This is a genomic window from Pseudomonas sp. KCJK9111 (assembly GCF_046231935.1).
GTDB classification, from domain to species: domain Bacteria; phylum Pseudomonadota; class Gammaproteobacteria; order Pseudomonadales; family Pseudomonadaceae; genus Aquipseudomonas; species Aquipseudomonas parafulva_B.
Genome location: NZ_JBJJMO010000007.1, coordinates 56,373 through 114,043, shown reverse-complemented (window position 1 = coordinate 114,043; position 57,671 = coordinate 56,373). Strand labels below are relative to the sequence as shown.

Here is a 57,671-nt window from a genome sequence, read left to right as displayed (position 1 = left end):
CGCCCACGGCCAGGCAGCACCAGTTTGAACAAGGCGAACACCAGCAGGGGCCCGATCAACACCAAGGTGTTGAGCAGCAGCAAGGTGGCTGTAAGTATGCCGGTCAGCACGCGACGCATAAGGAGACTCTTTCTGTCAGAACCATAACGATCGGCAATGATAAGCAGGCTTGCGGACTACGCCAAACCTCCAATGCCCGGCGGCACGGACAAATGTTTCACATTATGTTGGTTAGGCTTTGGACCGCGAACCTGGGCTGCTTGTGCGGTCTAACCCGTAAATCGATCAAGGAAGCTTGCTTGTGAAATCACTGTTTGCCGTGCTGACGTTGTTGACGCTACCGGTGATGGCCGCCGAACCTACGCTGTACGGGCGCTACGAGAATATCGCGCTGCCGGAGATTGGCCAGACGCTCAAGGCCAAGATGGATACTGGCGCCTATACGGCGTCGCTGTCGGCCAAGGACATCGAGTTGTTCACCCGCGATGGGCAGGAGTGGGTACGTTTCCGCCTGGCGACCAAGGATGCCGACGGCAAGGTGTACGAGCACCAGGTCTCGCGTATCAGCAAGATCAAGGGCCGTGCCGATGACGAGGATGAGGGCGATACACCCGAGAGTGCCAAGCGCCCGGTGGTAGACCTGGAACTGTGCCTGGGAGACGTGAAGCGAACCGTGGAGGTCAACCTGGTGGATCGCAGCAACTTCAACTACCCGCTGTTGGTGGGTGCCAAGGCGCTGCGCGAGTTCAAGGGCGCGGTGAATCCGGCAAAACGATTCACCGCTGGCAAGCCTGACTGCTGATCATCATTGCCTGAGCAGGCGCGTTGTTGCTGCCGCTCCACTGGCCGTCTGTCAGGCACCCGGTGCCGTTGCCACCATCGAAGGCCGCGTGCTCACCTCGGCATACCAGGCTGCCAGGCCAGGCTGGCGCTCACGCCAGCCGAACGTAGGCTGGCGCAAGTCCAGGTACCCCAATGCGCAAGCCACGCCGATCGCGGCCAAGTCGAACCCTGACATCAGCTCCGCCAGGTGGGCTTGCTCAAGGTTGGCCAGGCTACGGCGGATCTTGTCCCCCTGCGCCTCCAGCCATCCATCCCAACGTTTCTCGACCGGTCGCACGAATGTTTCGTAGCGGCTCGAGACGGCCGCATCCAGAATGGCATCCGCCTGGGAGACCAGCGTCATGCGTCGCCAGCGAGCAGAGCCTTCACGGGGCAGCAGCGGCAACCCCACATGTTGCTGATCCAGGTACTCGCAGATCACCCGGCTGTCGTGCAGCACGGTACCGTCTGCCAGGCGCAGCGCCGGAATCTTGCCAATGGGATTGCCGGCGTTGAGCTGCTCGTCCCCGTTGACCGGGCTGATGTTCACAGGCTCAAGCGCCACTCGGTCCAGTTGGCCGGTCTCGTGCAACACCACCATGACCTTGCGTACGAATGGCGACAGGGGCGAGTGGAACAGGGTCATGGTGCTCATGCTCAGTTTCCTTGCAAACTGGCCGGCATGCACACGCCCGTACCACCGATACCGCAGTAGCCGTCCGGGTTCTTGGCCAGGTACTGCTGATGGTAGGCCTCGGCGAAGTACACCGTCGGTGCCTGGTCGATTTCAGTGGTGATTTCGCCGAAGCCAGCCTTGCTCAGTTCGGCCTGGAAAGCGTCGCGGCTGGCCTTGGCCTGTTCCAGCTGTTCGGGGCTGGTGCAGTAGATGGCCGAGCGGTACTGCGTGCCGACATCGTTGCCCTGGCGCATGCCCTGGGTCGGGTTGTGCAGTTCCCAGAACATGGTCAGCAGTTCACCGTAGCTCACTTTGCTCTTGTCGAAGACCACCAGCACCACTTCGGTGTGCCCGGTCAGGCCTGAGCAGACCTCTTCGTAGGTCGGGTTCGGCGTAAAGCCGCCGGCATAACCCACAACGGTACTGACCACCCCCTCACGCTGCCAGAATCGGCGCTCCGCGCCCCAGAAACACCCCAGGCCGAAAATCGCGAAATCCACGTCCTCGAAGAATGGCCCAAGCAGCGGCGTCTCCTTGAACACGTAGTGGAACTCGGGCAGGCTCATCGGCGTTTCGCGGCCAGGCAGGGCCTGCTCCGCAGTGGGCATGACATTTTTGTTCACCAGTATTTCCGAACGCAGGACCATGGCCGTTCCTCTGTGTCTATTCAGTTGGGTAGCGTCAGGGCTATCGCCGACAAGTCCGCTCCCGATCACATGACCTGCGCGATCTGTGAGGACGGACCAGCCTGCGATGCAGCCCGAATGGTTTCTAGTGTGCCCGAGGTTTGCGCTGATGTCAGGCGGCTGGGCCTCGCGGGTAGCGTTGCAGGCGCTCTGCCAGCTCTCGCCCCGGGATAGGCCGGTCAAACAGATAGCCCTGCCCGATGTCACACCGGTGTCGACGCAGGAAACCCAGCTGCGCAGGAGTTTCAATGCCCTCGGCCACCACCTTCAGCTTGAGGTTGTGGGCCATGGCGATCACCGCCGAGGTGATTTCCATGTCGTCCTGGTTGTCGGGGATGTCCTTGATGAAGCTGCGGTCGATCTTGAGGATGTCGATCGGAAACTTCTTCAGGTAGCTCAGCGAGGAGTAACCGGTGCCGAAGTCATCCATGGCCAGGGTCAGGCCCAATGCCTTGAGTTCGTCGAGTTGCCGATGGGTGTCCTCACTGGCTTCGAGCAGCAACCCTTCGGTCAGCTCCAGCTCCAGTTGGTGCGCAGGCAAGCCTTCTTCCCTGATGATGCTACTGATCGAGGCGACCAGATCAGGGTCGGAAAACTGCTTGGGCGACAGGTTGATCGCAACGCGCAGGTTGCCAAGCCCCGCTGCACGCAGTTCGTTGCTCATGCGGCACGACTGGCGCACCACCCATTTGCCGATGGGGATGATCAGACCGGTTTCTTCGGCCACGCTGATGAACTGGTCAGGCCGGATCATCCCCCGTTCGGGATGGTTCCAGCGCAGCAGGGCTTCCAGGCCCAGCAGCCGGCCGCTGCGCAGGCACAGCTTGGGCTGGTAGAACACCTCCAGCTCGTTCTGGGTCAATGCGCGGCGCAGGTTGTTCTCGACGAACAGTTTGTAGCTGGCTTCGGCGTTGAGGACCTCAGTGAACACCTGCACCTGGTGCTTGCCGTTGGCCTTGGCCTTGTGCAGTGCCAACCCGGCGTTTTTCATCAGGCTGGTGGGGTCGGCACCATGCTGGGGAGCGCTGGCCAGGCCCACCGATGCAGTGACATTGATCAGCTGGTTGTCGACGAACATTGGCTTGTCGAGGGTGCGCAACAATTGTTGCGCAACCCCCTGGCCAGCCTCCAGGCTGGTGTCGTCGAGCAACACGGCAAACTCGTTGCTGGCAAATCGGGCCAGGATGCCGCCGGCATGCAGGCTGTTGCGCAGGCGCCTGGCCAGGCTGATGAGCAGCTTGTCGCCCGTGTGATGGCCCAGACTGTCGTTGATGCGCTTGAAGTTGTCGATGTCCACCAGCAGCAGGCACATCGGATTCTGCACATCCCGGGCGAAGCATTCATCCAGGCTGCGGATGAACGCCGGACGGTTACCCAAGTTGGTCAGGTTGTCGGTGTAGGCCAGCCGCTCGATGCGCTGCTGCGCAAGCTTGCTCTGGGTGACATCTTCGTAGATGCCGATGTAATGGGTCAGCTCGCGGTTGTCACCATACACCTTGGAAATCGACAGCTGCCCCCAATAGGGCTCCAGGTTCTTGCGCCGGCTCTTGAATTCGCCCTGCCAGCTGTTACCCATGGCCAGGCTCGAAGGTGAGTCGAACAGCAGCTCGTTGAGGTTCTCAAGGGCGGGCAATTCACCCAGGTGACGCCCTTGCACTTCCTCGGTGCTGTATTGGGTGATGGCAGTGAAGCTCGGGTTCACATACTCAACCTGCCCATCCCGGTTCACCAGCAGGAAGGCACTGGCGCTCTGCTCCACGGCGCGTTGGAACAGGTGCAGCGCACTGGCCGCCGCACGGCGGTTGTGGTTGGTGATGACCTGGGCGAACTGGTCGGCCAGCTCACCGGCAAAGGCGATCTCATCGGACTGCCAGGCGCGTGGCTGGCCGGCCTGTTCCAGGCACAAGACGCCCACCACTTGTCCGTCGACGCGAATGCTGGCATCGAGCATCGCCTTGTTGCCAGGCCCCAGGCTCTGCATTAATGCACGTGTACGGGGATCGTGCCCGGCGTTGTGCGCGTCGATCGCACGGCTGGCATGCAGGGCCTCGAGGTAATCCGGGAAATGGCTGGCGTCGATGGCCTCGGGCTGGCGGTGCGCTTGCACGTCGCTGTACCAGGCGGTGATCGGCTCAAGCCGTTGGCCTTCCAAGTGCCAGATACCGGCGCAGTCGATCTTGTAGATCTCACAAGCGCTGCGGGTGATCAGTTCGGCGGCTTCGAGCAACGAGTTCTCGGCGCTGTAGCGTTGACGGGCCAGGCGCAGGATGAGGTCCTGCTGGCTGCGCACGCGCTCCAGGTGCTCGAGCTGCTCACGCTGGGCACGCTGGTTCAGTTGCAGGGCCAACTGCAGGCGGTTGTTGCGTGACTCCAGGTCACTGGCGGTCTCGCCCGTGTCTTCCGGGTGATCGTCGAGTACGCTCAGGTAACCACACAACAACTGGCGGGCATGCTTTTTGAAAACTTCGCCGACCTCCAGCATGCGCACGGAGGCGCCTGGCGTGTGCAGCGTGTAGCGCACACGGTAATAGCCGCGTTGCGACAGTTGCAGCTGGATGTCGTCATGCAGTCGGTAGCGGGCCTCAGGTTCCATGAGGCTGGCGTAAGGGGCATCGACCAGCGCGCAGAGGTCACTGGCATGAACGCCGAACTGGCGCTCGCAGGCTGGGTCCAGGTAGAGCAGCGACCAACTGGCTTCGTTGAGCCTTTCGAAGCGCAGCATGCCCAACCGCGAGGGCACGGGTAACTGCGTGACGACCTCGCCCGTCACACGGTTGCCAGCATCGGGTTGGCTTTTCATCGAAGACTCGCTTGAAGAGGGAACGCGCCCGTTGGACCGCGTCGAATCTGGCAAGGTTGCATCATGTCCCTATAGCTGGCAAGCGGCCATGTACGAAGCTGTAACAGGGTTATCGGCCGACACCACGAAATCTGTAGGACGGCTGTTCAGTGCGGGTTTGCAGCGATGCTCGGCAACGCGGCGGTGCGCCGGGACCATCCTGTTCCCGCTCAACGCCTACTTTGCTCCAGGCAAAAAAAGCCCCGTCAATCGACGGGGTTGAGGTACGAGCGTGGCAGCTCGAAAAAGAAGCTGCCCCTCACCAGGAGGGGCAGTGCGCTGCCTTACAGCAGCATGGTGCGGATATCGCCCAGCACATCGCCCAGACGCTTGGTGAAGCGCGCAGCGGCGGCGCCGTTGATCACACGGTGATCGTACGACAGCGACAGCGGCAGCATCAGCTTGGGCTGGAAGGCCTTGCCGTCCCAGACAGGCTGCATGGTCGCCTTGGAGACGCCCAGGATGGCTACCTCGGGGGCGTTGACGATCGGCGTGAAGCCGGTGCCGCCAATGTGACCAAGGCTGGAGATGGTGAAGCAGGCGCCCTGCATCTCGTCCGCCGACAGCTTCTTGGTGCGCGCCTTCTCGGCCAGTGCAGCCGCTTCGCCAGCCAGCTGCAGCAGGCTCTTCTGGTCGACGTTCTTGATTACCGGTACCAGCAGGCCATCGGGCGTGTCCACGGCAAAACCGATGTGCACGTATTTCTTGCGGATGACCGCTTTGCCGCTTGGTGCCAGCGAGCTGTTGAAGTCTGGCAGTTCCTTGAGCAGGAAGGCGCAGGCCTTGAGCAGCAGCGGCAGGACGGTCAGCTTGACGCCGGCCTTTTCTGCGACGGCTTTCTGGGCAACGCGGAAGGCTTCGAGCTCAGTGATGTCAGCGGAGTCGAACTGGGTAACGTGCGGCACGTTCAGCCAGCTGCGGTGCAGGTTGGCAGCACCGACCTGCATCAGGCGGGTCATGGCCACTTCTTCGACTTCACCGAACTTGCTGAAATCGACCACCGGAATCGGCGGAATGCCAGCGCCGCCGGTTGCACCGGCAGCTGCCGGCGCTTCCTTGGCCTTCTGCATCATGGCCTTGACGTAAACCTGCACGTCTTCTTTCAGGATGCGGCCGTGTGGGCCGGTCGCTGCCACGGCACCGAGCTCTACGCCGAACTCACGGGCCAGCTGACGCACGGCTGGGCCGGCATGCACCTTGGCGTTGTTGCCGGCAGCCGGGGCGGTTGCAGCTGGGGCAGGCGCAGCGGCAGCCGGGGCAGCAGCGGCAGGGGCAGGTGCGGCTTCGGTCTTGGCCGGTGCAGCGGCGGCTGGAGCCTGCGCTGGGGCAGGCGCTGCGCCTGCAATTTCCAGCTTGAGGATCAGGTCGCCGGTGCCCACTTCGTCGTCAAGCTTGGCAATGACTTCCTTGACCACGCCAGCGGCAGGCGAAGGGATTTCCATGGAGGCCTTGTCGGACTCCAGGGTGATCAGCGACTGATCGGCTTCGACGGTATCGCCTGCCTTGACCAGCACTTCGATGATCTTGGCCTTACCCGACGAGCCAATGTCCGGCACGTGGATGTCCTGCACGCTAGCGGCAGCCGGGGCAGCAGCGGGTGCTGGCGCGGCCTCGGCAGCAGGTGCCGGTGCGGCCGCTTCGGCCTGTGCTGGCTTCTGTTCGGCCGCAGGTGCCTCAGGGGCCGCATCAGCGGCACCCTCGGCTTCCAGAACCAGCAGTTCGTCGCCTTCTTTCAGGCGATCACCCAGCTTGACTTTCAATTCCTTGACGATGCCGGCCTTTGGCGCCGGAATTTCCATGGAGGCCTTGTCGGACTCCAGGGTCAGCAGGCTTTGGTCAGCCTCGATACGGTCACCGACCTTGACGAACAGCTCGATGATTTCACCTTCACCGCTGCCGATGTCAGGTACGCGAATGAGTTCGCTCACTTAAAAATACTCCTCAGCAGTCCAATGGGTTGCGCTTGTCCGGGTCGATGCCGAACTTGACGATGGCGTCAGCCACAACCTTGGGTTCGATCTCGCCACGGTCAGCCAGCGCTTCCAGGGCAGCCAGTACCACGAAGTGACGGTCTACTTCGAAGAAGTGACGCAGCTTCTTGCGGCTGTCGCTGCGACCGTAACCGTCGGTACCCAGGACCTTGAACTCTTTGCTCGGCACCCACTGGCGGATCTGCTCGGCGAACAGCTTCATGTAGTCGGTGGAAGCGATGACTGGCCCCTTGCGGCCGCTCAGGCACTGCTCGACGTAGGTCTGCTGTGGCTTCTGGCCAGGCTTGAGGCGGTTGGCACGTTCCACGGCCAGGCCGTCGCGACGCAGTTCGTTGAAGCTGGTGACGCTCCACACGTCGGCACCGACGTTGAACTCTTCACGCAGAATCTTCGCCGCTTCGCGCACTTCGCGCAGGATGGTGCCCGAACCCATCAGCTGCACGTGGTGTGCGGCTTCGCGAGTGTCTTCCTCGAGCAGGTACATGCCCTTGATGATGCCTTCCTCGGCACCGGCCGGAATGGCTGGCTGCTGGTAGGACTCGTTCATCACGGTGATGTAGTAGAAGATGTCCTGTTGTTCTTCGGTCATCTTCTTCATGCCGTCCTGGATGATCACCGCCAGCTCGTAGCCGTAGGTTGGATCATAGGTGCGGCAGTTCGGGATGGTACCGGCCATCATGTGGCTGTGACCGTCCTCGTGCTGCAGGCCTTCGCCGTTGAGCGTGGTACGGCCGGCGGTGCCGCCGATCAGGAAGCCACGGGTACGACTGTCGCCAGCGGCCCAGGCCAGGTCGCCGATACGCTGGAAGCCGAACATCGAGTAGAAGATGTAGAACGGCAGCATCGGCTGGTTGTGGCAGCTGTACGAAGTACCGGCAGCGATGAACGACGACATGGCGCCGGCTTCGTTGATGCCTTCTTCGAGGATCTGGCCTTTCTTGTCCTCGCGGTAGAACATCACCTGGTCCTTGTCGACCGGCTCGTAGAGCTGGCCAACCGACGAGTAGATGCCCAACTGGCGGAACATGCCTTCCATGCCGAAGGTACGGGCTTCGTCAGGGATGATCGGCACGATGCGCTGACCGATTTCCTTGTCCTTGACCAACTGCGCCAGGATGCGCACGAACGCCATGGTAGTGGAAATTTCGCGGTCGCCCGAGCCGTCCAGGATCGCCTTGAGGGTTTCCAGAGGCGGGGTCGGCACGCTGAAGCTCTTGGCGCGGCGCTGGGGCACGAAGCCGCCCAGGGCTGCACGCCGCTCGGCCAGGTAACGGGCCTCGGCAGAACCTTCTTCGGGCTTGTAGAACGGCAGGTTCTCCAGGTCCGCATCCTTGACGGGAATATCGAAGCGGTCACGGAAGTGACGCAGGCTGTCGACATCGACCTTCTTGGTGTTGTGCGCGGTATTCTTGGCTTCGCCGGCACCGGTACCGTAACCCTTGATGGTCTTGGCCAGGATGACGGTAGGCTGGTCCTTGTGGTTGACCGCCTGGTGGTAGGCCGCATAGACCTTGTACGGGTCGTGGCCGCCACGGTTGAGCTTCCAGATCTCGTCGTCGGACAGGTCTTCGACCATGGCCTTGAGCTCTGGGGTGTTGAAGAAGTGCTCACGCACGTAAGCGCCGTCTTTGGCCTTGTAGTTCTGGTACTCGCCGTCGATGACTTCGTCCATACGGCGTTGCAGGGCACCGTTGGTGTCCTTGGCCAGCAGCAGATCCCAGAAGCGACCCCAGACCACTTTGTTGACGTTCCAGCCACCGCCGCGGAACACGCCTTCGAGTTCCTGGATGATCTTGCCGTTGCCGCGAACCGGGCCGTCGAGGCGCTGCAGGTTGCAGTTGATGACGAAGATCAGGTTGTCCAGCTTCTCGCGGCCGGCCAGGGCGATTGCGCCCAGGGATTCGGGCTCGTCGCACTCGCCGTCGCCCATGAAGCACCAGACTTTCTGCTTGCCTGCCGGAATGAACCCACGGGCTTCCAGGTACTTCATGAAGCGTGCCTGGTAGATAGCCTGGATCGGGCCCAGACCCATCGAAACGGTCGGGAACTGCCAGAAGTCAGGCATCAGCCAAGGGTGTGGGTACGAGGACAGGCCGTTGCCATCGACTTCCTGGCGGAAGTTGTTCATCTGCTCTTCGCTGATGCGGCCTTCCATGAAGGCGCGGGCGTAGACGCCCGGCGAGGCGTGGCCCTGGAAGAAGATCAGATCGCCGCCGTGCTCTTCGGTCGGCGCCTGGAAGAAATAGTTGAAGCCGATGTCGTACAGGGTGGCGCTGGAGGCGAAGCTGGAGATGTGTCCGCCCAGGTCCGAGTCTTTCAGGTTGGTGCGCACGACCATGGCCAGGGCGTTCCAACGCACCATCGAGCGAATGCGGCGTTCCATGAACAGGTCGCCAGGCATGCGTGCTTCGTGGGTGACAGGGATGGTGTTGCGGTATGGCGTGGTGATCGCATATGGCAGCTGGGAGCCACTGCGGGTGGCCAGCTCGCCCATACGGGTCATCAGGTAATGAGCGCGGTCTTCGCCTTCTTTGTCGAGGACCGACTCCAGGGCATCCAGCCATTCCTGGGTTTCGATTGGATCGAGGTCTTGCATGGCTTGCTCCAGGGCGGAAAGGCAACCAGAATCGATTGCCTGAGATTGCGACTGGCCTTATGGGCAGACGTCGTGAATTCTTGGATTACCGGGATCTTCGTCCGGCGCCGTGTAGTTTTACTACATTTGCTTTCGCATTTCATGCTTTTGCGCGACAGACACAGTAGTAAAACTACATTTGTGCGACGTTTGGTCGCATCCTGGCTTGTGAGGAAAAACGTTCATGTTGGTTGGCAATGTTCCACGAACGGATAACTGTTGATGTTCCATGCCACGAATTCGATGTTTTCAGCTATTTCCAACTTTTGTATGACAGTCCAACCGTGGTCCGGCTTTCCCTTGGCCGCCTTTCCTCATCCATTTCACGCCGATCAAGGATAGCCCATGCGCCTGCCTTTGCCTTGCCAGCTGCCTGCCGTTCTTCAACCACTGACCCTGCGCAACCAACAGTTTCTTCACGAGGCGGTAGCCGCACACCCCGAACTGGACCTGGGCAGTTGGAGCGAGCGGCATGCTCGGCAGTTCGACCAGGTGGCGGCCGTCAGCGACTTCGTGCTGACCCAGGTGCAGCGCGACCCGGGCCTGCTCTGCGGGCTGATGCACAGCGGCGAGCTGGAGCGCAGCTACGGGCCAGGCGAGCTGCGCGGCCATGTTGCCAAGGTTGCCCAGGCGGCTCAAAGCGAGGACGAGCTTGCCCGCAACCTGCGTCGCGAGCGCAACCGCCAGCAGGTACGCATCATCTGGCGTGACATTACCCGCCAGGCCGATCTCGGTGAGACCTGCCGCGATCTCTCCGACCTGGCCGATGCCGCCATCGACGAGGCCTACCAGTGGTTGTACCCACGGCACTGCCAGCAATTCGGCACGCCGATCGGCAACCGCAGCGGCCACCCACAACACATGGTGGTGCTGGGCATGGGCAAGCTCGGTGCACGCGAGCTGAACCTCTCCTCGGACATCGACTTGATCTTCGCATTCCCCGAAGGCGGCGAAACCGAAGGCGTGAAACGCTCGCTGGACAACCAGGAGTTCTTCACCCGCCTGGGTCAGCGCCTGATCAAGGCCCTGGACCCGGTCACGGTCGATGGCTTCGTGTTTCGCGTCGACATGCGCCTGCGCCCTTACGGGTCGTCCGGTGCACTGGTGCTCAGCTTCAACGCGCTGGAGCAGTATTACCAGGACCAGGGCCGCGACTGGGAACGCTATGCCATGATCAAGGCACGGGTAGTGGCAGGCGATCAGGCCGCCGGCGCTCAGCTGCAGGACATGCTGCGCCCGTTCGTCTACCGGCGGTACCTGGATTTCTCGGCCATCGAAGCCCTGCGCACCATGAAGCAGCTGATTCAGCAGGAAGTGCGGCGCAAGGGCATGGCCGACAACATCAAGCTGGGTGCAGGCGGCATTCGCGAAGTAGAGTTCATCGCCCAGGCCTTCCAGCTGATTCACGGCGGTCGCGACCTCAGCTTGCAGCAGCGGCCTCTGCTCAAGGTGCTGGCTACCCTGGAAGGCCAAGGCTACCTGCCCCCTGCCGTGGTCACCGAGCTGCGGGAGGGTTATGCATTCTTGCGCTACACCGAGCACGCCATCCAGGCCATTGCCGACCGCCAGACGCAGATGTTGCCCGAAAACGAAACCGATCAGGCCCGTGTCGCCTACATGCTGGGCTACGCCGACTGGCAAGCCTTCGAGGCTCAACTTGGCCAGTGGCGTGAGCGCATTGACTGGCATTTCCGGCAGGTCATCGCCGACCCTGACGAAGACGAAAGCGAAAGCGAGTTGGTGGTCGGCGGTGAATGGTCGCCGTTGTGGGAGCAGGCCCAGGATGAAGAGGCTGCCGGCCGCCAGCTGGAGGAGGCCGGCTTCAAGCTGCCAAGCGAGGCCTTGCGGCGCCTGGCGGCCCTGCGCGCCAGCCCGCAGCTGCGTTCGATGCAGCGCCTTGGGCGCGAGCGGCTGGACGCCTTCATTCCGCGACTGCTGGCCCAGGCGGTCGAGCACGAGAACCCCGACCTGGTGCTTGAGCGAGTACTGCCGCTGGTCGAGGCCGTGGCCCGGCGCTCTGCCTACCTGGTATTGCTCACCGAAAACCCCGGTGCCCTGCGCCGTCTGCTGACCCTGTGCGCCGCCAGTCCATGGATTGCCGAGCAGATCGCACGCTACCCCTTGTTGCTCGATGAGTTGCTCAATGAAGGCCGCCTGTTCAGCCCGCCACTGGCACCGGAGCTGGCCAGCGAATTGCGCGAGCGCCTCACGCGCATTCCGGAAGATGACCTGGAACAACAGATGGAGGCGCTGCGTCATTTCAAACTGGCGCACAGCTTGCGCGTGGCCGCCTCGGAAATCAGTGGCAACCTGCCGCTAATGAAGGTCAGCGACTACCTGACGTGGCTGGCCGAGGCCATCCTCGATCAGGTGCTTGCCCTGGCCTGGCGCCAGACCGTTGCCCGCCACGGGCAACCGATGGGCAGCGACGGCATGCCCTGCGACCCGGGGTTCGTCATCATCGGCTACGGCAAGGTTGGCGGCCTGGAAACGGGCCATGGGTCGGACCTGGACCTGGTGTTCATCCACGATGGCGACCCCCAGGCCGAAACCGACGGCGCCAAGCCTATCGACAGTGCGCAGTTCTTCACGCGGCTGGGGCAGCGCATCATTCACCTGCTGACCACCCAGACCAACTCGGGCCAATTGTATGACGTGGACATGCGTCTACGGCCCTCAGGCGCCGCAGGCCTGTTGGTCAGCTCGCTGGGCGCATTCGAGCGCTACCAGCAAAGCGAGGCCTGGACCTGGGAGCACCAGGCACTGGTCCGTGCCCGCGTGCTGGTGGGCTGCCCGCGGGTTGGACAGGCGTTCGAGAGGGTGCGGGCGCAGGTGCTGGGACAACCCCGCGACCTTGAGAAGCTGCGTATCGAAGTCAGTGAAATGCGCGCCAAGATGCGCGCCAGCCTGGGCACGAAGGCCACTGTCGCCGGCACCGCACCCAACGCCTTCGAGCCGGGTATGCCCTTTGACATCAAGCAGGATGCGGGCGGTATCGTCGATATCGAATTTATGGTGCAATACGCCGCTTTGGCCTGGTCCCATGACCACACAGGCCTGGTTCGATGGACCGATAACATCCGCATTCTGGAAGAGCTGGAGCAAGTGGGGCTGATGCCTGCCGCCGACGCGGTGTTGCTGCGTGAGGTGTACAAGGCATTTCGCGCGGCCTCTCACCGCCAGGCGCTGCAGAAGCAGGCCGGGGTGATCGATGCCGCGCAGTTTGCCGATGAGCGCCGCCAGGTGCGGCGTATCTGGAGCGAGCTCGGCCTGAGCTGAGCCCAGTCGCGGCGGCTCCTCAGGGTGAGGATCCGCCGCGATTGAGGCGTGAAGCAGCCCCGGTGTTACACTGTCGGCCACATAGCCTGAATATAAAGAGGGGAGGCCGGGCTGAATTGCAGCCTGTCGCCTCCCCGAGCGTTTCTGGACCTAGCATGAGAATACTGATCATTGGCCCCAGCTGGGTCGGCGACATGGTGATGGCGCAGACCTTGTTCCAGTGCCTGAAACAGCAGCACCCCGACTGCGTGATCGATGTGCTTGCCCCCGAATGGAGCCGGCCAATCCTTGAGCGCATGCCCGAGGTGCGCCAGGCCTTGAGCTTCCCGCTCGGCCACGGTGCGCTGGAGCTGGCCACACGGCGGCGCATCGGCAAGTCGCTCAGCGGTCAGTACGACCAGGCCCTCTTGTTGCCCAATTCGCTGAAATCGGCGCTGGTACCGTTCTTTGCCGGTATCCCCAAACGCACCGGCTGGCGTGGCGAAATGCGTTTCGGTTTGCTCAACGATGTCCGCAAGCTGGACAAAGCGCGTTACCCGTTGATGATCGAGCGCTTCATGGCCTTGGCCTATGCCCCCGGTGCCGAGCTGCCAAAGCCCTACCCCCAGCCCAGCCTGCAGATCGAGCCGCACAGCCGTGAAGCGGCGCTGACCAAGTTCGGCCTGGAGCTGGACCGTCCGGTGCTGGCGCTATGCCCAGGCGCTGAATTCGGCGAAGCCAAGCGCTGGCCGGCCGAGCACTATGCCGCCGTGGCCGATGCCATGATCCGCCAGGGGTGGCAGGTCTGGCTGTTCGGCTCGAAAAGCGATCACCCAGTGGGTGAGCAGATCCGCGAACGGCTGATCCCTGGGCTACGCGAAGAGTCCGTGAACCTGGCCGGTGAAACCTCCCTGGCCGAGGCGATCGACCTGATGTCTTGCGCAGACGCCGTGGTCTCCAATGATTCCGGCTTGATGCACGTGGCGGCGGCGCTCAATCGCCCGCTGGTCGCCGTGTACGGCTCCACATCGCCTGGTTTCACACCGCCGCTGGCCAGCCAGGTCGAGGTGGTGCGCCTGGGCATCGAATGCAGCCCGTGTTTCGATCGCACCTGCCGCTTCGGTCACTACAACTGCCTGCGTCTGCTCGAACCCGGTCAGGTCATCGCCGCGCTGACCCGCCTGGGCGGTGCGAACATCATCGACGTGCTGACCGAGGTCGACTAAGTGCGGGTACTGATCATCAAGACGTCCTCGCTGGGTGATGTGATCCACACGCTGCCAGCGCTCACCGATGCAGCCCATGCCATCCCCGGCATCCGCTTCGACTGGGCCGTCGAGGAAGGTTTCGCCGAGATACCCAGCTGGCATCCGGCGGTCGATCAGGTCATTCCGGTGGCCATCCGTCGCTGGCGCAAGCACCTCTGGCAGACCGTTCGCAGCGGCGAGTGGAAGGCCTTCAAGCAGCGCCTGCGCGAGCGCCAGTACGACTTGGTGATCGATGCCCAGGGCCTGGTCAAGTCAGCATGGCTGACCCGCTATGTGAAGGCACCGGTCGCAGGCCTGGACCGGTACTCGGCCCGTGAAGGCTGGGCCAGCCGCTTCTACGACCGACGCCTGTCGGTTGCGGTCGGCCAGCATGCCGTCGAGCGCGTGCGCCAGCTGTTCGCCATGGCACTGGCCTATGACCTGCCCGAGGGCATTGGCCGTTACGGCCTGGACCTTGAACGCTTGCAGTTGCCGCCGGCAGCGCCCTATGTGGTCTTTCTGCACGGTACCACCTGGGCCACCAAGCACTGGCCCGAGGCCTACTGGCGCGAGTTGGCCGAGCGCATGGGCCGGCGCAGGCTGGAAGTGCGCCTGCCCTGGGGCAACCCGGCCGAGAAGGCCAGGGCCGAGCGCATCGCCCAGGGCTTGAACCATTGCCAAGTGCTGCCCAAATTGAACCTGGCCGGCGTTGCACGGGTGCTGGCCGCTGCAAAGGCCTGCGTCGCCGTCGATACCGGCCTGGGCCACTTGGCCGCAGCCCTCGATGTACCGACGCTTTCGCTGTTCGGCCCGACCAACCCGGGCCTGACCGGCGCCTATGGACGGACCCAGATCCACCAGGCCAGTGACTGGCCGTGCGCACCCTGCTTGCAGAAGAAGTGCACCTACAAACCGAGCGCCGAAGACCTGCGCCGGTACGATCTGAACCGCGAGTGGCCACTGTGCTTCACTCGCCTGAATCCCGAGCATGTAGCGAGCCGCCTGAGCGCGCTGCTGCTGGCTGAGGATGTCCGTTGATGCAACTGGCTTTCGTACTTTACAAATACTTCCCCTTTGGCGGCCTGCAGCGCGATTTCATGCGCATCGCCCTGGAATGCCAGCAGCGCGGCCACCAGATCCGCGTCTACACGCTGATCTGGGAGGGCGACATTCCGCCAGGTTTCGAAGTGCTGGTGGCGCCGGTCAAGGCGATCTTCAATCATCGGCGCAATGAGAAACTCACCGCCTGGATGCAGGCCGACCTGGCCAAGCGTCCGGTGGACCGGCTCATCGGTTTCAACAAGATGCCTGGGCTGGATGTGTACTACGCCGCCGACGGCTGCTTCGAGGACAAGGCGCAGAACCTGCGCAGCGACCTGTACCGGCGTTGGGGCCGCTACCGGCATTTCGCCGAATACGAGCGGGCGGTGTTCGCCAAGGAGGCCGGTACCGAGATCCTGATGATCTCCGAGGTGCAGCAGCCGCTGTTCATCAAGCACTACGGCACGCCGGTCGAGCGTTTTCACCTGCTGCCGCCGGGCATCTCCCAGGATCGTCGTGCACCGCCCAACGCCGCTGAAATCCGTGCCGACCTGCGCAGGGAGTTCGACCTGGCCGAGGATGCGTTGCTGATCGTGCAGATCGGTTCAGGGTTCAAGACCAAGGGCGTGGACCGCAGCCTCAAGGCGTTGGCGGCATTGCCCACGGCCTTGCGCAAGCGCACCCGATTGCTGGTGATCGGCCAGGATGACCCCAAGGTCTTCCAGTTGCAGAGCGCGACGCTGGGCCTGGGCGACCAGGTGCAGTTTCTCAAGGGGCGCAGCGATATCCCGCGCTTCCTGCTGGGCGCCGACCTGCTGATCCACCCGGCCTACAACGAGAACACCGGTACCGTGCTGCTCGAAGCCCTGGTCGCGGGCTTGCCGGTGCTGGTGTCGCGCGTGTGCGGCTATGCCCACTACATCGCCGAGGCCGACTGCGGTCTGGTGCTGGACGAGCCGTTCGAGCAGGAGCAGCTCAACCGCTACCTGCAGCGTATGCTCGATGACCCCGCGGCGCGGGCCGATTGGTCGCGCAACGGCCTGGCGTATGCCGATACGGCCGACCTTTACAGCATGCCGCAGCATGCCGCCGATGTGATCCTGGGGCAGGAGGGGGCATGAAGTTGATCGTGGCAGAGCCCTTCAAGCGGCTTTGGGCGGGGCGCGATGCCTTCGAGGCGGTAGAAGCGCTGCAGGGCGAAGTCTATCGGGAACTTGAAGGGCGCCGTACCCTGCGTACGGAGGTCGCCGGCGAAGGCTTCTTCGTGAAGATTCACCGTGGCATCGGCTGGGGCGAGATCTTCAAGAACCTGCTCACGGCCAAGTTGCCGGTACTGGGCGCCGGCCAGGAGTGGCAAGCCATCGAGCGCCTGCATCAGGTCGGCGTGCCAACCATGACGGCCGTGGCCTTCGGTGAGCGGGGCGGCAACCCGGCCACCCAGCACTCCTTCATCATCACCGAAGAGCTGGCGCCGACCATCAGCCTGGAAGACTTCAGCATCGACTGGCTCCGGCAGCCGCCTGCGCCACGCCTCAAGCGTGCCCTGATCGCGCGCGTGGCCGAGATGACCGGTGGCATGCACCGTGCCGGGGTCAACCACCGGGACTGCTACATCTGTCACTTCCTGCTGCACACCGACCGGCCCGTGACGGCCGATGATTTCAAGCTGTCGGTGATCGACCTGCACCGCGCCCAGACACGCCCCGCCATCAGCCGCCGCTGGCGCAACAAGGACCTGGCCGCCCTGTACTTCTCAGCCCTGGACATTGGCCTGACCCAACGCGACAAGCTGCGTTTTCTGCGCAGCTACTTCCAGCGCCCGCTGCGTCAGGTCATGAAGGACGAAGCTGCACTGCTCGCCTGGCTTGAGCGCAAGGCGCAGAAACTCTACGACCGTAAACAACGCTATGGGGATGCACTCTGATGGCCAGTTGGACACTGGCGCCAGGTTACGAGCACCTGGCGAAGGATTTTGGCAGCCTCGAGGCGGTATTCGCCCTTCAGGGCGAACGCCTGACCCGTGATCCGCTCAGCGAAGTGGTGCGTGTCGAGCGTGAAGGCGTCAACTATTACGTCAAGCGCTACACCGGCGCTGGCAAGCACATGCGCCGCTACCTGGGCCGCCCACGTATCAAGGCCGAATGGCAGAACCTCAAGCAGTTCGCCAAGTGGGGCATTCCCACGGCCGAGGTGGTCGCCTGGGGGCTCGAACGCAATGGCCTGGCGTTCGGCCGTGGCGCGATGATTACCCGCGAGCTGCCCAACACCGAGGACCTCTCGGCGCTGGCCGAGCGCAACGATGCCCGCCTGGCCGATCGCGCCTGGGTGGACCACATCAGCCGCCAGTTGGCACGCCATACCCGGGTCATGCACGAGCACCGCTTCGCCCATAACGATCTGAAGTGGCGCAACCTGCTGGTCGATGACCAAGGGACGCTGTTCTTCATCGACTGCCCCACAGGTGATTTCTGGCGTGGGTTCATGTGGCGCCATCGCCTGATCAAGGACCTGGCCTGCCTGGACAAGGTCGCCAAGTACCACCTTTCGGCAACCCAGCGCCTGCGCTTTTACTTGCAATACCGAGGCCGCGACCGGCTGAACGCCCGTGACAAGAAGCGCATTCGTCAGGTGCTGGGCTTTTTCGAGGGAAGGGAATGACCGACTATATGGCCAGTGCAGACCGTGCCTTGCTCCAGCGCCATGGCCTGGACGACTTCGAGGCGCTGTGGGCACTCGAACTCGACGCGGTGGACGAGCCCAATACCGGCCGCGGCGGTTGGAGCAGCGTGTACCGGCTGGAACTCGAGGGCAAGGGCTATTACCTCAAGCGCCAGAGCGACTACCTTACCCGCAGCCTGCACAAGCCCTTTGGCGAGCCGACCTTCGCCCGCGAATTTCGCAATATCGTTCGCTACCAGAAGCTGCACATTCCTGCGTTGGAAGCCGTGTTCTACGGCGAGCGCAAGCAAGGTGGCCAGCACCGTGCCCTGTTGATGACCCGCGCGCTGGACGACTGGCACGACCTCGACAGCCAGTTGCTGCAATGGCCCGAACTCGATGCATCGGTGCGCATTGGCATGCTCCAGGCCTGTGGCCAGTTGGCGCGCACACTGCACGGTGCTGGGCAGGTGCATGGTTGCTTCTATCCCAAGCACATTTTTCTGCGTAAGCGCAGAGAAGGCTGGGAAGCGCAGTTGATCGACCTGGAGAAAACCCGTCCCTTGCTCTTTGGCATGCGCGACCGCCTCAAGGACCTCGAGCCCTTGCTGCGCCGGGCACCGGTATGGAGTGACGGCGAGATACGCACATTGCTGGCAGCCTACCTCGCACAACCCATCGACAGCACGCTGGTCGAAACCTGGGTCAACCGCCTGGTACAACGCCGTCATCATAAGGAGGCTCGCTGATGCAGCTTTCCGAGCTGAAGGAAACAGGTCGCAGCCCATCGCTGCCGCTTGCCGTCAACCTCGCCGATGCCGCCGGTAGCGCTGAGCTGCAATTGCTCAGCCTGCTGCGCGTGCTGCCGGGCCAGCGTTACGTGGGGGCCGGGGTATGGCGTGGCAGGCCGGTACTGGCCAAGTTGCTGGTGGGCAGCAATGCCGCGCGTCACTTCCAGCGTGAGCTGCAAGGGGTAAAGCTGCTCGCGGCGCAGGGGCTGACCACGCCGGTACTGCTCGCCGATGGCCTGGTGGAGGGCGAGGGCGGCTGGCTGTTGTTCGAATACCTCGATGGCGCCCAAAGCCTGGCCGATGCCTGGTCCGCGGTCGAGCACCTGCCTGTGCTTGCCGACGAGCAGCAGCAGGTGCTGGGCGAGGCCCTGGCGGCTGTGGCGCAGATGCACCGCCGGGGGCTGTGGCAGGAAGACCTGCACTTGGACAACCTGCTGCGTCATGCAGGCAAGCTGTACCTGATCGATGGGGCCGGTATCAAGGCTGAAACGCCAGGCCAGCAGCTTTCGCGCCCTCGCGTACTGGAAAACCTGGGTGTGTTCTTCGCGCAGCTACCCAAGCGGCTGGAGCCGTTCACCGAAGAACTGCTGGTGCATTACCTGTTGGCCAATGCCGAGCACGCATTGCCCATGGAGGCCTTGCAGAAGCAAATAGACAAAGTCCGCGCCTGGCGCCAACGCGACTTCCTGGACAAGGCCGGCCGCGATTGTAGCCTGTTCAGTGTCGAGCGCAGCCTGACCGCCCTGCGGGCGGTGGTCCGTAGCGAGGCCCAGGCCCTGTTGCCAGTGCTTGAACAGGCGGATGCGCTGATCGATCGTGGGCACCTGTACAAGACTGGCGGCGCGGCCAGCGTGGCACGGGTCGAGGTGGATGGCCGCAAACGGGTCATCAAACGCTACAACATCAAGAACACCGTCCACTGGCTCAAGCGCTTCTGGCGACCGAGCAGGGCCTGGCACTCATGGATCGAAGGGCATCGCCTGTCGTTTCTCGACATCGCTACCCCGCGCCCACTGGCGGTGCTGGAGCAGCGAGTGCTGGGATTGCGCACGCGTGCCTACCTGGTCACCGACTACATTGACGGCCCCGACCTCATCGAGTGCTTTACCCCCTTCGTCGAACAGGGCGATGCGCCGGCCGAACAGGTGGAGGCCTTGGTGCAGCTCATGCAACAGCTGATCCGCGAGCGCATCAGCCACGGTGACTTCAAGGGCCACAACCTGTTTTGGGATCAGGGCCGGTGGTCGCTGATCGACCTGGACGCCATGTGTCAGCACGGCAGCCAGGGCAGCTTCGCGCCGGCCTTCGCTCGGGACCGGGCGCGGCTGCTGCGCAACTGGCCGGCTGAAAGTGCCTTGCACCAACGGCTGGATCAGGTGCTGCCTACGTTGACGGCGTAAGCGGCAGGCAGTGCCAGCCAGGCGCTGCTTCGCCCCGGTTGGCGCACGCGTATACGCCACTGGCCGTCGCGCCAGCGCAGGATTGCCCATGCGGTGCTGGTTGCAGCGGGCTGTCTGGGTATCAGTAGATGGTAATGATCCGCCAGCAGGTGGGCACGCACGGGCAAGGCATGACCGCCAGCGAGCAAGTACGGTTGACCGTCACTTTCGTACAGCTCATTCGACCTTTGCAATGGGACCCCGTCCGGGGTTGCGGGAAGCTGGCAGTGTTCCAGCAATGCGGTGAGGTCTGGCAGGCCGTCGTGCCACAGGACGGGTGAGTCGACGATCCAATCGCCTTCAGCGTTCCGTCTGACCGCCACCTTGCTGTAGGCATCGGGTTGCCTAGGGTCTATGGCACGCCAGCGATAACCGTCGAACGCTACCTGGTAGTAGCGGCCTTGCTTGTCCTGGATGTAGTAGAGGGCCAGCCCTGCACGTTCGGATGGCTTTTCATACACGCCTTCGCTATGGATACCATCGATTCGGTAACGCAACTTGGCGGTGTCCGGGCGTACCTGGAAGGTAGGCGGTAGCATCAATGGCGGAGTAGGAGGCATGGCGCGAATGGCGCGCCTGATCACTGTCGTGCCGCCGATGCTGTTGATGCCATCGTTCATATGGGTAAAAGCCTCCACCATATGCTTGAGCACGCCTACCCGATCCTCCTTTTCCAGTGCTTCAAGGCTGTCCAGTACGCTCAGCACAGCGCGGGCGAATGCCAGCGGCGTCAGGGCACGGACCGGAATCACGAAGCTGATCAAATCGAGCATGATCCACAACGCATGCAGGCTGGCCTCGCCCAGCAGCTCCTGTTTGGTGTTAGTGCTGGCATCGACCGCCGATATGAGCGCGCGGACCTCTGCCAAATAACAGGCATGCAAAAAATTGCCGGAGATGACCGGACGACTCAGCCGTGGAGCGAGCCCGCCTTTGCTCAGCAGGCGCTCGATGGTTTTGCGCCGGGCCAGGGGCATGCGGTCCATCACGTAAGTGCGTAGATCCGGGCTGGCGCGAAGCGATCGGAGCAGCGCACGCGCATTGGCGTATTCGCGCCATGGCCTGCGATCCGGTGCATCTGGCGCATACACCAGAAAGCGCTGCATCTGCGGTGTTTCAGGCGTAACTAGCAATACCCCCTGTACGGTGTGCCCGGCAATCAACAACTGCCGCACACTCAGGCGGTTCTCTTGGACCAGTGGGCGCCAGTCGCTGTCGGGGTAGTTGAGTACGGCCCTGCTCCAGCGATAGCCCTGTTCGAGCGGGTCGGGTATGAAGTGGCCGGCATAGCGGGCCTTGGCGGCCTCTGCCCGCATGCGAGCACAGTTGATTCGGGCATGCGCATCCCGTCGCCACTGCCCTTGCGCCAGGTCGATCAGATGGCTGCGTAGGAAACGCGAATAGCTGTCGCCGACATTGAGTTCACGGACCATCTGCCGAGCCTGCGCAGGGGACAAGCCTTGAATGTTCGTCTCGTCCTTATGGTGGACGCGAGCGGTTAGCCAATAGTCCAGGTCTAGCAAGCCCACGTTCAGCAACGCCAACTGATCCAGGCTATAGGTTTGCTTGACCAACTCCACGGTGTCCCCTGTCTGCGGTCGGCTAGCGATGGGTATATAGCTGCTGGGCTGACCAGGAGGCATCACCGGGCCGGTCTGACGGGCAATGGTGACACTGATGAAGATCTGCTCCGGTGCCAGATCGAGTTGGTGGTTCAATCTCAGGCGCTCGCTGAGGCGGGCACGGGTCCACTGCAGCAGGCTGTTATGCTCGGTGAACTGTTCAAGCGTAGGAATGCCCGGCGCTGCGGCCTGATCGATGGCCACGATCAGCTCTTGCATCGTCTGCATGATATGCGTGAGCCCTTCGATAGAGGTCTTCTTGAGCCAGGCGGGAGCGTGCTTTTCAAGCAGCAGGCCATAACGCGTCGGCAGCGCTGCCTTGCTGGTCACCCAGGGCAGCAGGTCTGCGGCCTTGGCCAGGCGCTCGGCAAAACCCGGTTGATCGATGGGTTGGCTACTCCATGCCTCGTTCAATCTCCCATGCTGGGCATCGATCAAGGCCTGGATCTGGACTTCCACAAGATCGTCGGGCAGCCAGTCGTAACGCAGTCGCTGTGCGTTATGGGCGCGGTCGGCATCACCCGGCGCCAGCAGCGTGAGCATCGGCTGACTTTGCAGGGGATCATCCAGCCGCTCGCACAGTTCCAGGTGCAGGCTCTGAACATCGGCGAACGCTTCGATGCCGTGGGAGAGGCTGCATAACAAGGCTGGGCCGCTGACCGCATCGCCCGTCATCATCTGCCCCTCGACACCGCCTTGTACAAGCAGTACGGCGCCTGGCAAGTAGGCCCGCCAATTGGGTCGTGAGCAGTCGAGCAGCAGACGATAGAGCTGTGGACGCTTGGGCGCCTCGATGCCTTGGCGAGCCCAGGACATGGGTTGGTCAATGCACGTCTTTAACAGCGATGCCGCTACAGGCTCCAGTGTTGCGTCAGCGATACGCAGGTCCATTTCGGCCTGAAGCTGTTGTCGCCGAAGCGCAATGAGCCGAGTACGGCGGTTGTTGCCTGCTGTGTCCGGTAGGTTCCAGTAGTCTGCGAGCGCGCCGAAGAACTGTTGCCGGCCCGCCAACGGAGGAAGCTGCAAGTCTGGTGAGGGCAGGGGGGACAACAGGGCAGTGATTGCCGCGTCGAATGACTCGAAATGTTGCAAGGGTGAGACGGATGGCATGATGCGAGCTCCTTTAGAGAGATCGCGAGCCTGGGCGATATGGCAGGGGCATGCGTGCTAGCCCGCTACTGCCATTACGCAGTAAGGCGCGGCTGCCAGGCCACGCCCCCGTTGCCTATAGACCGTGGCGCTGGGCCATCCGACGTCGCCAGTTGTGCAGGCATTGCTCAAGTTGCGCCGGGCTCTGGATGTGCTGGCGGCGCGCCTGGCTCAGCAGAATCAACGCCAGCTCGGCGGTCACCTGTGCGTCGGCGCTGGCGTGATGACGCGCCTGTACCTGCAGCCCGAAACGCGCCACCCAGTCATCGAGCCCGGCCTCTCGCAACACCGTGTCGGGATTGAGCATGGGTGCCATCTCGGCCACATCGAGGAAGGGTATTTGCAGACGATAACCCAGGCTCTGTTTGAGGGCCCGTGCAAGCATGCGTTCGTCGAATGGCGCGTGGAACGCCAGTACCGGGCTGGTGCCAATGAACTCGAGCAGGTCAAGCAGTGCGTGCCCTGGGTCGCAGCCCGCTGCCAGGGCGCTTGGGCCCAGGCCGTGTATCAGGACGCTGGGGTTGGTTTTCTGCTCAGGTCGGTACAGGGTTCGCTCGAACTGCTGCGAGAAGTCCAGCGCCCCGTCCTCGATAGCCACTGCGCCTATGGACAGCACTTGATCGCGGTTGGTGTTCAGGCCGCTGGTTTCCAGGTCAAGCACCACCCAGCGCTGCTCGCGCAGGGTGCAGGTGCCAAGCGCAGTGGGTGCAGGCAAGGCCGCCAGGCGTTCACGCTGCGAAAGCGCTAGCTGCGGAGCATGGGGACGCAGCCATGCGAACAAGCTCACAGCTGGTACCGCATGGCCAGGCTGCTCTGCAACCGCTGAGCTTGGCGCAGGGACTCGCGCAAGATGCGCCGGTCCAGGTGATTGAGGCTATCTGGGTCCAGGCGGTTGGAGTAGGCCAGGTGCTCGCGTGCCTGGCGTTGATGTTGCTGCATGCGGGTCTGTTGGATGAAATGGTACGCCTCTTCGTACGCGGCGCCGTCCAGTGGGTCGATCACGCCCTTGCCCACCAGCTGGCGAATGCGCTCCAGGGTATTGCAGGCGCCGATCCCGTGAGCCAGCGCCAGCACACGTGCGGCGTCGACGAAGGGCGTCAGGCCCTGAACCTTGAGGTCCAGCGTGCCAGCCTTGTCAGTGCCCTGGCGGGTCAGCACGAAGTCGCGCAGACGGCCCACAGGCGGGCGTTGGCGCAGGGCATTGTCAGCCAGCATGCGTTGGAAGATACGGTTGTCGGCTATCAGCTTCAGCAATGTGCTGCGCAACGCCTCGCAAGTGTGCTCATCGCCCCAGACCACCCGCAGGTCGAAGTAAATGCTCGAGCCCAGGAGGTTTTCCGGACTCGCGTCACGCACGAAGCCGGCAAAGCGCCGTGACCACTCGCTGTGCGACAGGCACAGCGCAGGGTTGCCGGCCATGACATTGCCCTTGCACAGCGTAAAACCGCACTGCGCCAGGCATTGGTTGATGTACTGCGCCAACGGTAGCATCCGCGCCCGAATGGCCTGGGCTTCGGTGTCATCGGCCGCGTCGAAAACAATGCCGTTGTCCTGGTCGGTGTGCAGGGTCTGCTCGCGCCGCCCCTCACTGCCAAAACAGAGCCAACTGAATGGCACCCCCGGATCGCCACGCTCTGCCAGCGCCAGTTCGATGACTCGGCACACCGTGTGGTCGTTGAGCAAGGTGATGATTTGGGTGATCTGCGTAGAGGAAGCACCGTGTGCGAGCATGCGCTCGACCAACTGGCTGATTTCGCCTCGCAGGGAAACGAGGGTGTCCAGGCGCGGTGCATGACGAATGGTGCGCGCCAGGTGGACAAGGTCTACCCGCTGAAGGGAAAACAGATCGCGCTCGGACACCACCCCACACAATCGCCGGTTCTCCACCAGGCAGACGTGCGCGATGTGTCGCTCGGTCATTGCCATGGCGGCATCGAAGGCACTTGCCTGGGGGCTCAGGTAGAACGGTGCGGCGGTCATGTGCCGCGCCACGGGGGCACCCAGGTCGGCATCGGCTGCGGCCACCACCTGGCGCAGGTCGCGCAAGGTGAAAATGCCCGTGGGCTGGCGCTGCCCATCGACGATCACGATCGAGCCAACCTGCTGCTCATGCATCAGCCGTACGGCTTCGCGCAGCGGAGTCTCAGGGGCGCAGGCCACGGGATGACGCATGGCCAGTTCGCCCAGCGGTGTATTCAGGGAGTACTGGGTGCCCAGTGTCTGCACCGCCTGCTGACGGACTTGTTGGTTGACTTGGTCCAGCAGGCTGCTGACCCCTCGCAAGGCGAAATCGCGGAACACCTCGGAAAGGGAAAAGACGCGGATGAATGCCGCTTTGTTCAGTTGCAGGCAGAAGGTGTCGTCACCGGCCAGGTGCTCCGTACGCGTGGCTCGCTCGCCGAGCAGGGCCGCCAATGGAAAACACTCGCCATGGGTAATCTCGAACGTGGTCTCAACCCCCGGTTTGACCAGGTGCTGCCGTTCACCGACGACGCGGCCCTGCTTGACGATGTAGAAATGCTCGACCGGCCCATCGCTTGGCTTGATGATGCTTTCGCCGCTGGCGTAGAAGCGCAGTTGGCACTGCTCGACCAGATAGGCCAGATGGCTCTGCTCCATCTGATTGAAGGGTGCAAAGCGTTGGAGGAATTGCAGGGTGCCCTGAATGTTCTGCAGCACCGCAGTTCTACCCGCTTGCTGGTAGGCGTCTTTTTTGCTCATCGACCTGACCGTATCGCTACGCCGAACTATATATATCTATCTATAGGGCCGGCTTTGTTGTTTTCGGCGTTCATGGTCGGCCTGCAGGGGCTTGGTGCCCATTGGACGTAAGTCTAGGGCGCGACCACGTCAATAATCCGACGAAAGGTAAATCGGGTGTCGGAAAATCCGCGGTCTTACCTGTAGAGCGAATGGATACGAGACGACCATGTCTGAGCACACCGACATTTTGAGCGACGCAGAGCGCGCGGCACTGGCTGCTGTGAGCGCGCCACCGCCTGCCCGGCCGGTGGTGCTCGTGGTCGACGACAATCCGGTCAACAGCGAAGCCTTGATGTTGTACCTCAAAAGCAAGGGTATCGACGGCATGACGGCCGATGGCGCCCAGGAGGCGCTGTTCAAGCTCCATTATGAACCTCGGATCGCGCTGATGATCACTGATCTGCGGATGCAGCCCGAGGATGGGCTGTACCTTATCCACAAGGTACGCGAGATGCCGGAGGCGGACCGGGCCGCGCTTTCGATCATCGTGGTATCAGGCGATACCGACGTGAAAGAGGCCGTTGATGTAATGCACCTGGGGGTGGTGGACTTTCTGTTGAAGCCCGTGGACCTCACGAAGCTGCTCGAACTGGTGAAGCGCGAACTGAAGCTGGCCTGACGCGCAAGCAGGGCCCGAAGGCCCCGCCGATCAACGCTGCAAGCAGCTTACTTTACCCACCGGTCATTCAAAGTCCGTTGCGTGCCTTGAACTCACGGCGACGGCGATGCAGCACAGGCTCGGTATAGCCGTTGGGTTGCTTGGCGCCTTCGAGTACCAGCTCGACTGCCGCCTGGAAGGCAACGTTGTCGTCGAAGTTGCCCGCCATCGGGCGATACAGCGGGTCGCTGGCGTTCTGCTTGTCGACCACCGCCGCCATGCGCTTGAGGCTTTCGAGCACCTGCTCCTGGCTAACTACGCCATGGCGCAGCCAGTTGGCTAGCAACTGGGCAGAAATGCGCAAGGTGGCACGGTCTTCCATCAGCCCCACGTTGTTGATGTCGGGCACCTTGGAGCAACCCACGCCCTGGTCGATCCAGCGAACCACATAGCCCAGGATGCCCTGGGCATTGTTGTCCAGCTCGTTGCGGATTTCCTCGTCCGACCAGTTAGGGTTGCTCGCCAGCGGAATGGCCAGGATGTCATCGACCGAAGCCGGTGTGCGCGAAGCCAGCTCGCGCTGGCGCGCCTGCACGTCCACCTTGTGGTAATGCAGGGCGTGCAGGGTGGCGGCCGTTGGCGAAGGCACCCACGCGGTATTGGCACCGGCCAGCGGGTGAGCGATCTTCTGCTCCAGCATGGCGGCCATCAGATCGGGCATGGCCCACATGCCCTTGCCGATCTGCGCACGCCCTTGCAGACCGGTGGCAAGGCCGACATCGACGTTGTTGTTTTCATAGGCGCCGATCCACTTCTCGTTTTTCATGGCGCCTTTGCGCACCACCGGGCCTGCCTCCATGGAGGTATGGATTTCGTCGCCAGTGCGGTCGAGGAAGCCCGTATTGATGAACACCACGCGCTCGGCAGCGGCCTTGATGCAGGATTTGAGGTTGACCGTTGTGCGGCGCTCCTCGTCCATGATGCCGACTTTGACGGTATTGCGCTTCATGCCCAGCAGGTCTTCGACCCGGCTGAATATCTCGGCGGCGAACGCCACTTCTTCCGGGCCATGCATCTTCGGCTTGACGATATACACACTGCCGGTACGGGTGTTGCGACGGCTGGTGGTGCCGTTGAGGTTGTGCAGCGCCATGAGGTTGGTGAACAGACCGTCCTGGATACCTTCCGGGACTTCGTTGCCTTGGGCGTCGAGGATGGCCGGGTTGGTCATCAGGTGACCCACGTTGCGCACGAACAGCAGCGAGCGACCATGCAGGGTGACGCTGCCCCCGTTGGGCGCTGCGTACTCGCGATCAGGGTTCATGGTGCGGGTGAACGTCTTGCCGCCTTTGCTGACGCTTTCGGCCAGGTCACCTTTCATCAGCCCCAGCCAATTGCGATACACGATCACCTTGTCGTCGGCGTCGACGGCCGCCACGGAGTCTTCGCAGTCCATGATGGTGGTCAGTGCCGATTCCATCAGGATGTCCTTGACGCCTGCGGCATCGGTGCTGCCCACCGGGGTACTGGCATCGATCTGGATTTCGAAGTGCAGGCCGTTGTGCTTGAGCAACACAGCGGTCGGGGCGTTGCTGTCGCCGTGGAACCCAACCAGTTGGGCATCGTCGCGCAGGCCGGTGTTGCTACCGCCTTTGAGGGTGACGACCAATTGGCCGGCCTCGATGCGATAAGCCGTGGAATCGACGTGCGAACCTGCCGCCAGCGGTGCCGCTTCATCGAGGAAGGCACGGGCGAAAGCGATCACTTTGTCGCCACGTACCTTGTTGTAGCCTTGCCCCTTTTCGGCACCGCCTTCGTCGCTGATCGCGTCGGTGCCGTAGAGCGCGTCGTACAGCGAGCCCCAGCGGGCATTGGCGGCGTTCAGGGCAAAGCGTGCGTTCATGACCGGTACCACCAACTGCGGACCGGCCATGTGGGCGATTTCTTCGTCCACATTTTGCGTGGTGGCCTGGAAATCGTCGGCTTGTGGCAGCAGGTAACCGATTTCCTGAAGGAAAGCCTTGTAAGCCGGGGCGTCGTGGGCCTGGCCTTTGCGGGCCTGATGCCAGGCGTCGATCTGGGCTTGCAGCTCGTCGCGCTTGGCGAGGAGGGCTTTGTTCTTTGGAGCGAGGTCGTTGATGATCTTTTCAGCACCTGCCCAGAACTGCTCGGCGACGATGCCGGTTCCGGGGATGGCTTCGTTGTTCACGAAGTCGTACAGGACCTTGGCGACCTGAAGGCCACCGACTTGAACGTATCCAGTCATTGCTTGCCTCACTCTGCTCAGCTATTTCGCTCTTTTGTATTGAGCCTGTAGCGCTTCTCCTCGCACGGCACCAGTGCATGCCTCCGGTAGGAGCCCGGACGCGGCTGGGTGCGTTTTGCCTGCCCGACGGCAAGCAGCGTGCATTCTTCACAGGCGCCTCGACAGACCTTCAAACGACGTTGTGTAGTCCGCGCCCACGGATACTACATGAAGCAGCCGGCTGGGCACTATCAGACTAAAAGCGGCGTCAGGCGACCTGTTGGTCGCACAAGATCATGCAAGGAAGCGCCATGTTCGCAAAAAACGGAGTGATTGTTCCAGATAAATCTTAAAACAGTACACGATTTATAAGGCAGATTGCCCTGCGGCAGGTTGACGCGCCGTGCCTATACTGTGGCGACACCCCGGCCCCTGCAGGGCCTGAACCCCACTCGAGGAACATCCCGTGGAACATCTTGTGCTTACCGTGATCGCCCCGGACAAGGCTGGCCAAGTCGAGCGGATCGCCCAGTGCATCGCTGATTTCGAGGGCAATTGGCTGGAAAGCAGCATGTCGCGCATGGCTGGGCAATTTGCCGGCATCCTGCGGGCAGCAGTGCCGGCGGATCGGTATGACGCGTTGGTAGACGCGCTTGGGGCATTGTCCGCACACGGCATTCGCGTGCAATTGGCAGAAAGTGGCGGCGAGCCTACCCATGCATCCAAACCCTTTGGCATGGACCTGGTTGGTAACGACCGGCCAGGGATCGTGCGCGATATCACCCGTGTGCTGGCCGAGCTGAACGTGAACGTCGAGCGCATCGCCACGGAGGTACGTCCGGCACCGATGAGCAACGAACCGCTGTTCCATGCCGAGGCCATTCTGGCATTGCCCGCGTCCCTTCCTCTGGAGCAACTGCAGCAACGTTTGGAGGCCCTGGCCGATGACTTGATGGTGGAGTTGCGACTACGCGCGGATGAGTGAATGTCGATCGCGCTTGCAGTAAAGCTTGCAGGGGTTATCCCTATTTAAAGGGGACGGCCTTGTGGATAAGCTGGGGCTATCGCGCCCGAGCGCCCGGCTTGCAAGGGCTGCGGAGATTTGATCGAAAATTGATCAATGCAGAGGGGGTTGTTCACAAACGACGGGGAAGAGGGTGTGGATAAGCTCTGGAGATGTCTCTGCAGCCCTTGGAAATCAAGGTATACAGAGACATGATCGTTTTTTGATCAGCGGCTTTTACGCAGACTCCACCACGCATCGACGCTGTACAGCGCCAGCCCCGCCCAGATGAACATGAATGCCGTGAGCGTGCTTGAGGACAGATGCTCGTCGAACAGCCATATGGCCTGGAGCAAAACCAGCGTTGGTGCCAAGTACTGCAGAAAGCCCAGCGTGGTGTAAGGCAGGTGCCGTGCGGCAGCGTTGAAACACACCAGCGGCACCAGGGTCACAGGGCCTGCAGCCATGAGCCACAAGGCCTCGCTTGTGGTGTAGAACGTGCCTTGCGCGCTCATGGCGGCGGGGTGCAGCAGCAGCCAGCCAAGCGCCAGCGGTACCAGCATCCAGGTCTCGACCACCAGCCCGGGCAGGGCCGCCACGGGGGCTTGTTTGCGAATCAGCCCGTAGAACCCGAAGGTCAGCGCCAGTGCCAAGGATACCCAGGGCAAGCTGCCCACTTGCCAGACCTGCTGCATCACGCCGAGCGCGGCCAGGCCGACAGCCAGCCACTGCAGGCGGCGCAGTCGCTCGCCGAGGATGAGCATGCCGAGCAGGACATTGATCAGCGGGTTGATGTAGTAACCAAGACTGGCCTCGAGCATGCGTCCATTGTTCACCGACCAGACATACGTCAGCCAATTGGCTGCGATCAATGTGCCGCTCAACGCCAGGATGGCCAGGCGCCGCGGGTTGTCGCGCAGGTCGCGCCACCAGCCGGGGTGCTTCCAGAAGGCGAGCAGTACCGAGCCGAACAGTGCTGACCACAGCACACGGTGGACGATGATCTCCACGGCGGGCACGCTTTGGATGGCTTTGAAGTACAGGGGGAACAGGCCCCAGATGATGTAGGCGCTCAGGCCCAGTAAATACCCGCGACGCGGGTTTGCAGCGTGCATGCAGAGTCCTTGCTTAATGTGCTGATTAACGGCCGCTATTGTAGACAGAGCCGACGGTCGATCTAGAACAACTTGAGTGGGGCCTCATCGAGGGCGGCCATTTGTTCACGCAGCGCCAGAATCTGATCGCCCCAGTACCGCGGCTGACCAAACCACGGGAAGCTAGGTGGGAATGCCGGGTCATCCCAGCGACGCGCCAGCCAGGCACTGTAGTGCAGTTGTCGCAGGGCACGCAGCGGCTCGATCAACGCCAGCTCGCGCGGGTCGAAGTCGTGAAATTCGTTGTAGCCCTCGACCAGTTCGGCCAGCTGGCCCTGACGCTCATCCCGATTGCCCGCCAGCATCATCCACAGGTCCTGCACCGCAGGGCCCATGCGGCAGTCGTCCAGGTCAACCACATGGTAGACCTCGTCGCGGTGCATCAGGTTGCCCGGGTGCAGGTCACCGTGCAGGCGGATGGTCTGGTGCGGGGTGCGGGCATAGGCGGCTTCCACGCGTGCCAGCACATCGCGCGCAACCGATTCGAATGCGGGCAGCAATTCTCGGGGAACGAAATCGCCCTTGAGCAGTGTGTCCAGCGAGGCATGCCCGAAGTTATCCACAGCCAGCGCCTCCCGATGTTCGAACGGTCTGCTGGCAGCCACGGCATGCAGACGACCGATCAACTGTCCAAGGCGGTACAGCTGATCGAGGTTGCCGGGTTCCGGGGCATGGCCACCACGCCGCGGAAACAGCGTAAAGCGAAAGCCACCGTGTTCGAACAGCGTGTTGCCTTGATGCTGCAGGGGCGCTACCACCGGCACTTCGCAGGCGGCCAGTTCGGCCGTGAAGCGGTGCTCCTCGACGATGGCTGCATCGCTCCAGCGTCCGGGCCGGTAGAACTTGGCGATCAAGGGCTGCTCGCCCTCGATACCCACTTGGTAAACGCGGTTTTCATAGCTGTTGAGCGCCAATACCCGTGCATCGCTGAGAAACCCCAGGGATTCCACGGCGTCGAGCACCAAGTCGGGGGTAAGTGTGGCGAACGGGTGGGACATGATGACTCCGGCGGTAGGCAGCGTGGTCCTCATGTTACCGCGTTGGCCAGCCAGGCGCCGCAGGGCACTCGGCCCTTTGCCAGGGCCGCGACAGATCAGGCCGGGATGCCAATCACCACATCAGCGGCAGAGAACTGCACGCGCAGTGCGCTACCCACTGTCACCTGGTGCTCTGCCAGCCAGGCCGGTTCGGCGAAGGCGCACAGGATCTGACCATTGCCAAGCGCAAGGCGCACTTCGTGGGGGCCGTCGGTGCCCGTGAGAAGCGCGTCCACGGTCACCTGCAGGCAATTGTGCTGTTGATCCGCCTGGTCGCTGTGGCCCAGCAGGCGCACCCAGCCTGCCTTGAGCAAGGCCACCACCGTCGTGCCCAGGGTCAGCCCCAGGCGCTCGGTGCTGTCATGGGTGATCAAGGCTTGGATCTGTAACCCCCCACTCAGTGCGAGGCCGACCCGGTCATGCCATCCCACGCGATGCAGGGCGCTGACCTGCCCTTGCAGCTGGTTTCGGGCGCTGGTGCGCAGCATCAGGCGACCGAGCAGGTCAAGGTCGCTCACATCATCGGTGGCTTCGAGCAACTGAGCCTGCAGGGCTTGCAGACGCTGATACAGCCGCAGCACCCGTTCGCCTTCGGCAGACAGGCGTGCCCCCCCGCCACCGCGACCACCAGTGCTGCGCTCCACCAGGGGGCTGCTGGCCAGGTTGTTGAGTTCATCGATCGCATCCCAGGCAGCCTTGTAGCTCATGCCGGCAGCCTTGGCGGCGCGCGTAATGGAGCCCTGCTCGGCAATATGCTGCAAGAGGGCCACGCGCTGTGGGCGGCGGGTAATGTGGTGGGTCAGTGGGGCAGGTAAGGGCATGGGCATCCGACCGGTTCGGTGATGGGCCAGTGTACGGGTGGGCGTAGCGTACCACTGCGTCGCCATCACTGAGCTGCACGCTCATGCATGGCCGGGCTTGGGTGTACGTGCCAGGCAATAGACGTCCACACGTGCGACACCTGCCTTGCGCAGGACCTGTGCAATAGCCTGCGCCGTCGCACCGGTGGTCAGTACATCGTCGACGAGCGCGACATGTTGGCCGTGCAGGCCATCGCACACGGCGAACGCCTGGCGCAGGTTGCGCCATCGAGCCTTGGCGCTCAAATGCTGTTGGGCCGTGGTGTGGCGGGTGCGTACCAGCAGATGTTCGACGCAGGGCACTGCCAATTGCCTGGACCACCAACGCGCCAGCATCGCGGCCTGGTTGAACCCTCGTTCACGCAGCCGGCGCCGTGCCATGGGTACGGGAACCAGCACGTCGGGGCGGGGCAGGTCTTCGGCGTAGTGATGGCTCAATGCATTACCGGCAATCTCAGCCATCAGGCGTCCGAGCGGCCACTGGCGGTTGTGCTTGAACCGACTGATCAGGGTGTCCACCGGAAAGGTGAAATGCCAGGGTGCAAGCACCCGTTCGAATGCTGGCGGCCTGCGGTTGCACTGCCCGCACTCCATGCCTGCCATGGCCAGAGGCAGGGCGCAGCGTATGCAGTGGTCATCATCCAGCCAGGGCAATTGTTGTTCACATGGCTCGCACAGTGCGTAAGGTTGCAACGCAGGTGCACTGCATAAACCACATGTCTGGTTAATTGTTGACCATTTGTAAACCAGTCTTTTAAGCTTAAGTTGACAGTTCATGGGCCTTCCCTGACTATTTCGGCTATCCGTGAAGCGCGGGCGTTCTCCTTGCCCGGCGCCTGCTAGAGCCTAAACAAGGAAACGCCGATGAGCGCCAGCACAACTGCAACAACACGTCACGACTGGTCCCTGGCCGAGGTCAAGGCGCTGTTCCAACAGCCGTTCAACGACCTGATCTTCAACGCACAGGCCGTACACCGTGCGCATTTCGACGCCAACCGGGTGCAAGTCTCCACGTTGCTGTCGATCAAGACCGGTGCCTGCCCCGAAGACTGCAAGTACTGCCCGCAGTCCGGCCACTACAACACCGGCCTGGAAAAGCAGAAGCTGATGGAGGTGCAGAAGGTGCTCGAGGAGGCCGCGCGCGCCAAGGCGATTGGTTCCACGCGCTTTTGCATGGGCGCTGCGTGGAAGCACCCTTCGGCCAAGGACATGCCCTATGTGCTGGAGATGGTCAAAGGTGTCAAAGCCATGGGCCTGGAAACCTGCATGACCCTTGGCAAGCTCGACCAGGAGCAGACCCAGGCGCTGGCCCAGGCGGGCCTGGACTATTACAACCACAACCTCGATACCTCCCCCGAGTTCTACGGCAGCATCATCACCACTCGCACCTACGCCGAGCGCTTGCAGACCCTGGCCTATGTGCGCGATGCCGGCATGAAAATCTGCTCTGGCGGCATCCTCGGCATGGGCGAGACACTCGATGACCGCGCAGGCCTGCTGATCCAACTGGCCAACCTGCCCGAGCATCCGGAGTCCGTGCCGATCAACATGCTGGTCAAGGTGGCCGGTACGCCGCTGGCCGACGAGGCCGACGTTGATCCGTTCGACTTCATCCGCATGCTGGCGGTGGCCCGTATCCTCATGCCCAAGTCGCACGTGCGCCTTTCGGCAGGCCGTGAGCAGATGAACGAACAAATGCAGGCCTTGGCCTTCCTGGCCGGTGCCAACTCGATCTTCTACGGTGAAAAGTTGCTGACAACGGCCAACCCCCAGGCCGACAAGGACATGCAGCTGTTCGCACGCCTGGGGATCCAGCCTGAAGCCCGTGAAGAGCACGCCGACGAAGTGCACCAGGCGGCGATCGAGCAGGCGCTGGTCGAGCAGCGCAACGACGCGTTGTTCTACGACGCAGCGTCGGCCTGACATGGCCTTCGACCTGGCCGCGCGGCTGGCCGAACGGCGCGCGGCGGACCTTTACCGACAGCGCCCCTTGCTGGAAGGCCCACAAGGGCCAAGGGTGATGGTCGATGGCCAGCCGCTGCTGGCCTTCTGCAGCAACGATTACCTGGGCCTGGCGAATCACCCCGACGTGGTCGCGGCCTGGCAGGCGGGTGCCGATCGCTGGGGTGTAGGTGGGGGGGCTTCGCACTTGGTCATAGGCCATACCACGGCACACCACCAACTTGAGGAAGCGTTGGCCGAACTGACCGGGCGGCCGCGAGCGCTGCTGTTCTCCACGGGCTACATGGCCAACCTGGGGGTGATCACCGCTTTGGTGGGCAAGGGCGATACGGTGTTGCAGGACCGCCTGAACCATGCCTCGCTGCTCGACGGCGGCCTGCTCAGCGGCGCACGCTTCAGCCGTTACCTGCACAATGATGTTGGCAGCCTGAATGACCGTCTGGCCAAGGCTACAGGCAATGCGCTGGTCGTGACCGATGGCGTGTTCAGCATGGACGGTGATGTAGCCGATTTGCCGGCGCTGGCCCAGGCGGCCCGTGCGCGCGACGCCTGGCTGATGGTGGACGATGCCCACGGCCTGGGCACCCTGGGTGCGGGCGGCGGTGGGGTCGTCGAGCACTATGGCCTTGGCGTGGACGATGTCCCGGTACTGGTCGGTACGCTGGGCAAGGCGTGCGGTACGGCGGGTGCGTTCGTGGCAGGCAGTGAAGCGCTGATCGAGGCGCTGATCCAGTTCGCCCGGCCTTACATCTACACCACCAGCCAGCCGCCCGCTTTGGCCTGTGCCACCCTCAAGAGCCTTGAGCTGTTGCGGACACAGGCCTGGCGGCGCGAGCACCTGGCGGCACTGATACAACAATTTCGCGAGGGCGCAGAACAACTGGGCTTGCGCCTGATGGAGAGCCAGACGCCGATCCAGCCGATTGTCATCGGTGACAGCGCGCAAGCGCTTCGCCTGTCGCGTCTACTGCGCGAGCGAGGCCTGTTGGTGACCGCTATCCGGCCACCTACGGTGGCGGTCGGTAGTGCGCGATTGCGCGTTACCTTGAGCGCCGCCCACACGGCAGCCCAGGTGCAGCTATTGTTGAATGCATTGGCAGAGTGTTATCCACAGCTGGAGCGCGCCGATGCGTAACCGACTCGTACTGCTACCAGGCTGGGGCCTGGGAACCGCTTCCCTTGAGCCGCTTGCAGCCAGCCTGCGCGCCCAGGATCCTGGGCTTCAGGTGACGCTGATGCCCTTGCCGGAGCTGGATCACTGTGATGTGCAGGGGTGGGTCGAACACCTGGATCGCAAGGTGCCCCACGATGTGTGGCTTGGGGGGTGGTCTTTGGGCGGCATGCTGGCCAGTGCCCTGGCCGACAAGCGCGGCGACCACTGCTGCGGCTTGCTCACCCTGGCTAGCAACCCCAGTTTCGTGGCCCGTGCCGATTGGCCCCACGGGATGGCCGAAGACACTTTCGGAACGTTTCTTGATGGTTGTCGCAGCCACCCTTCGGTCACGCTCAAGCGCTTTCGCACCCTGTGCAGCGATGGGGCGATGCAACCGCGCACGTTGCTTCGGCAGCTGGGCGTAGGCGTTCCAGACACTGACCCGCTGTACCTGGCCACGGCGCTGCAGGTACTGGCGCAGCTGGATACCCGCGCAGCCCTCGAGGCATTCGCCGGCCCGCAGCTTCACCTTTTTGCCGGCGCAGATGCCTTGGTGCCAGCCGAAGCTGCGCAGGGGTTAAGCGAGCTGTTGCCCGACGTGGAAGTCGGCCTTGTGGAAGACAGTTCCCATGCGTTTGTGCTCGAGTATCCACAAGAACTGGCCAGCGGTATCAAAAGTTTTCTGCATGAGAGTGGCGATGACTGATCTAACCCAGCCAGGTTTGCCTGGCGCCTTGCCCGATAAACGCCAGGTGGCCGCGTCGTTTTCGCGTGCGGCCGCTAGCTATGACAGCGTGGCAGCCCTGCAGCGTGCGGTCGGCATGAACCTGTTGACGATGCTGCCATCTGACCTCGAACCGGCTCGCTGGCTGGACCTGGGCAGTGGCACGGGCCATTTCAGCCGGGCGCTTGCCGAGCGTTACGGGCCTGCAAGCGGTATCGCCGTGGACATCGCCGAAGGCATGCTGCGCCATGCTCGCGGTCGAGCCGATGGCGCCCAGTGCTACATCGTCGGCGATGCCGAGCGCCTGCCGCTGGGCGAGGGTTGCGTCGACCTCGTCTTTTCTAGCCTGGCCGTGCAGTGGTGCAGCCATTTCGCCCAGGTGCTGGATGAAGCGTTGCGTATCTTGCGACCGGGCGGTGTCCTGGCCTTCAGCAGCCTGTGCGTGGGTACGCTCGATGAATTGCGCTGCAGTTGGCAGGCCGTGGATGGCCAAGTGCATGTCAACCGCTTCCGGCGCTTCGACCAATACCAACGTTCATGTGCAGCCAGTAAGCTTGAGACGCTGGCCCTGCAACAATTACCGCACGTATTGCATTATGCGCACGTGCGCACATTGACCCATGAGCTCAAGGCGCTGGGGGCACACAATCTCAACCCGGGTCGTCCCGCCGGGCTCACCGGACGCGCCCGCCTACAGGGTATGCTCCAGGCATACGAAGCCTATCGCCAGCCACAAGGGCTGCCTGCCACTTATCAAGTGGTCTACGGCGTGCTGCGCAAGCCTGTGGCATAGGAGTACTTCATGAGTCAGGCGTATTTCATTGCCGGAACTGACACCGATGTCGGCAAGACAACCATTGCCGCCGGTCTTCTGCATGCAGCGAAGTTGCAGGGGTTGAGCACCCTGGGCGCCAAGCCGGTGGCATCGGGCTGCAACATGACAGCCAAGGGCTTGCGCAACAGCGACGCCCTGGCGCTCATCGACGAAAGCACCATCAAGCTCGCCTACGAGCAGGTCAACCCATTCGCCTTCGAGCCAGCCATCGCCCCCCATGTCGCCGCGCGAGAGGCCGGTGTGACGCTAGCGGTGGCGCAGTTGCTGGCAGACATGCGCATGGTGTTGGAGCAGCAGGCCGATTTCACCTTGATCGAGGGTGCCGGTGGCTGGCGGGTGCCGCTCTCGGGCCTGGAGAACCTGTCGGACCTGGCGGTTGCACTGAAGCTGCCGGTCATCCTGGTGGTAGGGGTAAGGCTGGGTTGCATCAGCCACGCGCTGCTCAGTGCCGAAGCCATCGAGCGTGACGGACTACAGCTCGCCGGATGGGTGGCGAACATTATCGAGCCAAGAACGTCGCGGCTCGAAGATAACCTGGCCAGCCTGGCCGAACGGCTGCCGGCGCCTTGTCTGGGCCGTGTGCCCAAGCTCAAGCAAGCCACGGCGGACAAGGTGGCCGAGCATTTGCAACTGGACTTGCTGGCATAACCTGCGCGTGCCTGCGCTGCGGATAGGGTCGAGCGTATGAAGGTTACCCGATGCTGGCATGGTCAAGGTCTATCAAGTGGCACCGAGCCATTAGCGATTTAAACGGGTTTTTTTGTGGCTGGCCTGCTTTAATGGGGCCTCACCGTCATCCAGTGTCGATGGAGTCCTGACATGGAAATCACCGGTAGCTCCGCCTTCTACGCCGGCCTTGGCGCCATTCACACTGGTCAGAATCGCGTCGACCAGGCCGCCAGCCAGATCGCCAACACCACCGCCGAACGTTCCGCCACCAGTCAATCGAGTGATTTTCAGGCCGAGCGGCTGCGTGCCGTCGACAGAAGTCAGCAAATGGACCTGGCCACCAGCACCGTGCAAATGGCCTTGGGCAGAACCGAAGTCGAGCTTGGCGCCAAAGTCGTCAAGGCATCCGACGAAATGCTGGGTCGTATCATCGATACCTATGCCTGACGGTCGATAGCGCGTTCTCGCCTGACACGCAACGCTCAGAAGCTTGCACTGCCTCGTTTTCTCTTCTCCGCTCGAAGTGTCCTCGTCCCTGCGGGGACGCAGGCATGTGTGCGGATGGCAGATTCGTCATTTTTCGTGGCGTAAATGGCATCGCGGGGCCTTCTTGACATCCGGCAGCGGTAAACGTAAGTTTCAAACAACTGTTTGATAGACCCTGCCGCGTGTGCCGGTCCCCCACAGAACTCACCTAGAGGTTCATCGCCATGCCTGACTACAAAGCCCCCCTGCGTGATATTCGCTTCGTGCGTGACGAACTGCTCGGCTACGAGGCGCACTATCAAAGCCTGCCAGGCTGTCAGGACGCCACGCCCGACATGGTGGACGCGATCCTCGAGGAAGGTGCGAAGTTCTGTGAGCAGGTACTGTCGCCGCTCAACCGCGTAGGCGATCAGGAAGGTTGCACCTGGAGCGAGGCGGGCGTGAAGACGCCGACCGGTTTCAAGGAAGCCTACCAGCAGTTCGTCGAAGGCGGCTGGCCAAGCCTTGCGCACGATGTGGAGCATGGTGGTCAGGGCCTGCCCGAGTCGCTGGGCCTGGCCCTGAGCGAAATGGTAGGCGGTGCCAACTGGTCGTGGGGCATGTACCCAGGCTTGTCCCACGGCGCGATGAACACGATCTCGGCCCACGGTACTGCCGAACAGCAGCACACCTACCTGACCAAGCTGGTTTCGGGTGAGTGGACCGGCACCATGTGCCTGACCGAACCCCATTGCGGCACCGACCTGGGCATGCTGCGCACCAAGGCCGAACCCCAGGCCGACGGCAGCTACAAAGTCAGCGGTACCAAGATCTTCATTTCGGCCGGTGAGCACGACATGGCCGAGAACATCGTGCATATCGTGCTGGCACGCCTGCCCGATGCACCGGCTGGTACCAAGGGCATTTCCCTGTTCATCGTGCCGAAGTTCCTGCCTAACGCCGAAGGCGCAGCGGGTGAGCGCAACGGTGTGAGCTGCGGCTCCCTTGAGCACAAGATGGGCATCCATGGCAATGCCACTTGCGTGATGAACTTCGACGCAGCCACTGGTTACCTGATTGGCCCGGCCAACAAAGGCCTGAACTGCATGTTCACCTTCATGAACACGGCACGCCTGGGTACTGCGCTGCAAGGTCTGGCCCATGCCGAAGTGGCCTTCCAGGGTGGCTTGAAGTATGCCCGCGAGCGCCTGCAAATGCGCTCGCTGACCGGGCCCAAGGCGCCTGAGAAGGCCGCCGACCCGATCATCGTCCACCCGGATGTGCGTCGTATGCTCTTGACCATGAAGGCCTTCGCCGAAGGCACCCGTGCGATGGTGTACTTCACCGCCAAGCAGGTGGACATCGTCAAGTACAGCCAGGACGAGGAAGAGCGCAAGAAGGCCGATGCCTTGCTGGCGTTCCTGACCCCAATCGCCAAGGCCTTCATGACCGAAGTAGGCTTCGAGGCTGCCAACCACGGGGTTCAGGTTTACGGTGGGCACGGCTTCATCGCCGAGTGGGGCATGGAGCAGAACGTTCGTGACAGCCGTATTTCCATGCTGTACGAGGGCACCACAGGTATCCAGGCACTGGACCTGCTGGGCCGCAAGGTGCTGATGACCCAAGGCGAGGCTCTCAAGGGCTTCACCAAGATCGTGCACAAGTTCTGCCAGTCGCAGGAAGGCAACGAAGCCGTCAACGAGTTCGTTCAGCCCCTGGCTGCGTTGAACAAGGAATGGGGTGAGCTGACCATGAAGGTAGGCATGGCCGCCATGAAGGACCGTGAGGAAGTTGGCGCGGCCTCGGTGGACTACCTCATGTACTCCGGCTACGCCTGCCTGGCTTACTTCTGGGCCGACATTGCCCGCTTGGCTGCCGAGAAGCTGGCAGCAGGTACCAGTGAAGCGGCGTTCTACACCGCCAAGCTGCAGACGGCACGCTTCTACTTCCAGCGCATCCTGCCGCGCACCCGCACGCATGTGGCTGCCATGCTGTCCGGTGCGGACAACCTGATGGCCATGGACGAAGAACACTTCGGCCTGGCTTACTGAGTTACCTCAGGTTGTACGCGAACCGTCTGCTCCGGCAGACGGTTTTTTTATGTCTGGCGCAAGCCAATAGCAAAGGTGCTCAAGTGTACAGGTGAATGGCCGATCAAATAAGGGCACAATGCCACTATTGGTCTGCCAGGTTGGAATTGCCCTTGCTTCGCCTTGACGCTGTTCGCGCAAGCCATTTCGTACCCTCGCTCGTCTTGCTGGGGGCAGGCTTGGCTGCGGCTTACGTCAAGGACCTCAGCGTTTTCTTCACGTCGCTTTTCAATGTTTTGCCAACCCTCGTGCTGTTGATGGGTGGCGCCTATTGCGCGGTATACAGGCGCCAGCGGGAGCTGTTTCTGATGCTCACGGTGTACATCGCCTATTTCCTGCTCGATACCCAGACCGACTTCTACCGGGACAACGGCCGCGTTCGTGAAGATGCTGCCGTGATCTTCCACCTGGTGTGCCTGTTACTACCGGCGTTGTATGGCCTTTATGGCATCTGGCAGGAGCGCACGCATCTGCTCCAGGATCTGGTCGCCCGGTGTGCGGTGCTGGTGGCCACGGCCGCGGTGGCGGCAGGCTTCGAGCAAAGCTTTCCCGAGGCGTTGCTGGCCAGCCTGGCGGAAATCCGCTGGCCAGTCCTGCACGGCCAGTGGATGAGCCTGATCCAGCTGGCCTACCCGGTGTTCATGGGCATGCTGGCGTTACTCGTCGTGCAGTACCTGCGCGCGCCCAGGCCCCTGCATGGCGCCTTGATCGTGGGCCTGATCGGTATTTTCTGGATGCTGCCCAAGACGTTCGTGTTGCCCTTCACGCTTAACATCATGTGCAGTCAGGTCATGTTGATGATTGCCACGGCAGTCGCCCATGAAGCGTACCAGATGGCGTTTCGTGACGAGCTCACCGGGTTGCCGGGCCGTCGCGCGCTCAATGAGCGCCTGCAGCGACTAGGGCGCTCCTATGTGATTGCCATGGCCGACGTGGACCATTTCAAGCGCTTCAACGATACCCACGGGCATGATGTCGGCGACCAGGTATTGCGCCTCGTCGCCAGCCGGCTTGGCAAGGTCAAAGGGGGAGGCCGCGCCTATCGCTACGGCGGCGAAGAGTTCGCCGTGGTGTTCGCGGGCAAGACGGCCGAGCAGTGCGTGCCGCATCTGGAAGCGGTTCGAGAGGCGATCGCCGGATATGGCATGCACTTGCGTGACCAAAGTGCGCGTCCGCTGGATGACAACACCGGGCGCCAGCGCCGCGCGGGCAGCAGTGGCGACACGGTTACGGTGACCATCAGCCTGGGTGTGGCCGAGCGGCAGGGCGACAACCGTAGCGTTGATGAGGTGCTCAAGGCTGCCGACCAGGCGCTTTACGCCGCCAAGGCCGCAGGGCGCAATTGCTTGATGGTTCACGGCCTGAGAAACCATCGTGGAGCGGTGCGGGAGGCGTGACCATTGCTGACTATACAGTCTGTTGATGACCCTATGTGTCGTAAAAGTTGTTCGGTTACACTGGTTCCAATACCCGTGCTGCGGTGCTCATCGCCGCCCGTCCTGACCAGCGAGAGGTTGTCATGGCTGAATATAAAGCGCCCCTGCGCGACATGCGCTTCGTACTGAATGAAGTCTTCAACGTAGGCCAGCAGTGGGCGCAGCTGCCGGGCTTGGCCGAGTTGGTCGATGCCGAAACGGCCATGGCGGTGCTTGAAGAGGCGGGCAAGGTCACTGCACGCAGCATCGCACCGCTCAGCCGCGCTGCCGACGAGGAAGGCTGCCGCTGGGACAATGGCGCGGTGCATACGCCCGCGGGGTTCATCGAAGCGTACGACACCTATGCTCAAGGTGGCTGGGTAGGCGTGGGTGGTGACCCAGCCTTCGGCGGCATGGGCATGCCCAAGGCGGTATCGGCCCAGGTCGAGGAGATGGTCAACGCAGCCAGCCTGTCGTTCGGCTTGTACCCCATGCTCACCGCAGGCGCCTGCCTGTCGATCAACGCGCACGCCGACGAGGCGCTCAAGCACACGTATTTGCCGAACATGTATTCAGGTGTGTGGGCAGGCTCCATGTGCCTGACCGAACCCCATGCGGGCACTGACCTTGGCATGATCCGAACCAAGGCCGAGCCTCAGGCTGACGGCAGCTACCGGGTGACCGGCACCAAGATCTTCATCACCGGTGGCGAGCACGACCTGACCGAGAACATCATTCATCTGGTCCTGGCCAAGCTACCGGACGCACCGGCCGGCCCCAAGGGGATCTCCCTGTTTCTGGTCCCCAAATTCCTGGTCAACGACGACGGCAGCCTGGGTGCCCGCAACCCGGCGACTTGCGGGTCCATCGAGCACAAGATGGGTATCCAGGCCTCGGCCACCTGCGTGATGAATTTCGACGAGGCGGTCGGCTACATCGTTGGGGAGCCCAACAAGGGCCTGGCCGCGATGTTCACCATGATGAACTACGAGCGGCTTGGCGTTGGTATTCAGGGGCTCGCCTCGGCCGAGCGCTCTTATCAGAACGCTGTCGACTATGCCCGCGATCGCCTGCAAAGCCGTGCGCCGACTGGGCCGCAAGCCAAGGAAAAGCCTGCTGACCCGATCATCGTGCACCCGGATGTGCGGCGCATGCTGCTGACCATGAAGGCGCTGACCGAGGGCGGACGGGCGTTTTCCAGCTACGTGGCCATGCAGCTGGACAGCGCCAAATACGCGCAAGACAGCGCCGTACGCAAGCGCAGCGAAGAATTGGTCGCGCTGTTGACCCCTGTGGCCAAGGCATTTCTGACGGACCTGGGCCTTGAGTGCACCCTTCACGGCCAGCAAGTGTTCGGTGGGCACGGGTATATCCGCGAATGGGGGCAGGAGCAGCTGGTGCGCGATGTGCGCATTACCCAAATCTACGAAGGCACCAATGGTATCCAGGCGCTGGACTTGATGGGCCGCAAGGTGGTGGCCAGTGGTGGCGCGTACTACCAGTTGTTCTCCGACGAAGTGCGTCAGTTCATTGCCGGTGCCGGGGCTGACATGGCTGCGTTTACCGCTCCACTAGGCGCCGCGCTCGACCAGCTGGACGGTGTGACCGACTGGGTGCTGCAACAAGCCAAGGGCAATCCGAACGAGATCGGGGCAGCGTCGGTTGAATATCTGCATGCCTTCGGCTATGTCGCCTATGCCTACATGTGGGCATTGATGGCCCAGGCTGCCCTGGCAGGCGAGGGGGATGAAGCGTTCTACCAAGGCAAGCTCGGCACGGCACGCTTCTATTTTGCTCGCTTGCTGCCGCGCGTCGACTCGCTCATCGCCTCGGTCAAGGCGGGTAGCGAAACGCTGTACCTGCTGGATGCGGAGCAGTTCTAGGACTGGCGCAGACGTTGATACGGCCGTAGCTAAGGGCGCCCGCTTCAGGGTGGGCGCCATTACAAAGGGTGGAGATAGGAATGATTACCCTTTGTAAGCCTTTTCCTACAGCACGTGGTGACTTTTCACCACTGTTCTCAGATTGGATCCAGGGTTATCTTTATTCCATGGACGTTGCGCAGGAAGCGCATAGGACAGATCACGGAAGACGACGAAGGATTTCCTGCCAGGATGGTGGGGTGATACGGATGTCACAGGGAAACAGTCTGAAGAACCCCGCCTCGGCGGGGTTTTTCTTGTGCGTCACGTTCAGCCCAGTGCATCGAGTGGCGAAGCCGCCGGTCCACGCAAGTCAGTCTCTTCTTCGAGCAGGCCACGCAGAAGTTCTATTGAGGCCTGCTGACGCTGAGCGTCACGGAATACCAGCCCTACCTTCAAGGGCACCCTGGGTTCACTCAACGGCTTCCACAGCAGCCCTTGCTGCGCCTGTTCGGCTTCCTTGGCCCGCCCCGGCAGGATGGTCGCCAGTGAGGTGTGCGACAGGCTGTCGAGAATGCCTGCCATGTTATTCATTTCTGCCTGAACCTGCGGGCGACGACCTTGGCTGGCCAGCTGTGCCTGCCAGATCTGACGCATCTGGAATTCCTCGCCCAGCATCAGCATGGGCAGTTCCGCCGCCTGGCGGATCGACACCTTCTTGAAGTCCTTGAGCGGGTGGGTCGCTGGGATGACCAACTGCAATTCGTCCTCGTACAACAACACGCCATGCAGCCCAGGTTGGCGCGCGGGCAGGTAGCTGATGCCGATGTCCAGCGTGCCGCTGATCAGGCGCTTCTCGATTTCCAACCCCGACAACTCATAGATCTGCACTACCAGGTGCGGCTGGGCCTTGCGCAGTCGTTCCAGAAGCTGCGGTACCAGGCTCGGCCGAACCGTTTGCAAGACGCCGATCGCCAGGGTTCGCAGTGCCTGCCCCTTGAAGTTTCGCATCGCCTCGTGGGCCCTTTGCAAGCCATCGAGCAAGGGCAGGGCATGGTTGTACAAGGTGTGCGCCGCCAGTGTAGGCAGCAGGCGCTTGTTACTGCGCTCGAACAGGCTCAGGTCCAGGCCATGCTCGAGCTGGCGAATCTGCTGGGACAGGGCCGGTTGAGACAATGACAGGCGCTCGGCGGCACGCCCGACATGGCCTTCTTCGTAGACCGCGACGAAATAACGCAGTTGGCGAAAATCCATAAGTTCTACTTATTGAAAATACTGCTAAATCGAAATGTCGGAATCGGCATCCGACGCCTAGTCTATCGCGGTATAACAACGGGTTACAGGCTTCACAAGGACCTCATCCTTACCACGGTCTGACTCCCTATCCATAGGCACGGCATTTCACTCATACCAAGGCCGTTCCAGCCCTGCCCATCATCCAAGCGTGCATAACTTCGATGAACCTGTTCAACCTTCGCCGTCCAGCGCGTGCTATCGGGATTGAAACGTTGCCTGAGCCAGCACGCGCTCGGCCTCGTATTGATGCCAAGGCCCCTGACTCACCTGTTTTCATCAGAGGGCAAGGCGCGTGGCTTTGGGACGACCAAGGCCAAGCCTGTCTGGACTTCAACCAAGGCGACGGGGTCAACACGCTGGGGCACAGCCCCGATTCGATCGTCAAGGCGGTGGCGAACCAGGCTCAGGCTTTGATCAATCCGGGTGTGGGGCGCTCGCACGAGGGCGTTCTGGCATTGAGCGACCAGCTCTGCCAAGCGACTGGGAGTGAACGTGCCCTGCTTTTCGACAGCGCGGCACAGGCACATGAAGCCGCTATTCGCCTGGCTCGCCACTGGGGTGAACGCCACCGCCACGGCGCGGGCCATATTATCGTTGCCCGCCAGGGCGGGGAAGACGTGTACGGTGCGCCTGTGGCCAGCAGTGCAAGCCATAGCAAAACGGAACACGCCCATCTGAGCCATGTGCCGTTCAATGACCTGGCTGCACTGCACGCCGCAGTCGAGTCGCGCACGGTAGCCATCGTGTTGGAACCATTGCAAAGCCAGGGTGAGATCGTTCTTGCAACCGCCGAATACCTCAAGGGCGCTGAGGCCCTGTGCCGCGAGCTGGGCATTCTGCTGATCCTTGATGAAGCACGCACAGGCATGGGCCGCTGCGGTGCGTTGCTGGCCGAAACCCTGTACGGCGTGCAAGCCGACATCTTGGCGCTGGGTGCCGGCCTTGGTGGGGGTGTGCCACTGGCCGCTGTGCTGGTGCGCAACAGCGCTTGCTGCGCGCCGTTGGCAGGGCTGCCGGATGCCGGGTACAGCAATGCGGTGACGGCCGCAGCAGGCCTGGCAGTTCTGAAAACGGTGCTGGATGCAGGCTTCCTTGAGCACGTGCAGGACACTGGCCGTCATCTACGTGAGGGACTTAGCCGCCTGGCGGGCCGCTTTGGCCAGGGCCAGGTCTGCGGGAGTGGGCTGTTGTGGACGTTGCAGCTCAATGATCCCCTGGCACGGGCGCTGGAGCGTGCGGCATTGCAAGAGTGCCTGTTGGTCGGTGCGCCTCAGGCCGATGTGCTGCGGTTCTCGCCGGCGCTAACGGTGACCCGCGGCAATGTCGACGAAATGCTGTTGAGGCTTTCGCGCGCGTTCGCGCGACTGCATGCGGTCCAGGCCTCGGGACGAAAGATGCCCGCCTAGTCCACCCACGTAAAACCGAACCGTCTGGCGTTTCTGCGCACCGCCCCGGGCCTGTCACATTCGGCCCTGGGCGTTTTTTTGCCTGTGGAACCTCTGCAAGCGGCTGCGAGTCTGTGATGTAACCCCTTACGGAGAGACTCGCATGGACATTATCCGGATTATCATCGCAATCATTCTGCCGCCCTTGGGCGTGTTTCTGCAGGTGGGGTTTGGTGGAGCCTTCTGGCTGAACATTCTGCTGACCTTGCTGGGCTATATCCCAGGCATCGTGCACGCGGTGTACATCATCGCCAGGCGCTGAATTCCGTGCGGCTCACGGATGGCCGTGAGCCGCCGGCTCAATGCTGCTCAAGCACCTTGCAGTAGAATCGCCATTCCTGATCGAGCGCATGCTCCAGGTTACGGGCCTTGCGAAACCCGTGCCGCTCGCCCTCGTAGAAATGTGCCTGGGCTTCGATGCCATTGGCATTGAGCGCTGCAAGCATGGCGCGGGTCTGCTCTGGCACCACGACCGCATCCAGTTCCCCTTGAAAGAACACCACCGGCACCTTGATTCGCTCGGCGTGCAGCAGCGGCGTGCGCTGCCGGTAGCGCTCGGCATCCTGGACCGGATCACCGATCAGCCAGTCCAGGTAGTCACCCTCGAACTTGTGCGTGGCACGCGCCAGTGCCACCGGGTCGCTGATGCCATACAGGCTCGCGCCTGCCCGGAATACGTCCGTGAACGCCAGTGCGCAAAGAGCGGTGTAGCCGCCGGCGCTGCCGCCCCGGATGAATACCTGGGTTTTGTCGATCAGGCCATCGGCAGCCAGACGCTCGACGGCTGAGCAGGCATCTTCTACATCGCTTTGGCCCCAACGCAGGTGCAGGGCATGGCGGTACTCACGGCCATAGCCACTACTGCCGCGGTAGTTGAGGTCGGCAACGGCGAAACCTCGCTGAGTCCAGAACTGGATTCTCGGGTCGAGCACGGGATAGCAGGCCGAGGTCGGGCCGCCATGAATGAAGACGATCAGCGGCGATGGCTTGATACTGCCGGCAGCCGGATAGAAAAAGCCATGGGCCAGCGCCTCTCCAGCCCCGCAATGAAATGACTGGGGCAAGCTGATCCGATGCGCCGGTAATACCTCGGCGCCACCGGCCAGTACGCTCACTTCATGGGTGTCACGGGCAATCGCAATGACTGCCGCAGGGCTGATGGGTGAGGCGGCGATGGCATACACGCAGGTGGCGTCCATGGCCAGGTGGCGGAAGCGGGTGTAGGCGCTGGCGAACCGCTCGCTGCGACCATCGGGCGTGCGCAGGCCCAGTTGCCCGAAACCTGCTTCGAACCAAGTGGCCAGGTAATGCTGTGGCCCGAGTGCCAGCCAGGTACTGGCGCCCAGTTGCCACGGTGCTGCGGCATGGTCGGCAGGCTCGCTTGCCAACGCTTGCCAGCTGTCATCAAGCTCACCCCTCGGCTGCCAGAAACCGTTGCGATCGGACAGGCAGTACAGACGGTTAGCCGTATCGAAGCGAGGTTGCTGCAGCGATTCATCGCCCGCTGCTACCGTTTGCGCTGCCCCCCATTGGCCGCTGGCCTCGCGACGGCAGGTCATCAGCCGCGTTACCGTCCACGGCTGCGCCGGGCGGTCCCATTCGATCCAGGCCAGGCGCTGCCCGTCCGGGCTGACCGTGGGCGCGGCGTAGAAATCGGCGCCTTCGGCCAGCACCTGACGCGTCCCCTCGGCCAAAGCCACCAGGCGGTGCTCCACGGTTTCGCCATGGCGCTCCTCCACAGCCAGGACCTGCCCGCCATGCCATTGCACATCGCCATAGCGGCAGGCGGGGTCCTGGGTAAGGGCGCGCGGCGGCATGTTGTCCAAGGGCTGAGTGTAAACCTGCTGGTCCTTTTCGTTGACGAACACGAGGCCGTCCCCGCCCAGGCAGAAACTGCCCCCACCATATTCGTAGACACGGCTGCGTACACTGAAGCCGTCCGGGGTCAGGCAACGTGCCTGGTGATGATGCCAGTGCCAGATGCGGCAAGCGTCGTCGGCCGGCCGAAATTCGACCCAGAACAGGCCGGCATCACCGACCTTGAGTTCGGCGAAATCGGTGCCGGCGGCGACGGCCTGGGCGGCGGTGAATTCAGCCTCGGGCGATGACACGGGAGTTTCGTTCATTTCGGAAAGTCATCTGATCTATGGCGAGGTCGGCGCTTTGCGCCTGCTCGCGGGCCTTGAGGATCAAGCCATGGTCGGGCGACTTGGCGCATACCGGGTCGGCATTGCTGGCATCACCGGTGAGCATGAAGGCCTGGCAGCGGCAGCCACCAAAGTCCTTCTCCTTTTCATCGCAGGAGCGGCAGGGTTCTGGCATCCACTGGTAGCCACGGAAGCGGTTGAAACCGAACGACTCATACCAGATGTGTCGCAGGTCATGCTCACGCACGTTGGGGAACTGCACCGGCAACTGACGGGCCCCATGGCATGGCAGGGCGGTGCCGTCGGGGGTGATGGTCAGGAACAGATTGCCCCAGCCGTTCATGCAGGCCTTGGGCCGCTCTTCGTAGTAGTCCGGCGTGACGAAGATCAGCTTGCACGGGTTGCCTTCGGTCTTGAGCTTGTCGCGATACTCGTTGGTAATCCGCTCGGCCCGCTCCAGCTGATCACGGGTGGGCAACAGCCCAACCCGGTTAAGGTGCGCCCAACCGTAGAACTGGCACGTGGCCAGTTCGACGAAATCCGCATCCAGGGCGATGCACAACTCGATGATGCGGTCGATCTTGTCGATATTGTGCCGGTGGGTAACGAAGTTGAGCACCATGGGGTAACCATGGGCCTTCACGGCGCGGGCCATTTCCAACTTCTGTGCGAAGGCTTTTCTGGAGCCGGCCAGCAGGTTGTTCACCTGCTCGTCGCTGGCCTGGAAGCTGATCTGGATATGGTCCAGGCCGGCCTGCTTGAAGGCGGCGATGCGCGCCTCGGTCAAGCCGATACCCGAGGTAATCAGGTTGGTGTAGTACCCCAGCCGGCGGGCCTCGGCGATCAGCTCGGCGAGGTCCTGGCGAACCAGCGGCTCGCCCCCGGAAAACCCAATCTGCGCGGCGCCCATCTCGCGGGCCTGGGCCATGACCTTGAACCACTGCGCAGTGCTCAACTCCTGGCCCTGGGCTGCGAAATCCAGGGGGTTGGAGCAATAGGGGCACTGCAGCGGGCAGCGGTAGGTCAACTCGGCCAGCAGCCACAGCGGCAGGCCGACCTCGGGCGTGGGCGGTAGCTCAGGCAAGCTCGATCCAGTGTCCGGCACGGGCCACCTCCATGAACTGCTCGATATCGTCGGCCACTTCCGGCACATCGGGGAATTGCTGCTGGAGTGCGTCGATGATGGCTGCCACATCGCGCTGGCCGTCGATCAATCCCCCGATCAGGCTGGCGCTTTCGTTGAGCTTGATCATGCCTTCAGGGTAGAGCAGTACATGGCCTTTCTGGGCAGGCTCGTACTGGAAGCGGTAACCCTGGCGCCACCTGGGCACTTGCTGACGATCGAATTTCATAGAGTGATTCCTTTATGCCACACCCGCTCCTGGGTGACGGAGTGATAGGGCGGCCGGTTCAGCTCATAGGCCATGCTCATGGCATCGAGCATGCTCCACAGGATGTCCAGCTTGAACTGGAGGATTTCCAGCATACGCTGCTGCCCAGCCCAGCTGGTGTAGTGCTGCAAGGTAATGGCCAGGCCATGCTCAACATCGCGGCGAGCCTGGCCAAGGCGCGTGCGGAAATACGCGTAGCCTGCCGGGTCGATCCAGGGGTAGTGCTGCGGCCAGCTGTCCAGGCGTGATTGGTGGATCTGCGGGGCGAAGAGCTCGGTCAGCGAGCTGCTGGCCGCTTCCTGCCAACTGGCGCGACGGGCAAAATTCACGTAGGCATCCACGGCAAAGCGCACCCCCGGCAATACCAATTCCTGTGAGCGCAACTGCTCAGGGTCAAGGCCAACCGCCTGGCCCAGGCGCAGCCAGGCTTCGATGCCGCCGTCCTCACCAGGTGCGCCATCGTGGTCGAGCAAGCGCTGTATCCACTCCCGGCGTACCTCGCGATCCGGGCAATTGGCCAGGATGGCGGCGTCCTTCATCGGGATGTTGACCTGGTAATAGAAGCGGTTGGCTACCCAACCCTGGATCTGTTCACGGGTAGCACGGCCTTCATACATGGCTACGTGGTAGGGATGGTGAATGTGGTAGTAGGCGCCCTTGGCGCGCAGGGCCTGCTCGAACTCGGCAGGGGACATTGGCAGTGCATCGCTCATTCGGCTGGCTCCTGGAAGGCTGAGGTGGCGGGCAGGCCCGTTACAACTCGATGCTCATGCCGTCGAAGGCCACTTCCACACCGCGGCGCAGCACTTCGGCGCGCTCGGGTGAGTCTTCGTCGAGAATCGGGTTGGTGTTGTTGATGTGGATGAGCACTTTGCGCTGGCGCGCAAAGCCGTCGAGCACTTCGAGCATGCCGCCGGCGCCGTTCTGGGCCAGGTGCCCCATTTCACGGCCGGTACGCGTGCCCACCCCGCGGCGCTGCATCTCGTCGTCCTCCCACAAGGTGCCATCGACCAGCAGACAATCGGCGCCTTGCATCATCTCCAGCAACTGCTCGTCCACCTGGCCAAGGCCCGGGGCATAGAACAGCTTGCCACCGGTGCGGGTGTCCTCGACCAGCAGGCCAAGGTTGTCGCCTGGGTGCGGGTCGAAGCGGTGTGGGGAATAGGGCGGTGCCGCACTGCGCAGCGGGAAAGGGGTGAACCGCAGGTTAGGGCAGGCCTGGATGACGAAACTGCCTTCAAGCTCGATTCGGTTCCATTGCAGGCCGCCGTTCCAGTGGCTGAGCATGGTGAACAGCGGAAAACCGGTGGTCAGGTCCTGGTGAACCATGTCCGTGCACCACACCGGGTGCGGGCAACCTTCGCGCAGGCTGAGCAGGCCAGTGGTGTGATCGATCTGGCTGTCTAGCAGGATGATGGCGTCTATGCCGGTATCGCGCAGACCTCGGGCAGGCTGCATGGGCGCGAAGGCCTGGAGCTGTGCACGAATGTCTGGCGAAGCGTTGCACAACACCCAATGCACACCGTCGTCTGACAGGGCGATGGATGACTGGGTGCGGGCAGTGGCCCGCAGGGTACCGTCCCTGAAGCCTTTGCAGTTGACGCAGTTGCAGTTCCACTGCGGAAACCCGCCACCGGCGGCCGAGCCGAGAACCTGGATATACATGGGTGCTCTCTATGCTGTGCGGAAAGTCTTGTCCAAAAAACGAAAACGCCCCGGCAGGCCGAGGCGTCGTACCCTAAGCCGTGCTTAGCGGTTGGCGAAGTACATGGTGACTTCGAAGCCGATACGCAGGTCAGTGTATGCAGGTTTGGTCCACATGGGATTACTCCTTCCGAATGGGTTGAGGAACGCTTGACTACTACTTGGGTACCGCCATAGGCAGGAGGTTCCCTGAATCAGGGTTGCGCTATCTTACAAGAAAACCGTTCATCCGAAGACTGTGTATCAGGAAAGTTGCGTTGCACCAGGTGCAACAATCTCGCGCTGCTGCGGCTGAAAGTCAGGTGGCGCGGCAGCGTTGGCCAGACAGGTCCAGGGCGCCTGCCCATCGAGCAATGCATCCTGTAGCCTTTCCAGATCATGCTGCCGCACGTTGAGGATAGCCTTGCGTACGTCATCTAGCGTCCGGGGTTGTGTAGCCAGGTGTGTCTGCCAGGCCCACTCCACAACCTCGACATTGCTCATGACCGCTTCATCGAACTGATCGGCCAGCAGTTGCTGCGAGGGACCGTCCAGCGTGACGCGCTCGCGCAATAGCGTGACCACCTGTTCCAGAATCATGTCCGGGCTGGCGTGAGGCGATTGAACGCCGATCATCAGCCCGTGCACCCCCTCCACCTGGCGCAAGGCGCTGAACACCGCATAGCCCAGTTGCAGCTCGACCCGCAGACGTTGATAGACAGGGCCTTGCAGCAGGTGAGCCAGCAGCCTGCCCGCTGCCTCCATGCCCGCTGGCAGAGGGCAGAACACCAGCAAGGCATGTTCGCTGCCGTACCCGCCCACCGTGTACCAACGACGGGTGAGCGGCGGAACGGGAACAGGCGCGCCGCCATGGCCGGGCAGGCCTTGCAGGACGGCTGACAGTGCCTGCTGTGCATCTGCATCGAAACCGACGGCCAGCCCGTGCCAGGTGGCCTGCTGCCAGAGACTGTCGAGTTGGGGCTGGCTCTGTCGTGACCCGGCCACCGCTTGCACGTCGAGGCCTGCCACGGCGGTTGGCAACTGTTCCAGCAATGCCCTGATGGGCATGGGTTCACTGGATGGTCCAGCACGGTCAGCCCAACAGTCGGCCGGCGGGGCCTTCAACAAGGGCAGGGCAATCCCGATGGCGGTGACCACGGCCGAGGCGACGCCTGCACAGCGCAGCTCCCATCCCTGGCCCGCTCTGCTGAACTGTAGCTGTACCGAGGCGCGCTCACAGCGCGCTTTGAGTGGGGCAAGGGCTTGGTCCAGAACAGCATGCAGTGATTCCTTCAAAGCAAGGGGCACCTGCCAGCGTATAAGTAGGGCGGCGTGCTGACGCGCGGTGGGCAAGGCGTTGCTGATACTCAGCCCGCCGGCTAACGAACACTCACCGGTTTCAGGCAACCGCGTGTGCAGCAATGGCTCGCTCGAAGGGAACTGCCAACGGCCCAGGTCCGAACGCGGCAAGCTCGCCAGAAGCGCAGTAAAGGCGTGCTGCCCCTGTGTATCAAGCGCGGTGAAGGGAAGCCCTGCGCTGTCCCTGCGTGCCAGCTCCATGGCGCTGGCGCTGTGCTCACGGCGCTTTTGCAGACGCCCGAATTCTCGATTGAGCTGCGCAAAATCCGCGTTCTGCATGTATCCGAACCAGCCGTGCAGCAGGGCCATGGCCTGCCCAGTTGGCATACCGGCGCCCAGCGTCAGGTCAATGTGCCAGAGCAGCTGCCCGGCAAAGGCGTAGAGCGTTTCCACCTTGATGGCCTGCAACCCGCAGTGCTGGCGCGCGGCCGCGAGCCACATGCCGGGGCGACTGTCGTTCAGACAACTGATCAGCAGCGCCAGGGCCTGCTCAGCGCCGGCCGGCATCTGCTCATGGGCGAACAGTTGCCGGTTGCAGCTTGTGCCCAATGGGGGTGGAGGGCGCTGTAACACGCGCGCGCCGCTGGCGAACAGTCGAGCGGATTGCACGGCCAACTGTTCCAGCTCATCCAGGGACTGAGGGCCGCTCACCGCCAGCACCATCTGGCCACCCTGGTAATAGCCTCGGTGAAACTCGCTCAACGCTCGCTGGAAGGCGGGGTCTTGCAGCGGCAAGGTATAACGGTTACCGGCCTGGAAGGCCCGCAACGGATGCCCCGGCGCCACGGATTGCAGCAAGGCATGATGCGCCTGGGCCTGGCGGCTACGCGACCAGGCGATGAATTCGGCGTGGATCACTTCGCGCTCGTCGCGTTGGCGGGCGATGGCCAGGTCCGGCTCGGCCAGCATCTGGCACAGCCGCATCAAACCGCCCGCCAAGGCTGTGGGCGGGGTTTCGAAGAAAAAGTCCGTCGCCCGCTCGCGGGTACTGGCATTGACCTGGCCGCCGAGCGCCTGCACGTAGCGCATCAGGCCATCTTCCAGGGGATAGCGCGTTGTACCCAGAAAAAACAGGTGCTCGAGAAAATGCGCCAGCCCAGGCCATTTGGCAGGGGCATCATGGCTGCCCGCGTGCACCCTGAGCGCCGCCGCCGCGCGCTTGAGACGAGGGGCGTGGCGCAGGGTGAGCTGCAGGCCGTTGGCAAGGGTGAGCTGGCGGATGGTGTCAGGCATGGGGGCTCCGTGTGGTCCGACCATGCTAGCCTGCAAGCGGTGCGCTGTCAGTGATCCTGCTGGGGCGTTCGTCCGTGTAAGGCCTGACGCAGGTCGGTGAGGTAGGGGAAGGCCCGACGGCCCTGCACCACGGCTTGCTGTTCCAGCTCGGCCAGCAGCAGGCACTCTTCATGGCCTGCCATGCGCAATACGCCGCCATCCGGGCCGACGATGCTGCTTTGTCCGCAGTAGGCGATGGCGTCTTCTGCGCCGCAGTAGTTGGCATAGGCCAGGTAACACTGGTTTTCCTGGGCCCGTGCCCGCACCGTCACCTGGCAAACGAAGTCGTAGGGCTGCATGTTGGCCGTCGGGACCAGGATCAGTTCGGCGCCGGCCAAGGCCAGCCGACGGGCATTTTCCGGGAACTCGATGTCGTAGCAAATCAGCAGGCCGACTTTCCAGCCGTCCAGCTCGACGACCGGAAAGTGATCCGGCCCCTGCTCGAACATCGTGCGATCGAGCTCGCCGAACAGGTGCGTCTTGCGGTAGTTGCAAAGGCGGCGGCCATCGGCAGCGATCAATTGCACACTGTTGAAAACGGCACCGTTCGGATCCCGTTCCGGATAGCCGTAGGCGATGGCGATACCGCAGGTGCGCGCGGTCTGCACGATGTGCTGTGCTGACGGACCATCGCAGGCTTCGGCCAGTTGCTGCACCTGAGCCGAGCCGATGTTGTAGCCAGTCAGGAACATTTCCGGGCAAACCAGCAGTGACGCGCCCTGGCCGGCTGCCAACTGAGCCTGATCGCGCAACCGCTGCAGGTTGCCGGGCACATCCAGCGGGCCAGGCAGGGCTTGGAACAAGGCTATGCGCATGACAGCTCCTGGGTCAGTCGGCCAGCGCGATCGGGCCGATCTCGTCGAACACATCGCCCGGCCCCGGGTTCTCGGGGTGGGTGTGCCCGCCGAAGTGATTGATGATACCCCACACCGCATTGAGCGACGTCTGCACGGCGCCTTCCACCCAGGCAGGCGTCCACGACACATCGTCGCCAGCAATGAAGATGCCGCGTTGATCGGCGGGCATGTCCTTTTGCATGAAGTGGGCGTACATGCGTTGGTTGTAGCGGTAATGACCCGGCAAGGCGCCCTTGAAGGCTCCGAGGAAATACGGGTCCGCTTCCCACGACACGGTGATCGGGTCGCCAATGATGTGGCCGGCGATGTCGGTTTTCGGATAGATCTTCTTCAGCGCGTCCAAGGCCAGCTGCACGCGCTTCTCCACCGGGTGCGGCAGCATCTTCAAGGCATCGCTCATCCAGGCATAGGACAGGCAGATGACCCCCGGCTTGTCGTCGCCGTTATCGAACAGGTACGTGCCGCGGGTCAGGCGGTCGGTCAGGGTCATGCTCAGCAGGTCGCGGCCGGTTTCCGGGTCCTTGTCCTTCCAGAACGGCCTGTCGACCATGACGAAGGTTTTCGACGACTGCATGTAGCGGGTACGGTCCAGTGCCATCCACATTTTCTGGGAAAACAGCGATTCTTCGCAGTCGATCTGGGTGGTCAGCAACCACGTCTGGCAGGTGGCGAGCACGGCGCCGTACTGGCGGGTGTCCCCCCAGTTGTCGGTGACGGCCAGGCGGCCATCGGCAGCGCGCTGGATCCGCTTGACCCCGGTGCGGGGTGCACCGCCATGCAGGGAACGCAAGCTGGTGCCCTCGGGCCAATGGGCGCAGCGCTCGGGCCGATGGCGCCAGATACCTTGCGGTACCTGCTCCACGCCGCCCACGATCAGATGCTGGTGGTCGTCGCAGTTGGTCATGACCACCCGGAAGATCTCCAGCATCGAGTTGGGGAAGTCCGAGTCCCAACCGCCTGTGCCGAAGCCCACTTGGCCGAATACTTCCCGGTGCAGAAAACTGAGCTTGGCGAACGAACGCGAGGTGGCGACGAAGTCGTAGAAGGTGCGGTCGTCCCACAGCGGTACGAGTTTATTCCACAGCGCCTTTAGGCGTGGTACATCGCGATCACGGATGGCTTGCTGGATATCGGCGAATTGCGCACCGCTTTCCAGCGCGTCAGCCCAGGCATCGGCCACCTCATGGAACAGCTTGGGAAGATCGGCAGGGGTTTCGGCGTAGTAGGTTTGCCCTTCGAGGTCGATCACCGTGCTGCTGGAGGCCGAGCTCAATGGGTTAGGAAAGGGCTTGGTCTGCAACCCCAGTTTGTCCACGTAGTGATAGAACGCCGTGGACGACACCGGAAAGCGCATGCCACCCAACTCGGCGACGATGCCGTCGGTGCCATTGAAGGCTTGCGAGCGCAGCCGGCCACCCAGCTTCGAGGCTTCGTACACCACTGGCTTGAGCCCCAGTTTCATGAGCTCGTAGGCGGCCACCAGGCCGGCGATGCCGGCGCCGATGATCGCGACTTCCTCGCCGTGGCGTTGCGCCGGAATCGTGCCCAGGCCCGCCGGATGCTCCAGCCAGTCATCGAAGGCGAATGGGAAGTCAGGGCCGAAAATGGTGATGGGTTTCTTGCCGTCGTCAGGGTGCCGGTTGTTCTTGTTCATTGAAGGACCTTGCCAGAGCGGCTGCGCGATGTGCTGAGCCTGAGTATAGGAGACGTCTGGTGGTCATTTTAGAGAGGGGGCATTTCGTTATTAAGAAGCAGAATGAGGTCGAAATGTCTCAGGGTTGGTCATAGTGACGTGTTTGATGAGCACTTTGACGAACTCATGTTTACGAACGCGGGTATCAAAGCGCCTGACCGCGATCCACCTTGCTGCTGAGGATGATCGACGTGGTGGTTTTTTCGACGCCCTCGACGTTGCCGATCCGGTCCAGCAACTGGTCCAGTAGCTCCGGTGACTCCGTCTGCAGCCAGGCCACGTAGTCGAATTCGCCGCTCACCGCGCACAACTGCCGCACAGCGGCCATCGCGCTTAGCCGTTTGACGACCTCTTTGCCCGAGCGTGGCTGCACCTTGATGCCCACATACGCTTGCAGCCCACCGCCCATCACCTGCTGCCCCAAGCGCACGCCGTAACCGGAAATCACCTTGTTCTTCTCCAACCGCTCGAGCCGCGAGTTGACCGTGGTGCGAGCGATGCCCAACTGGCGCGCGAGCATGGCCACGCTTTCACGGGCATTGATCTGCAACAGGGCGATCAGCTGGCGGTCGATTTCATCCAGGGCGAACAGGCGGGGGTCTGGCATGGCGTGGCTCGGCGACGGGAAGTGGGGAGGTAGCCTAGCTAGCCTGGGTGGGTGGGGGCAAGGAGGCGTGCACGAGTGCGCTCAGCCTTTTCTTGGGGCTCGCTGTGCTATTTGATAACGGGTACTGCGGCCGCCTCCGGGCAGGCGTTCGATACAGCCTTTTTCCAGGAGGTCACTGAGGTGGCGAGTCGCAGTGGCTTTGGATACCTTCGCCACGGCTTGGTATTGCGCC

At 62.6% G+C, this 57,671-nt stretch carries 48 protein-coding genes (2 of these 48 cut by a window edge); 22 read left to right on the top strand and 26 right to left on the bottom strand.

Annotation, left to right across the window (positions count from 1 at the left end):
- On the bottom strand, positions 1-119 hold the 5' portion of the coding sequence (locus tag ACK59L_RS05250) for an acyltransferase (protein ID WP_196134794.1). The gene continues 763 nt to the left of window position 1, outside the view; only the first 119 of its 882 coding nucleotides appear in the window; it begins with the start codon at positions 117-119; its stop codon lies off the left edge, out of view.
- Positions 120-301: 182 nt separating this feature from the next.
- On the opposite strand from ACK59L_RS05250, the gene ACK59L_RS05245 reads away from it, so the two are divergent.
- Positions 302-802: an ATP-dependent zinc protease gene (locus ACK59L_RS05245; protein WP_058602983.1), complete on the top strand. Its 501-nt coding sequence runs from the start codon at positions 302-304 to the stop codon at positions 800-802.
- Between the two features lie 51 nt (positions 803-853).
- On the opposite strand, the gene ACK59L_RS05240 is transcribed toward ACK59L_RS05245, so the two are convergent.
- From ACK59L_RS05240 to aceE, 5 genes are all read right to left on the bottom strand, one after another.
- Positions 854-1,477 (bottom strand): glutathione S-transferase, encoded by a 624-nt coding sequence (locus tag ACK59L_RS05240; RefSeq protein WP_409272262.1) that lies wholly within the window; start codon positions 1,475-1,477, stop codon positions 854-856.
- A gap of 2 nt (positions 1,478-1,479) precedes the next feature.
- A complete protein-coding gene (gene msrA, locus ACK59L_RS05235; protein ID WP_058639072.1) occupies positions 1,480-2,145 on the bottom strand; it encodes a peptide-methionine (S)-S-oxide reductase MsrA in 666 nt (221 codons plus the stop codon).
- Positions 2,146-2,296: 151 nt separating this feature from the next.
- Positions 2,297-4,984 carry a putative bifunctional diguanylate cyclase/phosphodiesterase gene (locus ACK59L_RS05230; protein WP_409272260.1) on the bottom strand — a complete coding sequence of 896 codons (2,688 nt, stop codon included), beginning with the start codon at positions 4,982-4,984 and terminating at the stop codon, positions 2,297-2,299.
- A 323-nt stretch (positions 4,985-5,307) separates the two neighbouring features.
- Positions 5,308-6,951, bottom strand: coding sequence for a dihydrolipoyllysine-residue acetyltransferase (gene aceF / locus ACK59L_RS05225; RefSeq protein ID WP_409272258.1), 1,644 nt, complete (start codon positions 6,949-6,951; stop codon positions 5,308-5,310).
- Between the two features lie 13 nt (positions 6,952-6,964).
- On the bottom strand, positions 6,965-9,610 hold the full coding sequence (aceE, locus tag ACK59L_RS05220) for a pyruvate dehydrogenase (acetyl-transferring), homodimeric type (RefSeq protein ID WP_409272256.1): 2,646 nt from the start codon (positions 9,608-9,610) through the stop codon (positions 6,965-6,967).
- 384 nt (positions 9,611-9,994) lie between these two features.
- On the opposite strand from aceE, the gene glnE reads away from it, so the two are divergent.
- The 8 genes from glnE (at position 9,995) to ACK59L_RS05180 (ending at position 20,044) form a co-directional block, all read left to right on the top strand.
- Positions 9,995-12,928 (top strand): bifunctional [glutamate--ammonia ligase]-adenylyl-L-tyrosine phosphorylase/[glutamate--ammonia-ligase] adenylyltransferase, encoded by a 2,934-nt coding sequence (gene glnE, locus ACK59L_RS05215; RefSeq protein ID WP_409272254.1) that lies wholly within the window; start codon positions 9,995-9,997, stop codon positions 12,926-12,928.
- Positions 12,929-13,083: 155 nt separating this feature from the next.
- On the top strand, positions 13,084-14,133 hold the full coding sequence (gene waaF / locus ACK59L_RS05210; protein WP_409272252.1) for a lipopolysaccharide heptosyltransferase II: 1,050 nt from the start codon (positions 13,084-13,086) through the stop codon (positions 14,131-14,133).
- Entirely contained in the window at positions 14,134-15,192 is a 1,059-nt protein-coding gene (waaC, locus tag ACK59L_RS05205; RefSeq protein WP_409272250.1) for a lipopolysaccharide heptosyltransferase I, read from the top strand.
- Positions 15,192-16,316 carry a glycosyltransferase family 4 protein gene (locus tag ACK59L_RS05200; RefSeq protein WP_058602992.1) on the top strand — a complete coding sequence of 375 codons (1,125 nt, stop codon included), beginning with the start codon at positions 15,192-15,194 and terminating at the stop codon, positions 16,314-16,316. Before waaC ends, ACK59L_RS05200 begins: the two co-directional genes overlap by 1 nt.
- Positions 16,313-17,119, top strand: a complete 807-nt coding sequence (rfaP, locus tag ACK59L_RS05195) for a lipopolysaccharide core heptose(I) kinase RfaP (protein ID WP_409272248.1) — start codon at positions 16,313-16,315, stop codon at positions 17,117-17,119. Before ACK59L_RS05200 ends, rfaP begins: the two co-directional genes overlap by 4 nt.
- Positions 17,119-17,853, top strand: coding sequence for a lipopolysaccharide kinase InaA family protein (locus ACK59L_RS05190; protein ID WP_196134803.1), 735 nt, complete (start codon positions 17,119-17,121; stop codon positions 17,851-17,853). The genes rfaP and ACK59L_RS05190 overlap by 1 nt, the downstream gene beginning before the upstream one ends.
- Positions 17,850-18,602, top strand: coding sequence for a lipopolysaccharide kinase InaA family protein (locus tag ACK59L_RS05185; protein WP_196134804.1), 753 nt, complete (start codon positions 17,850-17,852; stop codon positions 18,600-18,602). Before ACK59L_RS05190 ends, ACK59L_RS05185 begins: the two co-directional genes overlap by 4 nt.
- Positions 18,602-20,044 (top strand): lipopolysaccharide kinase InaA family protein, encoded by a 1,443-nt coding sequence (locus tag ACK59L_RS05180; RefSeq protein WP_409272245.1) that lies wholly within the window; start codon positions 18,602-18,604, stop codon positions 20,042-20,044. Before ACK59L_RS05185 ends, ACK59L_RS05180 begins: the two co-directional genes overlap by 1 nt.
- Here the strand turns inward: ACK59L_RS05180 and ACK59L_RS05175 are convergent.
- The 3 genes from ACK59L_RS05175 to ACK59L_RS05165 form a co-directional block, all read right to left on the bottom strand.
- The gene (locus ACK59L_RS05175) at positions 20,017-22,815 is read right to left on the bottom strand and encodes a dermonecrotic toxin domain-containing protein (RefSeq protein ID WP_409272243.1); all 2,799 of its coding nucleotides are present in this window, start codon (positions 22,813-22,815) and stop codon (positions 20,017-20,019) included. The two genes, ACK59L_RS05180 and ACK59L_RS05175, sit on opposite strands and share 28 nt — an antisense overlap.
- 115 nt (positions 22,816-22,930) lie before the next feature.
- Positions 22,931-23,641 carry a PolC-type DNA polymerase III gene (locus tag ACK59L_RS05170; protein WP_058602998.1) on the bottom strand — a complete coding sequence of 237 codons (711 nt, stop codon included), beginning with the start codon at positions 23,639-23,641 and terminating at the stop codon, positions 22,931-22,933.
- Positions 23,638-25,575 (bottom strand): DUF294 nucleotidyltransferase-like domain-containing protein, encoded by a 1,938-nt coding sequence (locus ACK59L_RS05165; RefSeq protein ID WP_409272241.1) that lies wholly within the window; start codon positions 25,573-25,575, stop codon positions 23,638-23,640. Before ACK59L_RS05165 ends, ACK59L_RS05170 begins: the two co-directional genes overlap by 4 nt.
- Positions 25,576-25,783: 208 nt before the next feature.
- Here ACK59L_RS05165 and ACK59L_RS05160 point away from each other — a divergent pair, with 208 nt between their 5' ends.
- A complete protein-coding gene (locus ACK59L_RS05160) occupies positions 25,784-26,236 on the top strand; it encodes a response regulator (protein WP_167338898.1) in 453 nt (150 codons plus the stop codon).
- A 67-nt stretch (positions 26,237-26,303) separates the two neighbouring features.
- Here the strand turns inward: ACK59L_RS05160 and ACK59L_RS05155 are convergent, their stop codons facing one another.
- The gene (locus tag ACK59L_RS05155; protein ID WP_409272238.1) at positions 26,304-28,481 is read right to left on the bottom strand and encodes a malate synthase G; all 2,178 of its coding nucleotides are present in this window, start codon (positions 28,479-28,481) and stop codon (positions 26,304-26,306) included.
- Between the two features lie 445 nt (positions 28,482-28,926).
- Here ACK59L_RS05155 and ACK59L_RS05150 point away from each other — a divergent pair, with 445 nt between their 5' ends.
- Positions 28,927-29,445, top strand: coding sequence for a glycine cleavage system protein R (locus ACK59L_RS05150; protein ID WP_409272236.1), 519 nt, complete (start codon positions 28,927-28,929; stop codon positions 29,443-29,445).
- 245 nt (positions 29,446-29,690) lie between these two features.
- On the opposite strand, the gene rarD is transcribed toward ACK59L_RS05150, so the two are convergent.
- From rarD to ACK59L_RS05130, 4 genes are all read right to left on the bottom strand, one after another.
- A complete protein-coding gene (rarD, locus tag ACK59L_RS05145) occupies positions 29,691-30,578 on the bottom strand; it encodes an EamA family transporter RarD (RefSeq protein WP_409272234.1) in 888 nt (295 codons plus the stop codon).
- Between the two features lie 62 nt (positions 30,579-30,640).
- Entirely contained in the window at positions 30,641-31,615 is a 975-nt protein-coding gene (locus ACK59L_RS05140; protein ID WP_409272232.1) for a serine/threonine protein kinase, read from the bottom strand.
- A 95-nt stretch (positions 31,616-31,710) separates the two neighbouring features.
- Positions 31,711-32,475, bottom strand: coding sequence for a TOBE domain-containing protein (locus ACK59L_RS05135; protein ID WP_196134811.1), 765 nt, complete (start codon positions 32,473-32,475; stop codon positions 31,711-31,713).
- 81 nt (positions 32,476-32,556) lie between these two features.
- On the bottom strand, positions 32,557-33,291 hold the full coding sequence (locus ACK59L_RS05130) for a ComF family protein (RefSeq protein WP_409272230.1): 735 nt from the start codon (positions 33,289-33,291) through the stop codon (positions 32,557-32,559).
- 87 nt (positions 33,292-33,378) lie between these two features.
- Here ACK59L_RS05130 and bioB point away from each other — a divergent pair, with 87 nt between their 5' ends.
- From bioB to ACK59L_RS05085, 9 genes are all read left to right on the top strand, one after another.
- Positions 33,379-34,437 carry a biotin synthase BioB gene (bioB, locus tag ACK59L_RS05125; protein WP_058603006.1) on the top strand — a complete coding sequence of 353 codons (1,059 nt, stop codon included), beginning with the start codon at positions 33,379-33,381 and terminating at the stop codon, positions 34,435-34,437.
- A gap of 1 nt (position 34,438) precedes the next feature.
- Positions 34,439-35,611 carry an 8-amino-7-oxononanoate synthase gene (bioF, locus tag ACK59L_RS05120; protein WP_409272227.1) on the top strand — a complete coding sequence of 391 codons (1,173 nt, stop codon included), beginning with the start codon at positions 34,439-34,441 and terminating at the stop codon, positions 35,609-35,611.
- A complete protein-coding gene (locus ACK59L_RS05115) occupies positions 35,604-36,335 on the top strand; it encodes an alpha/beta fold hydrolase (protein WP_100852371.1) in 732 nt (243 codons plus the stop codon). Before bioF ends, ACK59L_RS05115 begins: the two co-directional genes overlap by 8 nt.
- Complete coding sequence (bioC, locus tag ACK59L_RS05110; protein ID WP_409272225.1) at positions 36,328-37,146, top strand: malonyl-ACP O-methyltransferase BioC; 819 nt, start codon at positions 36,328-36,330, stop codon at positions 37,144-37,146. The genes ACK59L_RS05115 and bioC overlap by 8 nt, the downstream gene beginning before the upstream one ends.
- A gap of 9 nt (positions 37,147-37,155) precedes the next feature.
- Positions 37,156-37,836 carry a dethiobiotin synthase gene (gene bioD, locus ACK59L_RS05105; protein ID WP_196134816.1) on the top strand — a complete coding sequence of 227 codons (681 nt, stop codon included), beginning with the start codon at positions 37,156-37,158 and terminating at the stop codon, positions 37,834-37,836.
- Between the two features lie 171 nt (positions 37,837-38,007).
- Entirely contained in the window at positions 38,008-38,304 is a 297-nt protein-coding gene (locus ACK59L_RS05100; protein WP_144964008.1) for a pyrroloquinoline quinone biosynthesis protein PqqE, read from the top strand.
- A gap of 263 nt (positions 38,305-38,567) precedes the next feature.
- The gene (locus ACK59L_RS05095; RefSeq protein WP_058603012.1) at positions 38,568-40,373 is read left to right on the top strand and encodes a phenylacyl-CoA dehydrogenase; all 1,806 of its coding nucleotides are present in this window, start codon (positions 38,568-38,570) and stop codon (positions 40,371-40,373) included.
- 152 nt (positions 40,374-40,525) lie between these two features.
- The gene (locus ACK59L_RS05090; protein ID WP_196134818.1) at positions 40,526-41,809 is read left to right on the top strand and encodes a diguanylate cyclase; all 1,284 of its coding nucleotides are present in this window, start codon (positions 40,526-40,528) and stop codon (positions 41,807-41,809) included.
- Between the two features lie 122 nt (positions 41,810-41,931).
- The gene (locus ACK59L_RS05085) at positions 41,932-43,710 is read left to right on the top strand and encodes an acyl-CoA dehydrogenase C-terminal domain-containing protein (RefSeq protein ID WP_196141942.1); all 1,779 of its coding nucleotides are present in this window, start codon (positions 41,932-41,934) and stop codon (positions 43,708-43,710) included.
- A 309-nt stretch (positions 43,711-44,019) separates the two neighbouring features.
- On the opposite strand, the gene ACK59L_RS05080 is transcribed toward ACK59L_RS05085, so the two are convergent.
- Positions 44,020-44,943: a LysR family transcriptional regulator gene (locus ACK59L_RS05080; protein WP_058603015.1), complete on the bottom strand. Its 924-nt coding sequence runs from the start codon at positions 44,941-44,943 to the stop codon at positions 44,020-44,022.
- 203 nt (positions 44,944-45,146) lie between these two features.
- On the opposite strand from ACK59L_RS05080, the gene ACK59L_RS05075 reads away from it, so the two are divergent.
- Positions 45,147-46,391, top strand: a complete 1,245-nt coding sequence (locus tag ACK59L_RS05075; protein WP_409272221.1) for an aminotransferase class III-fold pyridoxal phosphate-dependent enzyme — start codon at positions 45,147-45,149, stop codon at positions 46,389-46,391.
- Between the two features lie 142 nt (positions 46,392-46,533).
- Positions 46,534-46,692, top strand: coding sequence for a YqaE/Pmp3 family membrane protein (locus tag ACK59L_RS05070; protein ID WP_023532725.1), 159 nt, complete (start codon positions 46,534-46,536; stop codon positions 46,690-46,692).
- A 37-nt stretch (positions 46,693-46,729) separates the two neighbouring features.
- Here the strand turns inward: ACK59L_RS05070 and ACK59L_RS05065 are convergent, their stop codons facing one another.
- The 11 genes from ACK59L_RS05065 to ACK59L_RS05015 all read right to left on the bottom strand — a co-directional run.
- Positions 46,730-48,556: a S9 family peptidase gene (locus tag ACK59L_RS05065; protein WP_409272219.1), complete on the bottom strand. Its 1,827-nt coding sequence runs from the start codon at positions 48,554-48,556 to the stop codon at positions 46,730-46,732.
- Positions 48,522-49,682: a pyrroloquinoline quinone biosynthesis protein PqqE gene (gene pqqE / locus ACK59L_RS05060; RefSeq protein ID WP_196134822.1), complete on the bottom strand. Its 1,161-nt coding sequence runs from the start codon at positions 49,680-49,682 to the stop codon at positions 48,522-48,524. Before pqqE ends, ACK59L_RS05065 begins: the two co-directional genes overlap by 35 nt.
- Positions 49,654-49,929, bottom strand: a complete 276-nt coding sequence (pqqD, locus tag ACK59L_RS05055) for a pyrroloquinoline quinone biosynthesis peptide chaperone PqqD (RefSeq protein ID WP_196134823.1) — start codon at positions 49,927-49,929, stop codon at positions 49,654-49,656. Before pqqD ends, pqqE begins: the two co-directional genes overlap by 29 nt.
- Positions 49,926-50,681 (bottom strand): pyrroloquinoline-quinone synthase PqqC, encoded by a 756-nt coding sequence (gene pqqC, locus ACK59L_RS05050; RefSeq protein WP_409272216.1) that lies wholly within the window; start codon positions 50,679-50,681, stop codon positions 49,926-49,928. Before pqqC ends, pqqD begins: the two co-directional genes overlap by 4 nt.
- Before the next feature lie 40 nt (positions 50,682-50,721).
- Positions 50,722-51,633 (bottom strand): pyrroloquinoline quinone biosynthesis protein PqqB, encoded by a 912-nt coding sequence (pqqB, locus tag ACK59L_RS05045; RefSeq protein ID WP_027913610.1) that lies wholly within the window; start codon positions 51,631-51,633, stop codon positions 50,722-50,724.
- A gap of 84 nt (positions 51,634-51,717) precedes the next feature.
- Positions 51,718-51,789 (bottom strand): pyrroloquinoline quinone precursor peptide PqqA, encoded by a 72-nt coding sequence (gene pqqA / locus ACK59L_RS05040; protein WP_003243383.1) that lies wholly within the window; start codon positions 51,787-51,789, stop codon positions 51,718-51,720.
- 126 nt (positions 51,790-51,915) lie between these two features.
- On the bottom strand, positions 51,916-54,243 hold the full coding sequence (gene pqqF, locus ACK59L_RS05035; protein WP_409272214.1) for a pyrroloquinoline quinone biosynthesis protein PqqF: 2,328 nt from the start codon (positions 54,241-54,243) through the stop codon (positions 51,916-51,918).
- A 47-nt stretch (positions 54,244-54,290) separates the two neighbouring features.
- Entirely contained in the window at positions 54,291-55,097 is an 807-nt protein-coding gene (locus ACK59L_RS05030; protein ID WP_409272212.1) for a carbon-nitrogen hydrolase family protein, read from the bottom strand.
- 13 nt (positions 55,098-55,110) lie between these two features.
- Positions 55,111-56,793: a flavin monoamine oxidase family protein gene (locus ACK59L_RS05025; protein ID WP_409272210.1), complete on the bottom strand. Its 1,683-nt coding sequence runs from the start codon at positions 56,791-56,793 to the stop codon at positions 55,111-55,113.
- A 184-nt stretch (positions 56,794-56,977) separates the two neighbouring features.
- Positions 56,978-57,439 (bottom strand): Lrp/AsnC family transcriptional regulator, encoded by a 462-nt coding sequence (locus ACK59L_RS05020; RefSeq protein ID WP_409272208.1) that lies wholly within the window; start codon positions 57,437-57,439, stop codon positions 56,978-56,980.
- An 81-nt stretch (positions 57,440-57,520) separates the two neighbouring features.
- Positions 57,521-57,671 carry the 3' portion of a Fic family protein gene (locus ACK59L_RS05015; protein ID WP_409272206.1) on the bottom strand. 992 nt of this gene lie beyond the right edge of the window, so only the last 151 of its 1,143 coding nucleotides appear in the window; the start codon falls outside the window, past its right edge; its stop codon occupies positions 57,521-57,523.

Excerpts from the sequence above, each read along its gene's own strand:
- ACK59L_RS05230 (WP_409272260.1), bottom strand. The coding sequence starts at position 4,984 with ATGAAAAGCCAACCCGATGCTGGCAACCGTGTGACGGGCGAGGTCGTC.
- ACK59L_RS05030 (WP_409272212.1), bottom strand. The coding sequence starts at position 55,097 with ATGCGCATAGCCTTGTTCCAAGCCCTGCCTGGCCCGCTGGATGTGCCC.
- ACK59L_RS05115 (WP_100852371.1), top strand. The coding sequence starts at position 35,604 with ATGCGTAACCGACTCGTACTGCTACCAGGCTGGGGCCTGGGAACCGCT.
- ACK59L_RS05025 (WP_409272210.1), bottom strand. The coding sequence starts at position 56,793 with ATGAACAAGAACAACCGGCACCCTGACGACGGCAAGAAACCCATCACC.
- ACK59L_RS05175 (WP_409272243.1), bottom strand. The coding sequence starts at position 22,815 with ATGCCATCCGTCTCACCCTTGCAACATTTCGAGTCATTCGACGCGGCA.
- bioC (WP_409272225.1), top strand. The coding sequence starts at position 36,328 with ATGACTGATCTAACCCAGCCAGGTTTGCCTGGCGCCTTGCCCGATAAA.
- pqqB (WP_027913610.1), bottom strand. The coding sequence starts at position 51,633 with ATGTATATCCAGGTTCTCGGCTCGGCCGCCGGTGGCGGGTTTCCGCAG.
- waaF (WP_409272252.1), top strand. The coding sequence starts at position 13,084 with ATGAGAATACTGATCATTGGCCCCAGCTGGGTCGGCGACATGGTGATG.
- pqqF (WP_409272214.1), bottom strand. The coding sequence starts at position 54,243 with ATGCCTGACACCATCCGCCAGCTCACCCTTGCCAACGGCCTGCAGCTC.
- bioF (WP_409272227.1), top strand. The coding sequence starts at position 34,439 with ATGGCCTTCGACCTGGCCGCGCGGCTGGCCGAACGGCGCGCGGCGGAC.
- ACK59L_RS05165 (WP_409272241.1), bottom strand. The coding sequence starts at position 25,575 with ATGAGCAAAAAAGACGCCTACCAGCAAGCGGGTAGAACTGCGGTGCTG.
- ACK59L_RS05190 (WP_196134803.1), top strand. The coding sequence starts at position 17,119 with ATGGCCAGTTGGACACTGGCGCCAGGTTACGAGCACCTGGCGAAGGAT.
- ACK59L_RS05180 (WP_409272245.1), top strand. The coding sequence starts at position 18,602 with ATGCAGCTTTCCGAGCTGAAGGAAACAGGTCGCAGCCCATCGCTGCCG.
- ACK59L_RS05100 (WP_144964008.1), top strand. The coding sequence starts at position 38,008 with ATGGAAATCACCGGTAGCTCCGCCTTCTACGCCGGCCTTGGCGCCATT.
- rarD (WP_409272234.1), bottom strand. The coding sequence starts at position 30,578 with ATGCACGCTGCAAACCCGCGTCGCGGGTATTTACTGGGCCTGAGCGCC.
- ACK59L_RS05155 (WP_409272238.1), bottom strand. The coding sequence starts at position 28,481 with ATGACTGGATACGTTCAAGTCGGTGGCCTTCAGGTCGCCAAGGTCCTG.
- ACK59L_RS05095 (WP_058603012.1), top strand. The coding sequence starts at position 38,568 with ATGCCTGACTACAAAGCCCCCCTGCGTGATATTCGCTTCGTGCGTGAC.
- rfaP (WP_409272248.1), top strand. The coding sequence starts at position 16,313 with ATGAAGTTGATCGTGGCAGAGCCCTTCAAGCGGCTTTGGGCGGGGCGC.
- bioD (WP_196134816.1), top strand. The coding sequence starts at position 37,156 with ATGAGTCAGGCGTATTTCATTGCCGGAACTGACACCGATGTCGGCAAG.
- aceE (WP_409272256.1), bottom strand. The coding sequence starts at position 9,610 with ATGCAAGACCTCGATCCAATCGAAACCCAGGAATGGCTGGATGCCCTG.
- ACK59L_RS05130 (WP_409272230.1), bottom strand. The coding sequence starts at position 33,291 with ATGAACTGTCAACTTAAGCTTAAAAGACTGGTTTACAAATGGTCAACA.
- pqqC (WP_409272216.1), bottom strand. The coding sequence starts at position 50,681 with ATGAGCGATGCACTGCCAATGTCCCCTGCCGAGTTCGAGCAGGCCCTG.
- ACK59L_RS05240 (WP_409272262.1), bottom strand. The coding sequence starts at position 1,477 with ATGAGCACCATGACCCTGTTCCACTCGCCCCTGTCGCCATTCGTACGC.
- ACK59L_RS05070 (WP_023532725.1), top strand. The coding sequence starts at position 46,534 with ATGGACATTATCCGGATTATCATCGCAATCATTCTGCCGCCCTTGGGC.
- ACK59L_RS05160 (WP_167338898.1), top strand. The coding sequence starts at position 25,784 with ATGTCTGAGCACACCGACATTTTGAGCGACGCAGAGCGCGCGGCACTG.
- ACK59L_RS05085 (WP_196141942.1), top strand. The coding sequence starts at position 41,932 with ATGGCTGAATATAAAGCGCCCCTGCGCGACATGCGCTTCGTACTGAAT.
- ACK59L_RS05065 (WP_409272219.1), bottom strand. The coding sequence starts at position 48,556 with ATGAACGAAACTCCCGTGTCATCGCCCGAGGCTGAATTCACCGCCGCC.
- ACK59L_RS05080 (WP_058603015.1), bottom strand. The coding sequence starts at position 44,943 with ATGGATTTTCGCCAACTGCGTTATTTCGTCGCGGTCTACGAAGAAGGC.
- ACK59L_RS05075 (WP_409272221.1), top strand. The coding sequence starts at position 45,147 with ATGAACCTGTTCAACCTTCGCCGTCCAGCGCGTGCTATCGGGATTGAA.
- ACK59L_RS05200 (WP_058602992.1), top strand. The coding sequence starts at position 15,192 with ATGCAACTGGCTTTCGTACTTTACAAATACTTCCCCTTTGGCGGCCTG.
- pqqD (WP_196134823.1), bottom strand. The coding sequence starts at position 49,929 with ATGAAATTCGATCGTCAGCAAGTGCCCAGGTGGCGCCAGGGTTACCGC.
- glnE (WP_409272254.1), top strand. The coding sequence starts at position 9,995 with ATGCGCCTGCCTTTGCCTTGCCAGCTGCCTGCCGTTCTTCAACCACTG.
- msrA (WP_058639072.1), bottom strand. The coding sequence starts at position 2,145 with ATGGTCCTGCGTTCGGAAATACTGGTGAACAAAAATGTCATGCCCACT.
- ACK59L_RS05020 (WP_409272208.1), bottom strand. The coding sequence starts at position 57,439 with ATGCCAGACCCCCGCCTGTTCGCCCTGGATGAAATCGACCGCCAGCTG.
- bioB (WP_058603006.1), top strand. The coding sequence starts at position 33,379 with ATGAGCGCCAGCACAACTGCAACAACACGTCACGACTGGTCCCTGGCC.
- ACK59L_RS05140 (WP_409272232.1), bottom strand. The coding sequence starts at position 31,615 with ATGTCCCACCCGTTCGCCACACTTACCCCCGACTTGGTGCTCGACGCC.
- ACK59L_RS05135 (WP_196134811.1), bottom strand. The coding sequence starts at position 32,475 with ATGCCCTTACCTGCCCCACTGACCCACCACATTACCCGCCGCCCACAG.
- ACK59L_RS05185 (WP_196134804.1), top strand. The coding sequence starts at position 17,850 with ATGACCGACTATATGGCCAGTGCAGACCGTGCCTTGCTCCAGCGCCAT.